The organism is Sneathia sanguinegens (assembly GCF_001517935.1).
Taxonomy (GTDB): domain Bacteria; phylum Fusobacteriota; class Fusobacteriia; order Fusobacteriales; family Leptotrichiaceae; genus Sneathia; species Sneathia sanguinegens.
The window spans coordinates 1-57,671 of the sequence record NZ_LOQF01000005.1 but is presented as its reverse complement, the minus strand read 5'-3'; the positions used below and the strand labels follow the sequence as shown (position 1 = coordinate 57,671).

The following is a 57,671-nucleotide window of genomic DNA, read 5'->3' as shown; positions in this document are numbered from 1 at the left end:
AGATAAAATAAAAGAACCATTGGATTTTTAATGTATATTTTTTTTATTTTATTATATAGCTTATATAATATCTTTACTTGTAAATTATATTTTCTATCTTCTAAACTTAATCTAAGTAATTTCATTATATTACTTGTTACCATAATCAAATCGTTTATTTTATATTTATCTACATGAAATGCGAATTCTACAAATGAAAATATTAAAATATTTTCTGCTAAGCTATTAAAATCATTATAAATATTTTCTTTAACATCATCTAAAAATTCCATAAACTTAGCTATGGATTCTTCAACATTCCATATTTTCAATATGTTTTCTATTATCCATTTGCTTTCTTCAAGATCATATTTACTTATCTTTTTATCACCACTTGTATTATATTCATATATACTTGCAACCATATGTTTGCAATTTTTACCACCAAGTGCATAAGGACAATTACAGCTACTTTTTCTATTATATTTGTCTATTATAACAGTATATTCTTTTGTACCTCTAACTTTAAATTCTATTATTTCATCTTTTTCTTTAAGTAATTCAACCTTTTTCAAAAAATAGTATCTATAACCTCTATCCAAAATCTTTTTTTCAAATCTATCTTTCCACATTTTTTTACCTTTTCTACATTAATTTTACAGTTGTTTTGTAACCAGCATCTGCGAAAATATGTCCTCTTCTAGCATAATATATATTTCTTAATAGATAATCCTCAATTGAAGTCCCTAAAAATATTTTTATTATAATCACCATTCCATACATTAAATAATTATTTTGAATAAAAGAATACATATTTCTATACCAAGTCTAATTAATGGAATAATTAACCCCCAATATGCTGTTGTATAACTGAATCCTACAGCAGAATTTTTTAAGCCCATTTGTATTCATTATATACCTTTTTTTTTACAATTAAAAGTAAAAGGCTATAAGCTCTATAAAATAGAGTCTTGTAGCCTTAATTATTAAAAATACTATTTTTTATTAGTATAAGTCATTATTTTTCAAATTTGGTTTCGCATTCCTTTAAAAATCTTTTTAATTTTTTTATTTTTTTAAATTTGATTTTTTCAAAACATAAACTTGTTTTTCACCAAGATTTGTCCAAATATAAATCAATTTTTTATTGCTAAAATAAAACGCTTATCCAAAATTACTATATAACTTACAATTATTTTTTTTCAATTTTTGCAAATATATAGTATTATCCTTAGCAAAAATACTTTCACCTATTTTCCCATAATCAAGTAACTAATAATTTCCTTTTTTATCTTTTCTTATTTCCAAATTTGGATATGGTAAATCAGAATACACATCATAATATCCTACAAATTTATTATAATTAAAATTAACACTATTTTTTTTATCCATTTTAATTCTAACTATCATAGCTTTAGATTTTTTATAATCTGAAATTTTTTTAAAATTATACAATGCTTCATCTAAAAATTTTTCCTGACAATCTTCATAATTATCATAATACTTTTGTTTAATACTAAAATATTCATCATATTTCTTATATAATTCATAATAAATAATAGCTGTTTTATAAATATATTTAGCATACATTATTTGGGAATAGCATTCACATGCTTTCAACAACAAATTTCTTTCATATTTCTATTTTATAGCCTAATTTTTTTGCATCTTCCAAAAACATTTGAACTGTTTCTAATGAAATCTTATCTAAATCTTTTCCAAATTTTACATATTTTTCAATCAAAGGTTTAGTTACTGTTATTATATCGACTCCTATTTCATCAGCTTGCACTATATTATATGCTTCCCTAGGACTAGCCCATAAAAGTTTTACATTTTCCTTAGAATGGCATAATTCAACTGCTTTTTTCATATATACTGTTGCATCTCTACCAGAATCAGATATTCTTCCTGCAAATACTGATATTATATTAGAACTTCCTTTTTTTAACCATGAAAGAGCATCTTCAACTTGTTTTACGGTTAATATAGCTGTAATATTCAATTTTATATCTTTATTACTCAAATATCTCACTACTTCTTCTGTATATACACCTTTAGAATTAGTAATAGGTATTTTTACATAAACATTTTCGCCCCAAGAAGATATAATTTCTGCTTCTTTTTTCATTTCTTCAAAATCATCAGAAAATACTTCAAATGATATTGGTAAATCTTTAATAGTTCCCAATACCTTTTTTGCAAATTCATTATAATTAGTAATCCCTGCTTTTTTCATCAAACTAGGATTAGTCGTAAAACCTTTAATAAAGGGAAAGTTTTTATATAATTCTAGCATATCTTCTAAAACTGCTCCATCAGCATAAATATTAATACTCATTCTACTTACCTTCTTCTTCGTTATTAATTACATTTGTTTTTGTTTGTATAAAATTAGGAATAATTAATACTAATAACACTATCAAACAAATTATATATATACCTATTTCTCCATATGTTCCTATTTTACCAAGTATAATACCTAAAATACCAAAATCTGCATCACCAAAAGTAGTATTTGCAAATCCTAATTTCCCTAATACAGGTAGTAATAAGGCTGGTAAAAAAGTAATTAATAAACCATTAAAGAATGAACCTATAATAGCTCCCTTTTTACCACCTGTTGCATTCCCATATATTCCTGCAGTTGCACCACAGAAGAAATGAGGAACTAAACCTGGTATTATTAATATTGCACCTGAAAATCCTAATATTAGCATACCTACTATTCCACCAATGAAACTAAATATGAATCCTATAATTACTGAAGTTTGTGCATAAGTGAAAAATACTGCACAATCTACTGCTGGTATAGCATTAGGTATTACTTTTCTAGCAATTCCTTGGAAAGCTGGTATTAAATCTGATAATATCATTCTAACACCTGAATATACAACTGTTACTCCAACAGCAAATTTAAATGATGTCATTACTAAAAATACTAAGGCTGATTGCCCATCTGATAAAGTTTGAACAAAATCGAAACCTGCTACCAAACCACATAATAGATAAAAGAATAACATTGTTATAGCTGTAGAAATTGTTGTATTTCTCAAAAAACCAAATTGTTCAGGTATCTTTATTTTTTCAGCACTATCTTCTGGATTTCCAACTTTACTTCCTATCCATGCAGACAAATAGTAACCTATACTTCCAAAATGTCCCATAGCTATATCATCATAATCTGTCACCTTCAAAGTATACTTTTGTCCTATAGCTGGAGAAATAGCTGACCATGCTCCTAAAAAGAATCCTCCTAAAACAATAAGTGCATAATTTTTAAAACCTAAAGCACCTAATACAGCTGATAATAAACAAGCCATAAAGAAACTATGATGTCCTGTTAAGAAAACATATTTATATTTTGTAAATCTTGCTATAAGGACATTTATGATCAAACCTACTACTAATATAGACATTGTTTCTATACCTAATAATTTTTGTGCTGTAGCAACTACTGCTTCATTATTTGGTATAACTCCCGTAATTTTAAATCCATGTTCTATTAATTGTCCTAAAGGTTCCAAACTTGAAACAATAGCACTTGCACCTATCCCTAACATTATATACCCTAATATAGGTCCCAATGTTCCAACTAATACTTTATGCCATTTTGCTTTTAATGATATTAAACCAATGCAAGATACAATACCTAGTAATAATGCAGGTTCTTTTAAAACATCTCTTAAAAAACTTAACACATGATCCATTTTCTACTCCTCCTATTTATTAATTAAACTTCTTATTTTTTCTAATACATCTTCTTTTATTTTTTTCTTATTAACATAACTTCTGATAACTACTTTTTCAACATCATTAGGTAGTTGACTTATTAATTCTTCTACTGAAACATATAGATCAGCTCCTTTAGATAAGGCTGAATTAAAATCAGCTGATTCAACTGTACACCCTGAAATATTTTCTTCTTCTAATATTTCTTCTATTTTCATTCTGCACATTAATGAACTACCTATACCGTTTCCACATATTGTTACAATTTTCATTTAACATCAACTCCTTTTAATATTTCTAATAATTCTTCTTTTGTCTTTGCTTCAATTAATTTTTTCTTTAATTCTTCATTTTGAAAAATGAACATTAAGCCTTTCAATATATCTATATGTGTATTTGCATCTTTAGCTGCCACTAAGAATATTAAGTAAACTTTTTCAGTTCCAAAATTAACTGCTTCATTAAGCTTCAAAAATGCTATACTTGTATTTTTCACACCATCTTCAGGTCTTGCATGTGGCATTGCAATATAATCATCTAAGACCATATAAAAACCCATTTTTTTCGTATTTTCTATTATTTTTTCAACATAAATATCAGCTATATCTCCATTATTTATTAAAGGTTGTGCAGCTTCTTTTATAGCAGCTTCCCAATTGAAAACTCTTTGTATACACCTAACATTTTTTTCATTAAACATATTAGCTTAACTCCTTTCTTAAATAATCCATTATTTCTTCTTCACTATCCTTATTTTTTAATTCAGTTATAAAGCTATCTTTCATTAAAAGATTATAGAATTCTTTTAAAAATTTTAGATGTTGCTTGTTATTCTCACTACTATAGCTCAATAAAACATTAACTTTTTTTCCATTACACTCTAAAGTTTTCTTCAAAATTAAAATTGCTACATCTGTTTTAATAGCTTCAGTTTCTAAATTGGTATGTGGTATAGCTACTCCATCTTCTATTACTATATATGTTCCAAATTTTCTATAATTTTCAACCATAGATTCTACATATTTTGCTGTACATGCCTTATTTTTTATTAAAATTCTTCCTACTTCTCTTATAGCTTCTTCTAAATCTTTAACCTCATCTATTATTTTTATCTTATGACTTTCTAATAGGTTCATTAAATCACTACTTTTATCATTTGTATAAAAATAATTAGAATATTTATTCAATAAATGATCTTTTAAGTCCTTTTTCCCTACATCAAATTTATCCACCATGTCTTGCAAAAATTCTTCTAAACCTAATTTGTTATTTTTTCTTTTTATTCCTAAATTTATTAATTTTTCACAATCTTCTTCTTTTAATAAAGGATTTATTTTTATTGAATTTATATGTAAATCTGTTGTAGTCAGGATATAGTCTACATTTTTATTTTTCAAAATATTTTCATTTATCATATACATTGGAAGAACATCAATTATATCTATTTCAAAATTTTCTTTTAGATTATATTCTAATATCTTTGAACTACCATAACCCAGACCGCAAACTAAAATAACTCTTTTTCTAACTTTTTTTTGCATTCTATTTATACTACCTTCAAAATGAAAAGCTAATAGTGATAATTCTATCTCTGTAAATTTTATATTATATATTTTTTCTATTTCTTTTATTTCATCTTTTAAAATTTGAAATATCAAACTATTTTTATCGATAAAATCAGCATAATTTATTTCATTTAATTTCATATTTTTTTTCAATCTATAAATAGCTATTTTCAAATGTGGATATAGGAAATCATATAATATCTCATCTCTTGTTAAATCTATACCAATTTTATTACTAACAGAATATATTAATTTACCTAATAAAAACTCTTGATTTATCCAAACATCAATGTCCTGTATTAGAGATAAACCTATTAATACATCAGTTATTGCATTTATTCCAAATTGTTTATTGAAGTATTTCTTATATATTCTTTCTATAATTTCATATTCTTCATATGAAACAAAAGAAGTTGTAGCATCCTTTTTTTCAAATTTTTTATAACAATAAATATATGAAATAAGATTAAAATATACAACATCAGTCAAATTCAATTTAATCTCTTTTGAAATTTCAGTAATGAATTGTTTTATTTTATATATCAAAGATATATCTATAATTTTCAAAACATATTTTTTTATATTCTTATTTAATAAAATATCTTTTAACATATTTGTTCTATCTATTAAAACTAAATTCTGAAATTTCCCATTAATAAATTCAAAATCATTTTCTTTTATTATTGATTTTATTGTATTTCTTGAAATAAGTAATTCTTCTGCTAATTTTGTAATATTTAAACCTTGTACTGAAAAAATAGCATAGAGCTTCACAATATCTTTTAAATCTTTTTTAGAAAATTCATCATCACTAACATACTTTTCTAAAATTAATTTTATATCTTCTTTTTTATATATTATTTTATCATCTTTAAGATGTATCTTTTCCATTCCTTCTTTCATCAATAGATAATTGATGCTTTTTAAATAATATTGAAAAGTTCTCTTACTTATGCTTGTTTTTTTTAAGATATATTTTAAATCTTTTTCATTAAACATCAGCAAATTTAATATATCTTTTTCTTTGGTTCTTAACATGTTCATCACCTATAGTAAGTATACCTAATAATAATTTAAAGTAAATTTTCAATATATTGCACTTATTAATGTAATAAAAAGGTACTTTGCATTATTTACAAAGTACCTCTATCTTTTACCATAATATCTTAAATTTACTTTTTTAAATCCTTGTATAATTTTATTAAATCATCTGCACCACTAACATTATTTTTTTTTTGCCTCTTTTAAATATTGTATTGCTTCATCAATATTTCCCCTATAATATGTAATCAATGCTAATGTTACATATGCATTTTTTTCATTATTTAAAAGAGCTAATTTAGAATATTTTTCTGATTCATCTAAAACTTGATTAACATTCAATATTTTTTTAGCAGCATTTACATCTGATTTGAAGTCTATTTTCTTTTTATTTAATCTTTTTATAATTTTATCTGTTACTATTTTATCTTTATTCAATATTGAAAAAGTAAGAATAATTTTCATAGTTTCTTCATCAGTTGCATTTAAACAATTTTCTTTTAAAAATTGATAAAGATCTTTTTCAAATTCATATATTTGTGCATATTTATTTGAAATCATTAAATAATTATCTTTATCTTTACTAGCTTCTTTTAAACATAACAACATATTTTCAAGATCACTATTATATTCACAATATTCATAATACAATATATACGCTTTAGATCTGATATAATTAAACTTTGACAATATCAAATCATTTAAAATTTCTACTGAATCTTCTTTTCTATCCAAATCTAACATCAAATATTTTGCTACTAATAAATTGAAATTATCTTTTAATTCTTCATTATTCAATTTATTAATTTTATTCATGATTCCATTAACTTTATCATCTTTATTTTCAATCTTATATAAAGCTACTAAAGCACTTTCTGAAAAAAAAGTATTATTTCCTGCTTTATCCAAATACTTTAAGTTTTCAATTTTTTCTTTATTTGTTTTTTTGGATGCAAGTACCTTCATTACTTGATTATATGCTTGATTATTTGTATCATATATATCTATATTTGAAAAAGTTATTAAACTTGTTAATAACAATATTATCATAAAAATTTTTTTCATTTTACTTCACCCTACTTTTTATTTATTTTTTTTACTCTATTTCCATTCTTATTTTCTATAGTTTCTCAAAAAGCCATATAATTAACTTCTTTTAATGAAGGATATCTTAATTATAATTTTTGCCATACTTTACATCACTTTATTTATAAGACTCTTAACTAAGTCTTTATCTTCTATCTTCGTAATTCCAAAGCTTTTTTTACCAGCATCTTTTATAGAAGCTCCAATATGATAAACTTCAGATTTATCTAATATTAGAAATCTATCGTGAAAATCTGTAGTAGTTTTAACCGATAGCTTTGGATATTGAGCATTAAATTTTGCTATATCTTTTGCTGATACGCTTCCTTTTCCTGATGTAGCAATAACAACATTAATTCCTTTATTTTTCTTACACAGAATATTTAAGGTATTGATATCCACATAGTTGTCAATTAGGATTATTTCTTTTTTAGCCTTTTTAACAAGTCCCACAATAAAGCTAAATGCATCATATATTTGCCCATCGAAAAATATATTTTGCTTAACCTCAGTATTGGCAGCTATATAGTTGAAGACTTCCTCCAGTTTCTTATCTGTTTCCAATTGTTTTAACTCCACTCTGTCAAGACGAGCGAACATCTCTTTGTTTGAAAGGATAAATCTTCTCATTTCCACAAAACTATTCATAATTTTAATGCTAACTTCCACTGCCACGTCACTTTTAAGCACAGCAGAAAGCATAGCAATACCTTGTTCTGTAAATACATATGGCATATATCTTCTACCGCCATAATTATTATTTGAACTTGAGGTTCCATTTTGGAATCTCAAGTTTTCATATTCAAGTTTAGTTAATTGAAAACAAAAATGTTCTGGAAACCTTGATGAATTTCTTTTCATCGCTTTATTTAAATTACCGGTAGAAACTTTATATAACTCTGCAAGGTCACTATCTACCATTACTTGCTTACCTCTAAATGTATAAATCATATTCTGTATTTCTCTATTATCGACAATGACAAGATTTTTATCTTCTGACATAAATACCTCCATCTTTTAAAACTTGAGATTCCATATTTGGTTCTGATATGATATAAAACATCTATGCTTACAAACTTGCCCATTTTAGATATAGTTGCAGGAGATAATTCACAAGCATTCACCAAATCTTTTTTATTCATATTTTTATCTATTTTGTAACATTCCCAGTTCTGTAAATACATATGGCATATATCTTCTACCACCATGTGTATTTTCGCTTGAGGTCACAAATTGTGGCCTCAAGTTTTCATATTCTTCTTCTGTTAATTGAAAATGAAAATGTTCTGGAAATCTATTTAAATTTCTTTTTACTGCTTGATTCAACACTTTAGTTTCAACATTATAAAGATAAGCTAAATCCCTATCTATCATCACTTGCCTACCTTTAAACATATAAATCATATTCTGTATTTCTCTATTATCAACAATGACAAGATTCTTATCTTCTATCATAAATACCTTCATCTTTTAATTTGATTCCGATACGATATAAAATATCCATGCTTACAAACTTGCCCATTTTAGATATAGTTGCAGAAGATAATTTACAAACATTCACCAAATCTTTTTTATTTATATTTTATAATTATAAGTTTACGAAGTTATTTTATATATTATAACATTACCACTGTGATTTTTAAAGATTTAAATAATGTTTGTCTGAAAAGTAAAATACCCACTTTTTTCAACAGCTACAATCCTTGATTTTAAACTATTTATGAGAAAACACGCTCTATTCCCATTCTTCTTTTCCAAACGTACAATATATCCCAAACCATTCAAAATGCTAGGTTTTATTCTTTCTAACACCATTAAATTCACCTAATTATAGGACATTTTCAAATTTTTAGTTCCGTCCCAGTCCCAGTACCGGAATTAAATGTGATTTCAGAGACGTATTTATTGAAAAACTAGATTTACATAATCCTCTTGATAAATTTACCCTATCCTTTATAATTTATTCAAATGGATATAAAAATAGAGCTTGTATGATTCATTTTTTACAAGCTCTATTTATAAAAGTTTAAATTATATTAGAATGACTCTATAAATTCTAATTTATTTAAAGGAGTCATGACTACATCTATGGTATCTCCATCTTTATCAAAAAACTCAACTTAACAATTTTTTTGTAATCCTTTTTCAATTCTACAATATCTAATTCTTTCATTATAAATTTTTAACCCTTTCAGTTTCTCTATCATCAATTTCAAAAGAGCCATCATTTATTTCATATAGTCTTTTTTTTAATTTCTCTAATAATGCAAGCATTTTATATTTGTCTTTTTTCTCTTGTTCTTCATCGAAAAAGCAAGCCTGATCATTATAATCAAAGTGGTAGTAAGATGTAAATAATTCTTGAATTGTTTCATTTATATCCCATAATTCTTTATCATTGTCTACTTTTTCAATTCCTGTTAATAATCTTCCTTTCTCTTTATCAAAATATTCAGTCCATATTGGACCTCCTCCAAAATCTAGCATGAGTTTTAATTTTTTCATATAACCTCCTATCTTGGATAAACTGAAACAATAAATCCGTTTGTTCCAAGTGCACATAGTACATAATGTTTACCACCGAAATCATATATTCTGGTATTTTTTTACCTTTTTTAACATTAGAAACTATTTCCTCCTTGTTCTATAACATTCTTTATAAATGAAGGTATGGAGTTTTCATTCACTCCAAATGCAGATTTTAAATTTTCAGAATGACCTTCTTCAATGTGTATTAATCCTGCTACTTTATTTCCTCTTTCAAGCCATAAAAGCTCGCCTTTTTTTTGTTTGGCAATCATTACAATGTCTTCTTCAGTAAATTTAACTCCACTATTTCTTAATTCTTCCATAAGATGTTCAGGCTTTAATGATCCTTTAGTATTTTTAAATCCCCCAAAATTTCCACTACCCATTAATTAACCTCCATTTTGTGGATTTTAGAAATTTTGCTTTCATAGGACAATATTTCTATTCTTTGTAATTTGTATTTTCCAAATACATCATATGGAGTAGTTCCATATATTATTAATGTTTTAGGAGTTAATTTTCTAATTACATAATCTAATCCTTTTTTAAAGATTTCTTTTTCTTTTTTTATCTTCATTAATCCATATGTACTAAGTGAAATTGTTGAATTTTTCTTTACCCCTGCACAAGCTATATCATAAGTTCTTTCATCTGAAAATCTAACATTTGGTACAACTTTTATTCCGTTAGATTGTAGATAAGAACCTAAGGCTCTACTCCTAAATATATTCCATATTTGCATAGATAGTGGCATATCACGATATAAGCTATAATCTGGTGTTATGACACCTCCATATTTTGATAAAATATTTAAATATTTCCTATTTCTAAACGTGTCGAATTGCACACGGTTAAAATTCGGATTATTTAAAACTTACCGTAAGCCTATAAATTCGAGAGTATTTCTATTTCTCATCCAGTTTTGAATAACAAATCTTTGCTATAGTTTCTAAGTAAATTCTTTTAACCTTGTTATTACAATAAGAATTAAGTTGTGTCCTTTGAAGGTTTGCTTTTTTTTCTAATTTGTTTTTGCTTATATTTTTTACTTCTAAAACCTGGTCTATTTTAAAAATAAGCATTTCAATTAATTATATTTTCAAAACTTCTTACAGGTTTAAAATGTTTTAAGGAAGCTATTCTGTTCTGTTTAATAAAAGGGCGTGAATCTGCCATATTTCTCTTGATAATTTTTCTATCTGTTTATTCATTGATTCAATTTTATTTTTATAAATAACCCCAGTTGTATTAGTTGCTTTTGCAATCTAGTTAAGGTCTACTATATAAATTTCTTCCCCTAATACACATTTTTCTTCACAGGACTATTCCCATTCTTCTTTTCCAAACGTCCGATACATCCCAAACCATTCAAAATACTAGGTTCTATTTTTTTAGAGTATCACCAAATCCATCTAATTATAGGACATTTTCAAAATTTTAGTCCCGTCCCAGTCCCAGTTCCAGATAAATTTATAAATTATCATCGTTTGTCAAATCATCTTTTAAGCAAAACTCTTCATTAATTTTGATAACCATTAAAGCAAAAATCTTTAACAATTGATAATAATCACTTTCATGTACTTCTATGCGTTGAGTGTTATTACCATGTGAATACTTATTTCTAATAGCAGGTCCATTATCAAATTGCCTGTCATTAAGAATATAGTTTAAATAATCCTGCTCTGGTTTGGAAAAAAGTGTAGATTCAAATATAACTTTTTTATTAGTGATTAACTCGTCTAATAAATCCCTATTTTTGTAATAGGATAAGCATATCACATCATTATTATAAAAATCCTCTAAAATTCTTACTATTTCCATTCTAAAACGTATATATCCATGTTTATCTTCATGAATAATATTTTTATCTTTTAGCCAGTTTAGGCTTAAAACCTGATACTCAAAGAAATCTGAAAATAACATATCCTCATTCTTTATTAAATCTGCAAAATTATTATAATCTTTCTTGCTTTCAACATAAGCTAGTTCGGATTGATCCGAAAACAATAAGTACGAAATATTTAATAATTCTGTATCGACTATGTATCCATATTTTTTTTCAAAAAAACTCGGAATATCTTCTATTAATGGTGAGTTTCTTGATATTTCTAATAATTCCATATCTATCTCCCCATTATTAACAAAAAGCATAAATTGTCTTAAAATTGAATCCAACTCGGAACACATTGTTCTCATTTTTTCTAAAAAAGATGATTCCGAACTTGGTATTAATAGAGAAAAACCTTCTGCTTTGAACTCTTTATTAAGGTATTCTTCAAAAAACCACTTGAAAATATTTTCCAATCTTTTGTCTAATTTATGAAGTTCATAATAATATGCTCTAATTTGCATACTAGATATCATTTCTTTAAGCATAAAGGATACTCCAATCGCGTACTCTCTATTTCCTTTTACGCCAACTAATCTTTCAAGACTTCCAATGTGATTTTTATTTGATGGAAAAGTTGATCTGAAAAAACGATCTACATATCCAAAAAGATATATGAAATTATTTAGTAGTGTTGGATTATCTAAATTTTCTTCTAACCATAAACGACTATATATAATTTTGGGATTCAATTCATCTTCATAAGAAACATCAATCTCTTCTTTGTTATTAGAAAAGCCCACAATAGCTCCAAATGAAAATCCTGTGCCAGATTCAAAGCTTTTTTCAACAATTCTTTCATGTTGTCTTTTTGACTTTAATCGAATTTTATCACTAATAGGAAACTCTTTTGTCCCTCGAGATTTAGAAAGTAGAAATAAATAATTCTGGTTAGCATCCTCTCTATCAATATACTTTTCTATTATTTCGATTCTCCGATTTGTTTGTAATGCACTTGGAATATAATATATCTTATGGTTTCTTTCTTTACTTGTTAGATGATGCGAAATCAAAATCTCAGCACTAGACTTAGATTGCTTCATATAATCACTAATTTCATTATTATAATATTGAACTATGTCCTTATGCTCTAAGATTATATAAAGTGGAACATTAAATATTTCTAACAAACTTATAAATTCTTCAGAAGATATATTTTTATAAATTTTATATGTCTCAAACACATCCCAAAAAGAATTCCTATAGTGAATGCTAATTTCAGGATAAAAAGTTTTAATACCTAAGTAATCAATGTCAGAAAAAAATCTTCCTATTATGGGTCTGAAACTATTTGCCACTGAGGTTAATTTCCTATAGTACTCTTCACTCCATGACTGCAACATAACCTTAGAATCAAATAATAAACAAATATTATACATTTCCAAAATATTGTTTATTGTATATCCCGTATTGGTTTCATCAAAAACATTAATTATTTTTTCAGCTTTTTCCAAGTTCCATCCAATACTCAAATCCGATTTGCTATAAAACTTCGCTCCAATATACTGTGAATCCATCGATTCAACCTCTTTTCTAACATTATTTAACCTCAACTACACTCATCTTTGATCTTAATTTTCTCTTATCATATCCTATTGTTTTGCTTATCTCAAAACAAGTCGTATCATATCATTAAAATTACCAGAACAATTATACTTCTTTTTTGAAAATTTTTATTATATAAATTCGCCATACTCTACCTCACTTTATTTACCAAACTATTAACTAAATCTTCATCTTCTATCTTTGTAATTCCAAAGCTCTTTTTACCAGCATCTTTGATAGAAGCTCCAATATGATAAACTTCTACTTTATCTATGATTAAAAATCTATCGTGAAAATCTGTTGTAGTTTTAACTGATAGCTTTGTATATTGAGCATTAAATTTCGTTATATCTTTTGTTGATAGATTTCCTTTTCCTGCTGTCATAATTACAACATCTACACTCTTATTCTTCTTGCAAAAAATATTTAAGGTGTTGACATCTACATAGTTGTCAATCAAAATTATTTCTTAATTAGCCTTTTTAACAAGTCCTACAATAAAGCTAAACGCATCATAAATTTGCCCATCGAAAAAGATATTTTACTTAACCTCAGTATTGGTAGCTAAATAATTAAATACTTCTTCCAGCTTCTTATCTGTTTCCAATTGCTTTAACTCAATCCTATCCAATCTTGAAAACAGCTCTTGATTGGAAATCAAAAATCTTCTCATCTCCACAAAGCTATTCATAATTTTAATACTGACTTCGACTGCTACATCACTTTTAAGAACAGCAAAAAGCATGGCGATACCTTGTTCTGTAAATACATATGGCATATATCTTCTGCCACCATAATTATTATTGAAATTTGAGCTTCCATTTTGGAATCTCAAGTTTTCATATTCAAGTTCCTTTAATTGAAAACAAAAGTGTTCTGGAAATCTTGATAAATTTTTTTTCATCGCTTTATTTAAATTGCCAGTAGTAACTTTATATAATTCTGCGAGATCACTATCAACCATTACCTTTTTGCCTCTAATGGTATAAATAATATTCTGTATTTCTTTATTGTCAACAATGACGAGATTTTTATCTTCTGAGATAAATACCTCCATCTTTTAGAACTTGAGATTCCATTTTGTCACCTCAAGTTTTGTTTATTTCTTTTGCTCTATAATTGAAACCATATCTCCAAAATCAACACCTAATTTGGTTCCGATACGATATAAAACATCCATGCTAACAAACTCTCCTCTGCCCATTTTGGATATAGTTGCAGGAGATAATTCACAAGCATTTGCTAAAGCTTTTTTATTCATATTTTTGTCTATTAAAACTTTTCACAATTCATTATAACTGACTTTCATATTTTCACTCCTTAATTATACGTTTATGAAGTTATTTTATATATTATAGCATTTTTACTATATTTTTTAAGAGCTAAATTTTGAAAGAACTTTATTTTTGTATCCAACAAATTACTTCTTCCGCTTCAGCAATAATGAATGTAAAGCCCCTTGCTCTTTTGAGAACAGTATACCTGTGATTATTTATTGGAGCATATTAGTACTTATTACCATATTTTTTCTGTTCAAAAATATGGATAAATTAGAAAACTATCGAAATGAAATGATTAGAATGAGAGATAATGAAATATGTGAAATATTAATTGAAAATAATGTTGACTCTCAAAAGATTACTAACGTTATTGAGTATTTTAAGTTGAAATTGGAGCCTATAAATGAATTACATAAAGAATATCCAATATTAAACTCGATATCATCATTTGGAGCAAATTTGTTTTTTTTGATATTAGGAATTATTGCTTGTAGTTTAATAGATAAAAAATTAATTCAAAATGGAGTTAAAATATATGCAATAGCAACAGCAGTTTTAATACTTGTTTTCATTGTAATCGTAATAATAAAAATATATATTTACTTTAATAGAAAAGATAAATATGCAGCTCAAACTCGAAAATTAATTATAGAGTTGAAGCGAATAAAATTATTAAATAGAATCATATAAGTACAAAAGTAGATATAAAGATGTTTCTAATGAATGAAAACTTAAAATAAAGTATTATTAATAATTCAATTTAACGGATAAGCAATAAATTCAATTGTTTTATGCTCAAAATTTGAAATAATAGTTGGGAATGAATGAAAAACATTGCTAAAAAACTATAAATGAACAATCACAATAGCAGTCTAAGTAATTGGTATAACACTATTGCTTGATAAGGCACTTGAATATATTATTCTGATAATAATGACCGTGTTTTGTACATCTAACATAGTTTTAAAAAAAGGGATTATGATAATAGAAAATGTAGTATTGGTGTTAGGTACGATTATTCATTTTAATTTACAGACAATTTCAAGTTTATGGGTTATAGAACAAAAAGACCGTAACAACTAAGCTACGGTCTTTTGTATTTTCTTGTAAAGCCACTGGGAGCTATTACTCAATTTATTACTTTTGAAATCTTTACCCAATTTTGTCCCAGTCGCTCGTTTCAATAAGCTCAAAAGCCTTGTTTTAAGCCATTTCTATGATTTTTTGCGATTACTCCCACTCAATTGTTGCTGCAGGCTTAGATGAAATATCATAAACTACTCTATTTACGCCTCTAACTTCATTAACTATTCTATTTGAAACTATTTCTAAAAATTCATAAGGTAATTTTGAGAATGTTGCTGTCATAAAATCAATAGTATTTACTGCCCTTATTGCAACTACATATTCATATGTTCTAACATCTCCCATAACACCTACTGTTTTAACAGGTAATAGCACTACAAAAGCTTGACTTACCTTATCATATAGTCCATTTTTTATTAATTCTTCTATAAATATATCATCTGCTTCTTGTAATAGTTTAACTTTTTCTTCAGTAACCTCTTCTATTACTCTAATACCTAAACCAGGTCCTGGGAAAGGATGTCTTTTTATCAAATCATCACATAAACCTAAATTTTTACCTAACTTTCTTACTTCATCTTTAAATAAGTTTCTTAGTGGTTCTATCAATTCAAATTTACAATCTTTTGGTAGCCCTCCAACATTATGGTGTGACTTAATAGTATGTGATAAGCCATCTTCACTAGCAGATTCTATTACATCTGGATATATAGTTCCTTGTGCTAAAAATTTAATTTCTTTTTCTTCTTGTAATTTTTTAGCTTGTTCATTGAATACTTCTATAAATTCTTTACCTATTATCTTTCTTTTTTCTTCAGGGTCTACTACACCTTTTAATTTTTCTAAGAATCTCTTTTTAGCATCTACAAAAACTATATTAAAGCTATCTATGCTCTCATATTGCTTTTTAACTTTTATTGCTTCATCTTTTCTTAATAAGCCTGTATCCACAAAGACACAAACTAATTTATCTCCTATTGCCTTATTAATCAATAATGCTGCAACAGATGAATCAACTCCTCCAGATAAACCTAATAAAACTTTTTCTCCCTTAGTTTTTTTCTTAATATCTTCTATTTTTTCCTTTATTACATCTCCCATTTTCCAATTCTTTTCTATTTTACATATGTCAAATATGAAATTTTCTATCATATTCTTACCATATTGTGAATGAAGAACTTCAGGATGAAATTGTAGAGCGTATACCTTATTATCATTACAAACTGCAGCATTAGATGAACTTGTTTTAGCAATAGTTCTAAATCCTTTTGCCATTTTTGTAATATGATCTCCATGACTCATCCAAACTAAAGATTCTTTAGGTACACCTTTAAATAAAGGATTTCCTTCTTCTATAATTTCTAATGTTGCTTTACCAAATTCTCTTTTATTTGATTTTTCAACCATTCCACCATTTAAATATGTTATTAATTGCATACCATAACATATACCTAATATTGGTATATTTAAATCAAATATTTTTTTATCTACACTAGGTGAATTTTCTTCATATACTGAAGCTGGTCCTCCTGAAAAAATTATTCCCTTTACATCGTTTCCTATCTTATTAACATCAACTCTTGATGTGATTTCACAGTACACTTCCATTTCTCTAATTCTTCTTGCAATTAATTGGCTATATTGTGAACCATAATCAATAATTAATATTTTTTCTCTCATCTATTACAACTCCTTTTTAATCTTAATGTATTTAACAAAACTGATATTGAACTTAACATCATACATATAGAGGCTATCATTGGTGTCAATTGAATACCCAATATACCTGTTGCTATCATTATCCCAAATATATTATATATCACTGTAAAAAAAAGATTTTCTTTAATATATCTAAGACAAAGTTTGCTATATTTTTGTAATATAGTAATATCCATTAAGTCATTTATTACAACATCGCTAGTTTCCAAAGTTGGTATAGCTCCCTTATTAATAGCTATCCCTATATTTGCATTATTGATTGCTACGATATCATTTATTCCATCGCCCACCATAGCTACAACTTTATCTTTTTCAAGAATATCTTCGATATATTTACTCTTTTCATAAGGTAAAACCTCAAAATTATATTTTTCTATACCTAATTTATCTGCAATATATTTTGTAGTATACCTATTATCTCCACTTAGTATACTCATATCTATATTGTTTTTTTTACAATAATTAATAAATAAAGGGGCATTATCATTAATATCATCTATTAATGTAATTAAACCTCTAATTTCTTTGTATTTAGATATTAGTATAACAGTTTTACCCTCTTTTGACAAGTCCTTATATTTATTATTTATTTTACTTACATCTATGCCCTTCCTTAGCATAAGATTTATGCTACCTACAAGATAATCTGAATATCCCACACCAAGGCCTTGATAATTTCTAACATTAATATCCTTATCTTCTACTACATAATTTTTCTTTAAATATTCCTTAATTGATTTTGCTATAGGATGTGATAAATTTTTCTCCATATTATATACATACTCTATATCTTCAGCATTTATTGAAATATCTTTTACAATAGGTTTCCCTTTTGTTAAAGTCCCTGTTTTATCAAATACTATTTTATCTATTTTAATTGAATTTAATATTGCACTTCCATCTTTAATTAATATATTTTTTTTAGCTAAACTACCAACTATTACTATCAAACAAATAGGTATAGATAGGCCTATTGCACAAGGGCAAGAAATTAAAAGAACACATATTGCATTATTAATATTTCTACCTATTACATAGGTAAAAAAAGATATTAATATTACTATTGGAACAAATACTTTTGTTAATTTATCTGTAAAATTAGTAAGTGGTGACTGTATTTTACAAGCTAATTCTAGCATATTTTTTATTCTATAAATCACCATATCTTCTTTTTTTAAATCTATAATATATTTTATATTCCCATCTATTAATTTACAACCTGCATAAACTCTATCATTTTTTCTTTTTATCTTTTGTTTACTTTCACCTGTTATTAATTTTTCATCAAATATACCAAAACCTTCTAATATTTTCCCATCAAAGCTCGCAATAGAATCCTTATTCAAGGTTAATATATCTCCTATTTTAACCTCTCCTTTATCAGGAATGATACTAGTTAAATTTTCTATAGCCTTATTTGTATTTTTCTTTAATTTCTTTTCTATCTTTTTTCCTAATAGCACCACGAATAAAATCATACAGGTACTATCAAAATATATTAGATTAGTTTTTAAAATAATTAAATTGTATACACTATATACAAAAGAAATTAGTACTCCCAAACTAATTAATGAATACATAGTAAAGGTCAACTTAATTATACTCTTTATACCAAGAAATAATATGTCTTTTGATAAAAATATTACAATTAAACTTAGAAGTAATTGAAAATATCCACTATTTTTTATTGAAGACATTGCTAAACTCATTGATATAATAGAAAGTACTCCAACAAGACCTAAATTTACTTCTTTTTCCTCCACTTTTTCAGTATCTTCAACTAATTTATAGCCTAAATTTTCTACAACTTTTACTACATCTATACCATTTTTATTTTCTATAACAAGCTTTTCTGCAATAAAATTTAGCTTGAATTTTACACCATTTTTTTCCAAATTTTCTTCTATTTTTACTGCACAAGCCTTACAACTCATGCCAATTACCTTATATATTTTCATTATCTCTCCAAATTGTAAGTAAGGTTAAATCATCTTCTAAAATATATTCATTTAAACTTTCCTTTATTTTATATATATCCTGTTTTTCTTTTAAAAATACTTTTTCTAAATGTTCATCTCCATAATAGCCATTTTCATTATGTGCTTCTGTTATACCATCTGTATAGAGTAAAATAACATCATCCTTCTTAAATTCCATACTTTTTTCTTCAAAATTAACTAGATCTGGAAAATTTTTCTTTGAAAATATTCCTAAAACTTGTCCTTCAGTTTCCAATTTTTCCACTTTATTATTTCTTAATAATAAGGCGGGTTCTTGTGAACCTTTACAATAAGTAAAAGTATTTTTTGCACTATCTATAATCAAATAAAATAGGCTAACAAATTTTCCATCAGGAAAAATATTTATAATTCTTTCATTTAATTTTTCTAATAATTCATTAGTTTTCATATATTTCTTTATTTCAGTAACTACTAGACTTTTAAGCATAGTTGATAATAAGGCTGCTGGGATTCCATGTCCTGAAATATCTGCAAAAATTATTGCAAGTCTATTTTCATCTAGCTTTAAAACATCACAAAAATCTCCACCAATTTTTTGAGATGGTTGAAATAAATACTCTACCCTATAGCCATTAAATTCTATATTTTTTTCAGGTAATAAATTCTTTTGTATATCACTTGCCAAGGCTAATTCTTTTTCTATTTTTCTATTCAATTCTTCATTTTCTTTTTGTAACCTACTTTGCATAGCTAAATTTTTCACAGTAGCTAAAATTTCATCTATATTTACAGGTTTTTCTATTATACTATCCACACCTAATTTTACAGTTCTCAATGCCCTATATGCCATTTGTTTATCTATTAATAGGACTATTTTGCAATTTTGATTCTTTGCCTTTATTTTTTTTATTTCATTTAATTTTTCACTTTGATATTTTTCAAAATTTATAATATATATATCCCTATCCTTAGAATCATGTTCCTTATTTAAAAATTTTAATTCTTCTCTTTCCTTAGTTAAGAAGCCATTGGATACAAAGGTATCTCTTAATAAATCTCTTAAATAGGTATTGGATAAGTAGATCTTAATTGTAAAATTTGTAAATATCTTCATTTTTCTATATTCATCTAGACTTTGAAAAAATCTAAAATATTTATTCATTTCATTATTAAGACCTTTTTTTGAAATAAAGACAACTTTCTGCTTATTACTTTTTAATAATCTAAAAATTTTTAGTATATAATTTAAGAATGGGGGATCTATATCTAAATCCCCTAAGTCTAAAATAATATTCTCATATGAAGTTGATTTTTTTATTTCAATTAAAGTTTTCTCTTTGTTTGAAAATACAATTACCTTTTCCATATTATCTCATTTCTTTAACTAAATCAGCTAATACACCATTTATAAATTGTCTAGTTTTTACATCTCCATATATTTTTGCAAGCTCAACTGCTTCATTTATTACAATTTCATATTCCTCTTTTTTCAAAACAATTTCATAGTATGACATTTTTAAAAGAACTTTTTCAACTACTCCTAATCTTTCAAAAGACCATGTTTTAAGATACTTTTTCAAGCCAGTTACTAGCTCTTGTTCATTTTCACTATATTCTTTCATGAAACGATTTATAAATTCTTCTTTTGAATTACTAAGTTTATTTTCTTCTAAAAATTGTTTTGTTCTTTCAAAAATATTAGAAGATACTAATTCATGCTCAAATAATATTTTAAAAATTTCTTCTCTTATTTTTCTTTGTTCCATAACTATTCCTAATCTATTTCTACTACATCATCATTAATTTCTTCAACTTTTTCTGTTTCAATATTTTCTTCTATAACTTGACTCGTATTTATTTTATTTATATTTAAATTAACCTTTTTTACAGTTACACCCAACATATTTTTTATATATTTTGTAAGTTCTGTAGCTATATTTGCTAACTTTGTATTCATTTCATCTGTCTTAAAATTTTCAATATTTGCATTAATAATAGGTCCTTTATGAGTATATTTAACAGAAACTTTTGCAACATTAACAATATCTTTTGATTCTAAAAAATTCTTTGATATTTCTTCTATAGTTTTAAGTGTTACTTCTATTTCTCCATTTTCACTACTTACCTTTATTTTTTTTGGTTTTTTAAATAAATTTTCCAATAATGAAAAAATAATAAATACAAAATATATTATTATAACTATTTGTGAAACAAATTTAACTAAATTATTTGTAGATAATAGCATTGAAAATTCATCTAAAATATTAGCAATAAAATTTGGATCTACTACTAGAAAATATAAACAAAGGGCTAACAAAATTAAAAAGATATAATTTATTATCCTTACTAGTATTTTAAACATTGTATACCCCCTTATTCATCTTCCTTTTTGACTACTTTTGCAATAACTATATTAATTTCTTTAACATTAACACCTGTTAATTCTTCTACTTTATTTTTTATATCATTTTGTACTTTTTTTGCAACTTCTTTTATTTTACAACCATACACAACTGAAATTGATAGATCAATAACACATTCTGTTTCTCCCATTTCAACTTCAAGACTCTTTTTATCATCATTCTTAAATAGACTTGTAAATTTTGTTTTAACTTCATCTTCACTAACACCAACAACATTTTCTACATCTTTTAAGACTTCAACTATAATATCCTTTATTACTGTTGAAGATATGGTTATTTTTCCTAATTCATCCATAAATACTCCTCCTTCAGATAATTATAGCATAAGCATACCTTTTAGACAAATTTAAATATTATTTCTTTGTACTCTTTTTATATACTTTGCCTCTTCTTCCTTACCTAAAGCCCAAATTATTTTATGCTCCTTTTCAGTTTGTCTTAAATTTATAACCCTCTGATTTGCAGAGCCTCTAAATTGTAATTTTAAATCTAATAAATCTAAAATAAATTTACCATCAACTAGAACATCTACAGAATCTAATATTTTCTTTGCATAGGGTAATTTTTTATACATATAACCCACAATAAATTCATATGTGTAGCCTGTATAACACCAGATACTCTTATTAGGAAGTTGTTCTCTAACTTGTTTTACCAATTCATATACACATTCTTGATTGTCTGGATCCAAAGGTTCTCCACCTAATAAAGTTAAACCCTTTATATATTCTCTTTTCAATAAATTAATAATATGATCTATTGTTTCTTGAGTAAATTCTTTTCCTATATTAAAATCCCAAATACTCTCATTAAAACAGCCCTTACACTTATGTTTACAACCACTAACGAATAAAGAAGTTCTTATACCCGGACCATTTGCAACATCCATTTCTTTAATAAGTGAATATTTCATAGATGCAAGACTCTTTTACTTATTTCTTTTGTTTTTCCTTCATTCCAGAAATTTTCTCCCAAATATCCACAGGTTCTTCTAGTTACATTCATTTTATTGTGATCCTTATTATGGCATTGAGGGCATTCCCAATCTCCATCTGAATTTATTATTATTTCTCCATCATATGCACAAACATGGCAATAATCAGATTTAGTATTAAATTCAGCATATTGTATATGATCATACATAAATTTAACAACTTCTTCTATTGCTTCTAAATTCTTGGTTAAATTAGGTATTTCAACATAAGAAATTGCTCCTCCATTTGATATAGATTGAAATTGTGATTCAAATATAAATTTACTCATAGCATCAATTTTTTCTCTAACATCTACATGATATGAATTAGTATAGTAACCCTTATCTGTAATATCTTTTATACTTCCAAATCTATTTTTATCTATTTTTGCAAATCTGTAACATAATGATTCAGCTGGTGTTCCATATAAACCAAAGCCTATTCCTGTTTCTTTTTTCCACTTATCACAAGCTTCTCTTAATCTATGCATAACTTTTAGGGCAAATTTTGAACCTTTTTCTGTTGTATGGCTTTCTCCAACTACTAATTTTGTTGCTTCGTATAGTCCTATATAACCTAATGATATTGTTGAATATCCATTCATTAGATATTTATCAATCTTTTCTCCCTTTTTTAATCTAGCTATAGCTCCGTATTGCCAATGTATAGGCGAAATGTCTGATGGAGTTCCCATTAATCTATTATGTCTTAACATAAGTCCTTCATATGCTAATTGTAATCTTTCATCTAATAATTCCATATATTTTTTTTCATCATTTGCTGCCAAGATTCCTATTTGAGCTAAATTCAAACTAACAACTCCTTGATTAAATCTTCCTTCAAATATATATTTCCCTTCAGCATTTTTATATGGTGATAAAAATGATCTACACCCCATAGGACTAAATACATTTCCTTCATAATTTTCTCTCATTTTTTTTGCACTTATATAATCTGGATACATTCTTTTACTACTACATTTAACTGCCAGTTTTGTCAAGTAGTCATATTTTCCACCTTTTAGTGCATTACATTCATCTAGTACATAGACTAATTTAGGAAAGGCTGGTGTAATATATACACCTTTTTCATTTTTTATACCTTCATATCTTTGTTTTAATATTTCTTCTATTATCATAGCAACTTCATTTATATATGGATCTTTTTCATCTATTTCAAGAAATAAGGTAACAAAGGGTGATTGACCATTTGTAGTCATTAATGTATTAATTTGATATTGTATTGTTTGAACTCCTGATCTTAATTCATCTTTTAATCTATCATCAACTATTTTATTTAATAAATCTTCATTCAATTGGTTTCCAAATTTTTCTTTAGTTATATTATAATATTTTTCCCTACTTCGTCTTAGATATTTCCCAAGATGTTTAATATTAACCGATTGCCCTCCATATTGACTACTAGCAACTGCAGCAATAATTTGTGTAACAATAGTACAAGCTACTTGAAAACTTTTAGGACTTTCAATCAATTTACCATTCATCACTGTACCATTTTCTAGCATATCCTTAATATTTACAAGGCAACAATTAAAGATGGGTTGTAAAAAATAGTCCATATCATGGAAATGTAGCACACCATCATCATGTGCTTTTCTCAACTTTTCAGGTATTAAAATTCTTCTGCTTATATCTTTAGACACTTCTCCCGCTATTAAATCTCTTTGTGTTGAAGCTACACTTGCATTTTTATTAGAATTTTCTTCCCCAACTTCCTTATTTTTATTACTAATTAAACTTAAAATTGAATCATCTGTTGTGTTAGCCTTTCTAACTAAGGCCCTTGTATATCTATATATTATATATTTCTTTGCTAATTCATATTTATCATATTCCATAAGCTTAGTTTCTATAAAATCTTGTATAGATTCAACAGTAATTTTTTTATTAATTTTTTTCTCTAATGATGTTATAATTTCATCAATTTGTTCTACACTAACTTTGTCTTTTAGTACTACTTCAGCATTAGCCTTATTTATTGCATTAATTATTTTACTTTTATCATATTCGACTTCTCTTCCGTCTCTTTTTATAACTATCATTATTCACTCCTTTACCATATATCTTGTGCTACAAAAGCACTTAAACCACAATATATCTTTATTATATACCACAATCACTTTTTTTCCTAATTCTTTTTCCCTTTTAAAATTCACTTTTTTTCTTTATAGTCTATCTTCGTTGTTTTTACTTGCGATAGTTTTTTAACCAAAATGGAATATAAAAAACTGCCAAAATAGGCAGCTTAATATGGTTTAATATATGAGGAAACAATCTCAATAATTCCCTTATCTAATTTATTTTTTTCTATAAAATAATTATCTTTTGTTAAGTATTTTTTATCATCTACCAATATTACGGCTTTCTTGTTTTTAATTTCTCCAGACAAGTAAGATATATAGTCATTTTTTTCTAATAATTTAAGTAAATTAAATTTTTTCCCTTTTATATCTTCAACAATAATTTCTTTAAGTTTTTTTCTTAATTTTTTATCTATATTTTTCTTTTCATTTTTATAGAAATTTTCTTCTGTAAGAAATTCATCAGCACTCTTTTTAAAAATACCCTTCTCATATTTATATATTGTTGGAACATATTCTATCTTCAATAATTTATCGATTTTATGATCTTGGTCATAATATACTTCAAAAGTATAATTATTATCTTTTATAAATTTATAATTAACTTCATTTTCATCACTGGGATATAGAACTACTGCTATGTTTGCCATTTCCTTGTATTTATTATAAATTTTTTGTATTTCTTTAAATTCTTCCCTACAAGCTGAACAATTTATAGAACTATACACCACATATTTATTTGCTAAATTATCTAATTCTACTACTTTTAATTTATTTGCAAAAGTAAAAGATGTAAAAAATAGCATAGCAACTAATATTTTTTTCATAAAGCCCTCCTATTTATACATTTTTAAGACTTCTGTATAACACGCTACCTTCTTTTTATCCTTGGTTAAGCTTAAAAGATAACTTGCACCCATATTTTTATTCTTTATCCACATATTTAAAGCTATTCTTTTTTTGACTACCTTGCTGATTTTTTCTTCATATTTCATATTTAAAATCAAATCTTCATATTCACCCTTATAATTTTTTGTTAATTTCAAAAATTCTTTTTCCTTATGTAATTTTTTAGAAATATTCGCTAATCTATATACTGTATAATCACTATTAGGCTCACATTGATATGCTTTTACAAAATATGAATATGACTTATTCAAATCTTTATAATAATAATTAAATTCTGCAAGAGCAGAATAATACCCTTCTTTATCCGGTATTTTTTTTAAAATTTGCTCTATTTTCCCAATATCTCCACTTTCTACCATGTTATTTAATAATAGAGCATAAGTTTGCTTTGAATATTTATCTATTTTATCAAGCAATTCATCACTTGGGTCACTTATTTTATTTTTTCCAACATATTCATAAATTGCTGGTCCATAATTATTTTTAAATAAATACTCTAATATCTTCAGAGCTATTGCATCATCCTCATCAAGTGTTAAATATTTTATAAACAAAGCTGTATTATCTTTTTTTTCTACCTCACTTTTCAAAACATCATATACTAAATTAACATCAACAGGATAATTAACCACAAATTTTTTAAATAATTCTTTTTCATCTTCACTTGCCTTATTATTTTTCAATTTGTTATATATATCCTCAATTTTGAAAAATAAATCCTTATTATTCTTTAAATCAGTATATATGTCAGTAGAATCAGAAATATCCGTTGTTTCCATAATATTAAAAGCCTTCTTATATTGAAAACTATAATAATAGCTTATATATAAGGCACGAGAAGCATCTAAATTACCTTCACTATGAGCTTTAGCAAGTTCTCCATTAAAATAATAATCATAACCCTTACATTTATTTTTATTTTTTTCATAGAATTTACTAAGATCTTTATACTCTAATTCAGAATTAATTATTTGATATAATAAATCATCCTTCGGTTTTTGCTTATATGCTTTTTCGAAATATTTCATATAATCATTATCGCCATTATATAAAGATACTATACCTTCTTCAATATAGTCCAAATATTTTTCCTCACTTGTTTTAAATAAGGCACAAGCTTGTGTGAAAAATATAATACTAAGTAAAAAAAATATTTTTTTTATCATCTAACTTTTGCTCCATTTTTTACTTCATTAGATATAGTTATTAATTTAACTTTTTTCTTTTCTTCGGTTGTTAATAACATACCTTGAGATATTTCTCCAACCAACTTAATTGGTTCCAAATTAAGCACTGCTAGAACTTTTTTACCTACTAAATCTTCATAATTTTTATAATATTCTGCTATTCCAGATAAAATTTGTCTTTTTTCGCTTCCAGTATCAACAATAAATTTTAATAATTTATTAGATTTTTCTACAGGTTCTACCTTTAATAATTCTACAACCCCTATTTTTATCTTTGAAAAATCTTCTATATTTATAGCATTATTTATTTTTAAATCAGTGCAAAATTCTTTTTTTTCTTTTTCTATTCTAGGAAATACAGGTTCTGCCTTATTTATTTTTGTTTTTAATGGATAGTCTCCAATTTCATATATATTATTCTTTATTTCTTCTATACCTAATTGATTTAAAATTTTCTTACTTGAATCTACCAAAATTGGTGATACTAAATATGCAATCTTATAAATCATATCTAATAAGGTATACATCACTGTAGACAATCTTTCTTCATCATTTTCTTTAGATAATTTCCAAGGCATAGTTTCATCTATATACTTATTCATTCTTGAAACTAATTTCCAAATACTTTCTAATGCCTTAGAAAAATTAGCTTCTTCAACTTTTTCTCTAACTTCTTTTAATAAATTAGAATATTGTTCATAGATTTCTTCTTCTAGTGAAGTTTTAAGTCCAGCTTTTTCAACAATATCTCCAAAATATTTCTTTTGCATTCCCAAAGTTCTATTCAATAAATTACCTAAATCATTTGCTAAATCTGAATTTATTCTTAGAATCATTTGATTTTCTGAATAATCCGCATCTTGACCTAGAGTAGATTCTCTTAATAGGAAATATTTAAATGAATCTAAACCATATTTTTCAACTTCTTCTAAAGGATCAACGACATTTCCTAAAGATTTACTCATTTTTTCACCATTAACTGTCCACCAACCATGAGCTACAATATGATCAGGCAAAGCAATACCTGCTGACATAAGCATAGCTGGCCATATTATTGCGTGAAATCTTAAAATATCCTTACCTACAAAATGATATACTGTTCCTTTATTCCAAATATGATCAAATTCTTTTTCATCTTTTCCATATTTTGCAGCTGTAATATAATTTGTTAAGGCATCAAACCACACATAAACTATATGACCTTTATTTTCATCTAATGATATAGGTATTCCCCATTCAAAAGTTGTTCTTGAAATTGATAAATCTTGTAAACCTTGATTTATAAATGAAATCAATTCATTTTTTCTTTGTTTTGGTATTATAAAATCCGGATGTTCTTCATAATATTTTAAAATTTTATCTGCATATTTTGATAATCTAAAGAAATATGAAGGTTCTGAAACCTCAATTACTTCTTTACCCATATATTTTCCATCCACTAACTGACTTTCTGTAACAAAAGTTTCTTCAGATACACAATATTTTCCCTTATATTCTCCTAAGTATATGTCTCCATTATCATAAACTTTTTGCAATATTTTTTGTACTGTATCAATGTGTCTTTGTTCTGTTGTTCTAATAAAATCATCATTTGAAATTTTTAAATCTTTCCATAATTTTTTAAAATCAACAGTCATTCTATCTACCCATTCTTGAGGACTAACCCCATTTTTTTCTGCTGATTCTTGTATTTTTTGACCATGTTCATCTAAACCTGTCAAAAATTTAACTTCTTCACCAAATAATCTTTCATATCTTGCTAAAGCATCACACAAAATTGTAGTATATGCAGTTCCTATATGTGCCTTTGCATTAGGATAATATATAGGTGTAGTTATATATTTCATAATTTCTCCCTTCAATCATTAAAATTAAAATCTATTTGTCTATATGTTTCATATAATACTATAGCTACTGAATTAGATAAATTAAGTGATCTACCCAGTGGCAACATAGGTACAGTTATACACTTATCTATATTTTCCTTTAATATAGTTTCAGGTATACCTCTTGATTCTGGTCCAAACATTATATAATCATCTTTTTCAAATTTTACATCTGTATATCTATTTTTTGTTTTAGTTGTAGCATAAAATATTCTTGCTCCCTTATGTGCTTCCATGAATTGTTCATAGCTATCCCAAACAAATAATTTAACATTCTTCCAATAATCAAGTCCTGCTCTTTTAACTGCTTTTTCTGATATATCAAAACCCAAAGGTTTTATCAAATGTAATTCTGTATTGGTCAAAACACAAGTTCTACCAATGTTTCCTGTATTATATGGTATTTCAGGTTCATATAAAACGACTTTCATTTTTCACCCCTACTACTTATTTATTAATTTTTTATACTCTTCTATACTTATTTTTGTTCCCATTTTTATTGTATTTTTTCTTATTTTTCCAACATTATTTGTTGGTATATTTCTATTATTTATATGATTAATAGCTATAGCAATAGCATCAGCTGCATCATCTGGCTTAGGTATTTCGTCCAAATTTAATATTAATTTAACCATTTCTTGTATTTGTTTTTTTGTAGCCCTTCCATAAGAAGCTACTCCCATTTTAACTTGTAATGGTGTATAATCAAATATTTCTAAGCCATTCAATTGGCAAACCAAAACTATTACTCCCCTTGCTTGACCAACCTTAATAACTGTTTTTTGATTTTTAAAAAAATACAATTCTTCTATAGCAACTTCCGTTGGCTTATATAGTTTTATTATTGTATCTAATCTTTGAAATATTATTTCTAATCTTCTAGGCATAGCTAAGTCTTGCTCTGTAAAAATACAACCATAGTCTATTAAATGATATTTGCCTTTTTCTATATCTACGATAGAATAACCTACAATAGCAGTTCCTGGATCTATTCCCATAACCCGCATAAAATCACCTCGTATCACACTAAGTATAAAGCAAATACAAAGAAAAATCAAGCTATATAGTTTGACATTAAATTTTTCTCGTGATAAAATTTATAATAAAATTTGAAAGGAAGAATACTATGTTTTTAATAGTCTTTTTATTGCTAATCCTACTTATACTTTTGTACATACTTTATATAAAAAATAGATATGTTACTTTAGATAATTTCAATCAAGAAGCTTGGAGCAATGTTAAAATATATCTACAAAAAAGATTAGATTTAATACCTAATTTAGTAAATACTGTAAAAGGATATGCAAGTCATGAAAAAAATACACTTGATTCTGTAATAAAAGCTCGTTCTAATTTAATTAATATAGATATGTCTAATATACAAAATATTAATGAAATAATTAAAAATGAAAATTTATTAACTCAATCTTTGAGAAGCCTAATGATGCTACATGAAGCTTATCCTGAATTAAAAGCAAATGAAGCTTTCTTAAATTTACAAAAAGAGTTAGCTGATATAGAGAATGAAATTTTAGCAACTAGAAAATATTATAATGCTACTTGTAGAACTCTTAATATCTTTGTTCAAAAATTTCCAAATTCTTTATTTTTCAATCTACTTAAATTTAGAAAAGCAGATTTATTTGAAACAACAGAAGAAGTAAATAAGGTTCCTAAGGTAGAATTTTAGGTAAATAAAAAAAACGCTACAATGTAGCATTTTTTTTTATTAATTTCCATTTGTTAAATTTAATTTTTCAAGTACATAGAAGATTAAGCTTATCACAACTGCTACTACACTTGCTAAGACCATACCTCTTAATTGAATACCAAAGAAATTAAGCTCTAAACCACTTAAACCTGATATAAATACTACCGATGTTAAAATTAAATTTCTTGTCTTTGAATAATCAACTTTTTGATCAACTAATAATCTAATTCCTGATGTCCCTATCATACCATATAATAAAAATGTTACTCCCCCTATAACATTTCCAGGTATAGTTTGTATTAGCATATTAATAGGCCCTATAAATGCCATACATATTGATATTATTGCAGCTCCTGCTATTACATAAACTGAATAAACTTTAGTTATTGCCATTACACCTATATTTTCTCCATAAGTAGTTGTAGGTACACCCCCAACTAAACCTGATAACATAGTTGAAAAATTATCAGCAAAAATACTTCTATGTAATCCTGGTTCTTCTAATAAATTAGTTCCTATTATATTACTTGTAACAACTTGATGACTTATATGTTCTGATGTGATAACTAATAAAACTGGTAGCATTATTAATGATGCCTTTAATGAAAAAATTGGACTTGTGAATTGAGGAATTGTGAAAATTTTAGAAGTTATTACTGGAGTGAAATCTATCATTCCAAAGAATAATGCTGATATATACCCGACTACTATTGCAATTAATATAGGAATAGTTGCAAAGAATTTTCTAAATAATACAGAACCTATAATTGCTGTTGATAAAGTTATTAAAAATACTATTACATCAGCTTTAGTAGCTGTTTCTGTTAAAATATTTGCACCTATTTTTCCACCTCTTATTGTTACACCAGCTAATTCAAAACCTATTAATGAAACAACTGCTCCCATAGCTGCAGGTGGTAGAACAACATCTATCCATTTCGTTTTAAATTTAAAAATTAGAAATGCTAAAATACAACCTAAAAATCCAGTAGTTGCAAATGCTCCTATTGCATATTTAAAGCCCATAGTTGAAATAATTAATTGCCCAACTCCTATAAATGCAAAACTTGAACCTAAATATGCTGGTGCTTTAGCCTTAGTGATTAATATAAAAAGTAAGGTTCCTATTCCATTCATCAATAATACAATACTTGGATTTACATTGAATAATATTGGTACTAACACCGATGCTCCAAACATAGCAAAGGTATGTTGTAAACTTAAAGGTAATAAAAGTGCTGCTGGAACTTTTTCGCTAACTCCAATAATTTTTTTTGACATACTTCCTCCTTAAAAATCTAAAAAAAAAGAAATAACAAAATTGTTATTTCTTAACTACAAAAGAGGTAAAATAATATTTGTGACGTTTTTTTATAATATTCATATTACCACCTCTCTTTTTTTTACTTTTTTTATTATAATATATTTTTTTTTAAAAGTAAAGAATTTTTTTATACTAATCTATTTAAAACTATAGTATACTCAAACATATTATTTCTAACATGTGAAATAGTATATTCTATGACTCTGTCATATTCATAAGTGGTTCTAATAATTTCCATAGCTATAGAATCTTTAGGTATTTCAAGATATTTAAGTTCTTCTTTTTCCTCTATTTTTATAGGTTTAAATGTTTCTATTGCCTTTTCTAAAAATGTCCCATAATCCTTTTCAAAAATTTCATACATTGGAGTTTTATTTAATTTTTTAAAGTCTAAATCTTTAAATCTATATTCTGGCAAAAAAGTATTTTCAAACATTGCTGGAAGATCATTTACTAATCTCAATCTTTTTATTGAATATATATTAGAATTTTCAGGTATTTTGAATAATTCAGAAAAAAATTTTGTACATTTTATAACTTTATAGTCTATCAATTTTGAGGAAGGCTTTTTACCTAAAGATATCATTTTATCATTAAAACTATAAAAATTATTAAGTTCTTGTTTTATAATATTTTCTGACACAAAATTTCCTCTACCTCTTATTTTATGTATATAATTATTATTTTCCAACTTTAATAAAGCTTGTCTTATAGTTGTTCTACTAACAGAATAAATCTTCTCAAGCTCTCTTTCTGATGGTAATTTTTGACCTATTTTAAATTTACCACCTTCTATTTTATCTTTAATTTCAAGATAAATACTATAATATACAGCTGCATTTTTTACCATTTAATTATTCTTCCTTTTTCTTATTTCAATATATATTTTAGCAGAAATTTTTTTTTTGTAAATAACAAATTAAAGTGGGTAAATTTCATATTCAAAAGTATCATTTTGTTTTTCATGTCTTAACCACATAGTAAAATACTTTCTTTTTATTTTCTTATCACTTTGACTACATCTTTTTTCCAACATAACATATATTTTTTGAGGTTTTTTAAATACATATTTTATTGTTTCATTTTTCTTATCTGATTTCAATAAAACTTCTTTGACATCAGCATAACTTCTTTGTTCATTTTCATTTAAATTAATTTCTTTATTATTTATATAAATAATATAATTTGTATCATCATTTAATTTTCTATTTTCTATTATACTTTCTATAATACTATTTTTTTTAAATTTAATATTTTTAGCTTCTATTCTTATTTTATCATTCAAAATTGTCCATTTTTTATCAAGGCTCAAAGTCCCTAGATAATTACTAATGTGCATTTTAAATATACCTTTTTTATTATTTATAACCTTGCCACTTACACTAGAATTTTTTGCCTCAACAGAACCACTAGCATCTTCTCTTTTTGCTTTATCTACTGTAATTCCAGGCAATCTATAAGGATCTACTGTTGACCAAAATTCATCATTAAATTGTCTTATATCACCATTATATAAGTATAACATTCCATCTCCAGTATACCAACCCCTTTCGTTTTCTCCATTCATTGCTTCATAATATTTTATTTTATTTGACGACATACTAAGACCTATAGCAAAATTATTCTTTTTATTTTTATATACTACCCTATCCATATTTTTATAAAATTTCAAAATATTTTCGCTCAAATCTAAGGCCTTAATTTTTTTGTCTTGCATTATTTTCTTTGCCAAATATATATCTCTATAGCTATTCAAATTTTCAATATAGTCATATAAAGTATTTGATTGAATATAGCTTTTAGCTAACTGTTTATAATATACATTATTTTCTACATAGGCTAAACGAATTATTGCTCTTACTATTTCTGATGAACTTAAATATACTTTTTTTCTAGTTATAGATCTTCCCTTTACCATGCTCATAGTTAAACCTTGATACATTATAGGTGAAAAAGCTTCCTTTATCCAAAAGTCTATTCTTTCAACATTAGCTTTACCAAAATTATATTTTGTATTTTCAAGCAAAGTCATTAATTGTGATAAGCCATCTATTAAAACATTACCATATGCTCCAGTATAAGCAACACTATCATGTTGTATAAATGAACCATCTTTATAAAATCCATCTCCTTTTTCTACAAAAGGAAATACCTTATTAAGACAATTTTTAGCATAAATCAATCCCTTTTCATCCTTCAATAAGGCACTTTGAAGTATCTTCACCTTACTAATATCTATTTGATTTGCCCCAGTTGCTTCAACTACTAAATTTGGATTTACACTTCCTCTATTTTTATTAGCATCTGGTACAAAATGAGTTATAACCTTAAGATAATCTTTTATATACTCTTTTTCTAATACTGGATAAAGCATAACAAAAATATCATTAATTGCTCTAGGTGTACCTATTTCATAATCCCACCAATTACCATCAGCTTTTAAATTTTCATTATATCTATTTTCTTTCATCCAATTCAATGCAGCTATTACATCATTTAGTAAAGCTTGATTTAGATAATATTTAGATTTTGGATTCATTACTGAGATAGCTAAAACTTCAATATTTCTATAACTTTTTGTGATACTTGCTGAATCATAATTTTTAAATTCCCACAAATATTTTCTATTTTCTTCTTTATTTAAAGAATTCCAAATTTTTAAGGTTTTTTCATCTTGTTTTTTTTGTAAATCCTTCATTTGCGTAGAGTTATCAAAATATTTATAACCTATTAAAATATCCTTCCATTGGTCTATTATCTTCTCAAAATTATCTTTTTTTACAAAATTTTCTACATTTTGCTTAGCTTCTAAATTCAAAATAACCTTATTATTTGCTGACATACTAAAAGTAGCAAGCATCATACTAAGCAATACTAATTTTTTCATAATTTCACCTATCTTTAACAATTTTTATTTCTTCATAAAAAGGTCTTCCCTTAACATGAAACACCTTTTGTCCCTTATATACTTCTTTATTTTTTATAAATATAGTATATGTAATATCTTGAATTTTAATTTCATATGCAAGTGCAATATCATCTTCTACCTTTTTTTCTTTTTGATAAACTGCTACTTGTTTAATTTGTACATCTTTATTCAATATTGCATTAATTTCAAAATAATTATCTAAAAAGTCTGCTTCTTTAACTATTTCTTTATTTATTACAAGACAATTATAGTAAGGACTATAAGTACTATTTTGTATATTGTACGAATTTATCAAAAATTTTACAACATTATTCAATAAAATTCCTGATTTTGTTTCTTTAATATCTGTATTAGGATAAAGATGATAAAAGAATTTTATTTTATGTTTTCCCTTACAAAAAACCTGATTTATTACTAAAATATTTTCTTTTAATATAATATAGGTTCTTTTTATAACTGCCTGATTTTTCGTATCAAATATAGCTGTTTTTACTATTCTAGCTATCTTTGTTGAATATACTGTTATAGGAAATATTATAGGATAACCTTCATACTCCCAAGAACCTTTTATTTCAGATACTTCATTATCATCTATTAATATACTATTATGGGCTTTTATACTTTTTAAATATTTTCTTTGTTTACTTTCTCTATAGGTATATCTTCCACTATCTACAAATATTTTTTGTTTATTATAGTAATTAAAATGCAAATAATCTATATGTGTATGCGAAGAAGACATAGGCGTACAATAAGTTGAGAAGGAAAAATCTTCATTTTTTATATGATAATATCCACTTTGTTGAAATAGACTTTCTTCTAACCCTTTTTTTACTTCCATTTTTTTTACTTTAGCTTCTTTTATAAATAAGCTTGAAATATCTGTAAGCTTATATTCACTTTCTTTAGATAAAATATAATCACTTAAAGCTAATATACTTTCTATTTCATTATCATCACTATCCCCAAAATTTATTTGTGTTTTATCAGGATAATGTAATTTTTTAGCAGCTTTTGTCATTTTATTAAGATAACTTTTGAAAAAATTCAAATTACTTTTTATATTTTTTCTTTTTTGAACATATATTATAAAAATCAAATATATTATCATTTGATAATGATAAGTAAGAGATTTTTCCCAATGTAAGCCATCTTCTAAAATCTGTGTCTTTAATTGCATTTTTAAATATTTAAGAGCTTTTTTAGCCTTTTCATTTTCTTCAAAATATATAGAAAAAGTATATACTCCAGCCATTTGTATAAAGCCCCAATTGCTTTGATCATATTTTGATATATAATTAGAAAATAGATAAGTACAAGTTTCTGACAAATGTTTCAAAATATTTTTATCATACTCTAGGTCCTTATCTTCTAAATATATTAAAATTCTCAAAATATTAACTATTCTTATACCTGAATCTAAGGTTCTTGTACTTTTTTCACTTTTTAATTTTTTATGTTGATTAATAAAGTCTAAAATTATTTCTTTTATTTTATCGATATATTTAATATCTTTTGTTTCTTCATAAAGCAAAATAAGTCCATCAAAATAACCCATTCTACTTCTCATATACACCCATTCATCATCCCCATTAGGACTAATATTCCAATCTTTTGGTATATCATATATTTCATCGCATCTTTCCATATCCCAAGGATGTATAAAATTCAGCTTATTTTCCATGATTAATTTTGCTTGAAATTTAAATTTGTCCATTATTCTCCTTTAAAAAATGAGCTGTATTAACTACAGCTCACATTTATACAAATATCTTAAAGAATGTTGCAACTACTGATAATACTATTGTAAATATTACTAAATAATATGTATTCCATTTTTTCTTTTTAAGTAAATAATAGATTAAAGCTGTATAACAAATTGGTAATAAAGCAGGTGCTATACCATCTATCATTTTTTGTACTTGTACAATTTGTTCTTTTCCCTCTATCATTTGAGTATAAGTAAATGGCAATGACAATTTTACCATTTTGGTAGCTAAGGCACTAATAACTGTTACACCAACTATACTTGCAGCATAAGTAAATTTATTCATTTTTTCACTAACAGTTTCTATTATATTAGTTCCTAATTTATATCCATAATTTCCACTTACTAATTTTATTACTAATAAAATTATATTTAAGCCTAGTAAGAAAATTATAGGCCCTGAAATATGTCCTTGTAAGGCCATAGTAGCACATATAGTTGAAAATAAAGGTGCTAATAAGAATTGTGACAATGAATCTCCTATACCTGCTAAAGGTCCCATAAGAGCCATTTTCATACTTCTTCCTTCTTCTATAGGTCTTCCATTTTCAAGCATTACCAATTGTAAATTTGATACAAATGGTACAAAATGAGGATTTGTGTTATAAAATTCAATATTGTCTATTAAAGCTTTTTTTAGTTGTTCATCATCTTTGTACATTTTTCTTAATGCTGGGTACAAAATATTTGCATAACCAACACCTTGATAATTTGAATAATTAAAAGCATTTTGTAATAAATATGCTCTTAAAGTTGTATTCAAATAATCTTTTTTTGTTAATTTATTATTAGATTCCATCTTCGAATTCCCCCGCATCTTCTTTTTTTACATTAGTATCTTTTTTGAAAAAGTAAAACATTGCTGCTACCAACCCTATAAAAGCAACTGCCATTATAGGTAATTCTAGATAAGCAATTGCTACATACCCTATTATCATATATGGCATTAATTCTTTTTTAGTCATAACTGACAATATTGTTGCAAAACCTATGGCTGGCAATAAGTTTCCTGCTAATTTCAATGAATGTACTATTAATGGAGGTAGTGCATCAACTAATACTTTAACAGTTGAACTTGCTCCAGCACACAACATACCTAAAATTGTTCCACAAACGAAAAATAATATGAATGTTGAATTTGAATATAATCTAAATTTAGCAAATTTTCCTTCTTGAATAGCTCTTTTTGCTGCTTCAGCAATTCCAGACATAACAACATATAAAGCTGTTTGTAAAAATTGAAAGGCTATTGCAAAAGGTATAGATAATGTAAAGGCAACTACTGGTGAAGTTTTAGTTGTTATTGCAATTAAAGCTCCAACTATTCCAGGTCCTAATGGTGAAGGTGGAACTGTTCCTCCAGCACCTACTCCAAATCCCATAAATGCTAATTCTGATATGGCACCAACTGCAAGTCCTGTTTGGATATCACCCAAAATTACTCCCACACCTGTTGCTAAAATTATAGATCTAAATGTATATGTTCCAAGTAGCATACCTGTCCAACATATACCTGTCCAAAGACCTATTAAAACAATTTGTAACATTGTTAAATGCATATATTTATCCTCCTATATATATTTTTTTATATCTACTTGTAAAGTCCCATCATCCCCACTAGGTGTTGTTTTAGTATTAAAACTAATATTGTATTTTTCTATCATTTCTTTTAAGGCTTTTTTATCTTCAGCTCCTAAAAATATTGATCTTGTAACTTTTTCTTTTCCTTCTGCATTATGTATATTTCCTATATTAATTTCTTTTATAGGAACACCACCTTCTATTAATTTCAATGCGTCCTTACAATCTTTTACTATAATAAATATTTTTTGTTTAGGTGAAGCCTTAGAAATTATATCTATTGTTTTTTGAACTGTAAAAAATCTTACAGCTATTTCTTTTGAAATTATCATTTTCATAAGGCTTTGTTGAATATTATCTTTAGCTACTTCATCATTAACAACAAGAATTGTATTAGCTCCTATATATCTTAGCCATAATTGTCCTTGTCCATGTAATAATCTTTCATCTATTCTAGTCATAACGATATTAACATTTTCCATTCTTCCTCCCTATTTACCAATAAATTTTTAAATCTTTATAATATCTCATTAAAGCTTCAAAATAGAAATAATCTCCCCATATATTACCTTCATCGCAACCTTTTCCTGAATGCCATGAATAAACACCATGTTTTAATAAACAAGATCCTTTTTTAAAATCTTTATTCATATAATTTTCTATCAAGCTTAGCATCATTCTATTTGCAGCATTTTGATGTAATTTCTTATCCTTATAAGTTTCTGGTAAGTATTTTTGCATTTCTAATATACCGCAAATAGCTATTGCAGCTGCTGAACTATCTTTATATTGCTTATCACCATCTTTAAAAATTAAATCCCAATAACATACATCGTCTTTTGGTAATCTATTTATGAAGTAATTTGTTAAAGCATTATAATATTCTATACATTCTGCTTTTTTTGTATGTCTATAATTCAAGGCTACACCATAAATCCCCCAAACTTGTCCTCTTGCCCATGATGAACTGTCACTATATCCTTGTCTTGTTGCACCTTTAACAGCTTCACCTGTTTTTGGATTCATATAGAATGTATGATAAGTACTTGCATCTTCTCTTATTACATTTTCCAAACTTGTATTAAAGTGATTATCTGCTATTAATTTATAAATATTTTTACCTGTTTGCTCAGTTGCCCAGTATAATAAAGGAATATTTAACATGCAATCTATTATAAATCTATAATATGCTTCTTCATTTAAAGGTCCCCAAGCTTGTATAAATTTCCCTACAGCTTGATATCTAGTAATTAATTTATCAGCTGCTAATAAGGCTGCTTCTTTTCCAATTTCACTTCCTACTTCTTTATAAGCTGCAACGCAGGAAGGAGTGTATAAAAAGCCTAAATCATGATGTTCTACTTCTATTTGTTTTTGTATACGATTATAGAAATTATTAACTTGAAGTTCTGCTATCTTTTTATACTTATCATTTTTTGTATAATCATATGCTAACCATAACATTCCTGTATAAAAGCCATTAGTCCATTCTGTATTATCCATAACCATATATATGTTATCTTTAGTTGCAGGTGTTGGAAAATCTTGTTTAAAATAAGCTAAATTAATATCAATCTGAGTTATAACTTGATTTATGGCTTCTTCAATTTGTTCTTTAGTTACATTTTTATTTTTTAATATATTATCATTTTTTATAGTTTCTACATTAATTTTTCGCATTATTCCTCCCTAAATTCCATCAGAAAATAAAGCTTGTTCACTAGACTTTTCTTCTTGCCCAAAGTAGCCTATAACTTCTTTAGATTCTTCTAATATGTCCTTAAGGGCAACTTCCATATTTCCTTCAGCATTAGCTGCTGCATATAGCATACTGAAATTAACTCCACCTAATACTTTTATATTTTTTTCATTTTGACTTAGAAGGACAGCTTGATTAGATGGAGTTCCTCCCATAATATCTGTTAATATGAAAATTCCTTCATAATCCTCTAATTCCTGTATTGCTTTTTTTATCTTTTCTTTAATATCTTCACTCGTATATGTTTCTAAAAAATTACAATATTTAACATTTTTCATTTCACCATTTACAAGTTTTAATGCACTTTCTAAACCTGTTGCTAGGCTTCCATGTGCTGTAACTATAACTCCGTACATTTTCCCTCCATTTTATTCTGGTTGTTTTCCTATATATGCTAATATTCCTCCATCTACATAAAGAATATGACCATTTACAAAATCTGAAGCTGATGAAGCTAGAAATATAGCTGGTCCTATTAAGTCCTTGGTTAATCCCCATCTTTGTGCTGGTGTTTTTGAAATAATAAACTTATCGAATGGATGTCTTGATCCATCTGCTTGTCTTTCTCTTAAAGGAGCTGTTTGTGGAGTTGCTATATATCCAGGTCCTATTCCATTACATTGAATATTATACTTTCCATATTCTGAACAAATATTTCTTGTTAACATTTTAAGGCCACCTTTTGCTGCTGCATAGGCTGATACAGTTTCTCTGCCTAGTTCAGACATCATAGAGCAGATATTAATAATTTTACCTCCTCCTTTTTTTATCATATCTGGTATAACTGCTTTAGAAACTATAAAAGGTCCTATTAAGTCTATATCAACTACTTTTCTAAAATCTTCTGCTGACATTTGTGTCATTTCTATTCTTTTTATTATCCCAGCATTATTAACTAATATATCAACTGAACCTACTTCTTTTTTTATTTTTTCAAGCATTTCTTGTACTTGTTTTTCATCTGTAACATCACATACATAACCCTTAACAGATATGTTATCTTCTTTATATTTTTCCAAACCTCTTTTTACTAGACTTTCATTAATATCATTAAAGACTATTTTTGCTCCTGCCTTTGCAAAAGCGCTTGCAATTTCATAGCCTATACCATATGAAGCCCCTGTAACTAAGGCTACCTTATCTTTTAATGAGAACATCTTCTCTTAATCCTCCTATTCTACATTTTAAGTAAATTTCTTAAATATGAACTTATTTCTTCATCTTTACTATTTTTGAAGAATAAATCTTTGAATTCTTTGTAATCTACAGTTTCTCTTAGAAAATCTTGATCTATTTCTTTTAATACTTGAATTAGTGGTTTATAGGTAATATTTTTAACACCATCTAATATTTTTTTATTTCTTTGTTCAGGAACTGCTCTTTCTTTTGGATAACCTCCACCAAATTCATCAGAGAACAATTTTTCAAATATATATCTAAGATTAATTTCAGCACCCCAACCAAAATTTTGTGCAAAAGGTATAGCAATTGCATTTCCATTATTAACTTGTGTATAAATATATGCATCTGTAGGATCTGTTATATGTCCACATATTACATTTGGAAATGAATTACAAGCTAACATAGCTCCTTGCCCTGTTCCACAACCTGTAACAACAAAGTCTGCAGCCTTAGTTGTCAATAATATAGATGCTAACAATCCATTTTGTACATAAGTCAATTGATGCTTGTCTTCTTGTGAAAACATTCCATAATTATCTACAACATGCCCTGCTTTTGTTGCTTCAGCTAATAATTCCTTGTAAATTAATGCATTTTTACTTGCTTGTGAATTTTCATTTATTAACGCTATTCTCATTTTATTCTTCCTTTCTACATCTTAACATCTGGATTTATCAAATGTATTGCAAATCCTGAAATTTCTAAATCTAAATATGCTAAATTAATTCTATTAGTTTTCTTATTTCTTGTTACAGTTTCTTCAAGAACTTTTATTCCTTTTTTCTTCAATTGATATATTGCTTTTTCTGGAAAAGCAGTATAAATACCTATATGTCCATTTTTACCATAACCTTTTTTATGCATTATTTCAAAGCCTCTACCTCCGAAGTAACTTCTTGGTTTGTTATATAATTTGAAATCAAATAAATCGCAGAATATATTTGCTACTCTAAGAGCATCTTCCTTACTTGTTTCATTTATACCAACATGTATAAGTTGATAGTCTAACATTACTCTTATAGCTTCTTTTACTGATTTTTCTATACCTTCCCAATCATTTTCCTTAATCTTTTCTTCATCTACCATAAATGTTCCACCACAGGCTTCAACATTTTCTAAATTTAGATAAGATTTTATATTTTCTTCATTTATACCTCCTGTAGGTATGAATTTTATATCTTTATATACTGCTGATAAAGCTTTTAACTTTTCTACACCTCCACTAGCTTCTGCTGGGAAAAATTTCAATATATTAAGTCCATATTCTCTTGCTTTTTCAACTTCACTTGCTGTTGAAACCCCGGGTATAATCAAAATATTCTTTTCTTTACACCAAGTTATAAGCTTTTCATTCAAACCTGGAGTAAATATAGCCTTAGCTCCTGCATTAATAGCTTCATTTGCTTCTTGTAAATTAGATACAGTTCCTGCACAGACCAAAATATCTTCATCCATTTCATTGATCTTCTTTATTGCTTCAGTTGCATTTTTTGTTCTATATGTAACTTCTATACAATCAAGTCCTCCTTTATATAAGCAAGCTGAAAGTTTAGTTGCCTTTTCTATGTCGTCTATTTTAACTATAGGTATAAGCCCTAGATTAAAAATTCGTTCAATAATACTTTTGTTCATTGTTCCTTCTTTCTAAGCCACTAAATCGGTTTAGTATATTATAACTTGATAAACCGGTTTGTCAATAGAAAGAAAAAAAATTTTAAAGAATAAAATAGACTGAATTATCTCCAGCCTATAATTCTACTGATTTTTCCCAATTAACATTACACATTAATGTTACTTTTTTTTCTAATACTTCTTCTTTTTTTTCTATCATATTTACCAAATATTCTGCCACCAAATATCCTTCTTCATATGCAGGTTGTACTATAGTCGTGATCTTAGGGCATACAAATTTACACCATTCTATATTATCAAAACCAACTAAGCCTATACTTTTTGGCATTTTATCCCTATAAATATCCAAAACTTGGTTAACTATTGGTAGTAGCCAACAATTAGGAACAAATATTAAAGTCTTTTTATTATCAAGCAATTTAGTTAATAATTTTCTTTTAACTTCTTCTATTGTAGGTTCATTGGTAACAATAATATTATGAAAAGGTATATTCTTCATTTCAAGGCTATCAATAAAGCCTTTCGCCCTCTCCCTTCTCGTACTAAGTTCAGCTGGGCTTGCACCTATCATAATATATCTATCATATTTATTCTTATTCACAATTGTTTCCATACACTTGTATACTGAATTATAGTTATCAGATTTTATTGAAACAACCTCATCATTTTCAAGATTACTATCAATAAATGCTAATTGTTTTCCACTTCTTTTTATTTTTTCTATTAAAGGTAAAAAATTAGTCGTAGGTTGCACTATAAAGCCCTCTACACCTATTTGTATAAATTTATCTATTAATTTACTTTCTCTTTCATATTCATAATTACTATTTCCTATTATGATTTGATAATTATATTTATTAAGATATGCTTCTATTCCTTTAACTATTTGATTAGAAAATACATTTGTAATATCTCCTATTATCACACCAATAAGATTCGTCTTACTCATACTCAAGCTTCTCGCAACTAGACTTGGAGAATAATTAGTTTCGTCTATAACTTTTTTTATTCTATTCTTAGTTTCTTCCGACATAGCATCAAATTTATTATTCAAGTAAAATGACACAGTAGTTTTTGATGTTTTAGCCATTTTAGCTATATCATTTATAGTAATTTTTTTCATAATTAACCTTCATATCTTTTTTCTATTATTCTAACATTTTAATTTTTTTTATACAATAGTACAAAAATCCTTCTTAATGAAAAAGGAGGTATTAACCCCCTTTAACTCTATATCCCATCTATTTCTTCTACTTCTTTTCTAGCTACATATTTAAATAAAAATATATCTTTTAAGCTTTCATTTATAGTATCTTCTAAATTGAAATCTTCTTCCATAAGCTCTGTTAGTTGAAATAACAAAGGCATATTAGCTCCTGACACAACAGATATTTTTGGATTTTCTATTGCTAATTCACAACACAATCTAAAAGGTGTTCCACCTTTAATATCTGTCAGACAAATAAGTCTATCATTTGTTTTTAATAAGTCAGCTATTAAATTTTTTAAATTCTTTTTTAAATTTTCTGAAGATTCTCCCTCAATAAAATTTTGGTATTTAATATTTTCATTAACTCCCATTACCATTTTTAATGATGAGTATAAACCTTGAGAAAATAAGCCGTGCCCTGTTAATAAAAGTGCTGTTGTCATTAGAATACTCCTATATATTTTCCAATTATTGAAATTATTAATGTTATTGCAACAAGATATATAGGTGAGAATTTTTTCTTAATTAAATAATACATTAATGCTGTATATACTGCTGGTAAAAATGCAGGCATAATCTTATCTATAACTCCAGCTTGTAATTCTACTTTTGCCTTACCTGCTGGTATAACTACAGCCAAATTAATTTTAATATATAGAGCAACTAAAGCTCCAACTACTGTAACCCCAACTATAGTTGCTGCATTAGCAAATTTTTGAGTATTTTCTTTTAATTTTGTAATAGTTGAAACACCTTTATTGTATCCATAGTACATTAAGAAATATCTTAATGCAAATTGTATTAAATTAAAGAAGATCAAGAAGAAAATTGGTCCTATTATTTGACCTTCTATGGCAAAAGCTGCTCCTATACCTGCTGCTATAGGTAAAACTGTCAACCAAAATATTGAATCTCCTATACCACCTAAAGGTCCCATAGTCGCTACTTTAAACCCTCTTATTGCACTTATATCTTCTTTATTTTCTTCCATAGCCAATACTACACCTTGTATAAAATTAACTAAGAAAGGGTGAGTATTGAAAAATTCCATATGTAATTTCATAGATTTTTTCAAATCGTCTTTATCTTTATGTATTGCTTTTAATCCTGGAAGTAAGCTAAATAACCAACCACAAGCTTGCATTCTTTCATAATTAAATGAAGATTGTAAGAAACATGAACGAATTATCATCTTATTTAATAATGATGGTGTTATAACCTTTCTAACTTCAGTATCTTTATATTTATTTTCATTAGATTCCATCTTCATATTCCTCCTCTTTAACACTAGCTTTACCTGATTCTCTATAATATTCTAATAAGGCAATTGCAACTCCTAATCCTGATATTGCTAATATGTCTAATTTTAAATATGCTGCTAATACAAAACCAATAATCAAGAATGGTACATATTGTTTCTTTAACATAATATTAAGTAGCAATGCGAAACCTACTGCCGGCATCATTCCACCTGCTATTGAGAAACCTTGTATTAATTTTTCAGGCATTAATGTTACTAAATAACCTGTTTTTTCAGCACCAAAGAATATAACAACAAATGCTATCAAGCCCCAAAATATAAATCTAATAACTAATTGTGAATAGTTTATAAGTTCTATTCCTCTAGTATTTGCTTCTTCAGCATATTTATCAGCTGTATGCATTAATGGAGTAAATATTGTAAACATAAGCGTTACCAACATTTGTGCAATTACTGCAAATGGAAATGATAATCCTACTGCAGCAGTTGGATTTAATCCTGATAATATTGCAAGTGATACTCCTATTATACCTCCTACAACTATGTTAGGCGGTTGTGCTCCTGCTAAAGGAACCAAGCCCATCCAAACAAGTTCTAATGTTCCTCCAACTATTAGACCTGTTTTTACATCACCTAGTATTAATCCTATGACTAACCCAGATACTATTGGTCTATGAATTGATTCAAGACCATCAAATTGATCTATTCCACAAATCCCAGCCCATATAGCGATTAAAATAGCTTGTAATAACATACAAAAGCCCTCCTCATATTAATTTAGACATATCTTGCCCTGAATCACTAGGTACACCTTTAATAGTGAATCTAATGTTTTGTTTCATTAAATTTTTAAAAATATTTACTTCTTCTTCTGTTACAGAAACTGTAGAAGTTATTTGTTTCTTTCCTTCAGAAAAATGTAAATTACCAACTATCCATTCGTCTAATTTCAATCCTAATTTTGTTAATCTTTCTACATCAGCTATTGTCTTTACAACAAGCAATATCTTTTGTCTATCGCTTGCCTTATTAATTACTTGTGCTGTTTTTTCAATTGAAAAATATCTTGTTTGAACTCCACTAGGAACTACCATATCCATCAAACTTTGTTGGACAGTATCTTTTGATACTTCATCATTTGCTACTAAAATTAAATTAGCTTGTAAGCTATTAACCCAAGTCATTCCGACTTGACCATGTATTAATCTATTGTCTATTCTTGCTGCCAATATATTAGGCATAGCTCCACCTCCACAACTGGTATCTACCATTTATATTTTTAGTATATCTTGATTTTTAATTAAGTCAAGTATTAACTTTAAAAAAATAATGATATCTTTTTTAATAAGTGGTAGGTACCACTCAATAATAAACAAGATTTTATACAATTTTGTTAATTAATAAAAGATCCCCCATTTTTACTGGGAGATCTCTTACATTACTTTTTCAATATCTTCTTTAACATTTTTTTGATTTCTTGATTTTCTTTCTTCAAGTTTTCAATTTCTTTTCTATCAGATATCTTATCTTTTTCTAATTCATCTATTCTATCAAGAAGTTTAGCTACATTTAGCTTTTCTAGTTTACCTGCATATCTTTCTTCCTTTTTACCTAGCATAATTCCAATTCCTCCACCAAGTGCTAGATTTCCTTGTGTATTTACTGAACCACTTATTCTATAGTTTACTCTTCTTTTTTCATTAACTCCACTAAATCCTACAGCCAATGCATATTGATGTCCATAATATCCACATGCTACCGCTATATTACGTCTATAATCTGAATATGAATTTACTTGTAATAAGTTTGCCATAGCTACTGCATTTGCAACACCACCTAGTGCAAAATTAGCTGTACTTTTAACTGCTTTTAATTGTTTAACATTAACAGCATCATTTAATTCAACCCCATCTGATAAATTTCTTAAAATTACTGGCTCTTTATTTGGGCTATCTATTGTTGCAACACCTTCATTTATCTTTATAGGACCAAATTCATTAACATTTTTATCAGTTAATATTTTTTGTGCTTCTCCAGTAGATGGTTTTATCATTAATCCATCTTTTTCATATGAAAGTTCTAATGCATTTGCTCCATCACCTAATTGTACACTTTCAAATGTTGGATTTTTTTTCATTCCTATTTCAATTTTACCATCACTAACTTGAACTTTAACATTATCCCCACTAAAATCAGAATCTTGTCCTTTTAATGATTGTATTACAATTTCTGAACCTAAATGCTTTTTCATTTCACCATTATTATCGTCTTTTATTGTAAATACATCATTTACTCTTTCAATTGTTCTATTTATAGCATCAACTAAAGTTTCAGGGTCTTTTGAACTTTCTTTTCCATCTTTATCTAATATTTTTGTTATTAAACTTTTATTTGTACCATCTATTGGTTTACCTTCACTATTAACTCCTAAATTAGATAAAATATTATTTATTTGTCCACCATTTATAGCTTCCTTTGAATCTTTTTCTATCTTTCCATCATTTACTCCATCTAATATTACATTTTTTTGATCTTTTCCTTTTAGAGTCAATTTATTTCCATCATCATCAGCATTAAGTTCTATATTACCTTTACCAAGTTTTACACCATCTTCAAATGAAGCTTCTTTTTTCATAGTAATTGTAAGTTTTCCATCTTCAACACTAGTTTCTATATTACCTTCACCTTTAATTTCTAAACTTGATCCTAAATTTTGATGTGTTTCTCCTTTATTTCCTTTAATATTTAAACCAGCTTTTACAACTTTTTGTAAGTCATTCTTATTAATCGCCTTATAACCATCAACTAAATCATCATTATCTGTTAAATCACTCACTTTTTCCACTGCATTAGCTACATTATTTAAAGCAACAGGATCATCACCTTTTAATTTTAATTCTACATTTTTTACTGCTTCTTTACCATCTTTTACAGTCCCATCATCATTTAAATCGCTAGGCTTATATAGTTTACCATCAGAACCTCTTTTTAACTTATTTCCATCTTTATCAGTATATACCATAGGTCCTGCTTCACCATTTCTTAGTGCATTTATCTTTTCAGTTAATGTCTTTCCATTCAATCCATCATCGATACCTTCGGCTGTACCATCAGAATTATCACCTGTAACTTTGTTTCCACTTTCTTTTTGTTTATCTACATATTTCTTTATCACATCTACTGTTACTAACTTATCCTTATTAGCATCATCTATATCGCTTGCCTTATCTATATTAAAATTAATAACTCCCTTATCTTCAGATGAAATTTTTATATCAGAACTCTTAAATGTTAAACCTTGTTCAAGACTAGTAGATTTACTATCAGTTTCATCATTAACTTTGTAGCTTAATTTAAGATTTTGTTTTGCACTTTCTTCTGTTACTAAAGTTGAAGTTTTATCACCATTTTTAATTGCTAATTTACCTTCATTATCTATGGTAATTTTTCCTTCTTTTCCATCTTTTCCCTTAATAGTTAAACCATCTTTACCTAAAACAGTTTTACCGCTTGCATCATCACCAACTGTAACTTCTGTAAATATAGGCTTCATATTGAATAATAGGGCAAATTCTCCCTTATCTGTCAAATATGTTTTTAAATTTTTACCGCTATATCCATCTTTTTCTTCTTTACTATGAATAAGTGCTATAGTATCACCCAAATTCTTATCTTTTGTTTCATCGTCATCTGCTTTAATTTTAATTCCTTTATTAATTGCAGCAATTATTGCATTAGTTGCTTCTAATGCATTGCTTGGTGTTGTACTTGGATTACTCTTAATTGTATCATACAATGGGTTACCATCAACTTTAACAATTTTGCCATCATCACCAATCTTATATGTTTTTCCATCTATACCTAAAATTTTTGCTAATTGTCCACCATTAATTGCATCAGTACTTTCTTTTGTTATATCACCATCTTTAACTTTTGTTATCTTAATTGATTTAGTTGCTGCTAATCCACCATCTTCATCTATTGTACTTATAACAAAGTCATCACCATTATCTTTCGAAACTGGAGTGGCATCTTTTTTATGCTTTGTTCCTTCCATATCTGATATCTTGTAGTACTTACCATCATTAGGATCTTTTACAACTTTTTCTAATGTACCATCTTTATGTTTTAAAGCAACAACCATAGGTGAATCGGCTTGCACATTAATTACTGCCTTATTTACTGTCTTGTCTAAAACTTCTCTTAATTGTTTTAAATTAACAGCATCGTTATCATTTATACCATCAGATAGCTTAGTTATTTTGTGACTTCCAACATCTAGACCTTCATCAGAAAGTTTAACATCTCCTAAATTAATTGCTTTAAGACCTGATATATTATTAGCAAGTTTAATTTTCATTATACCATTTTCATTTATTACACCAATGTTATTCTCTGTTAAATCTGAAGTTTTTCCACCTTGAATTGATATTTTTTCACCTAATTTTTTAGTTATTGTATCTCCAGAATCACCAGAAAATTGAATTTCTTTATTTATTAGTTCATTTTTAACATTAGTTATAGCTTGATTAACTTGACCACCAGTGACTAAATTAGTATCATTGTCAGCTACAGTACCTTTTCCTATTTTTTCAATCTTATCTTTAATTGTAGATTCTAAGCTTACAGTATATACATCTTTACCATCACTAGTAGACTTTACTACCTTAATGTCCTTATCATCACCTTTAACTTCTAATAATTTTTTAATATTCCCCTTAGCCTTATCTGTTAAATTATCTAAATCTTTTCCTGCTAAATTTTGTGTTTCAACTAAATTTTTTAATTTATCTTTTTCTAGGCTTAAAGTATATGCTCCATTACTTTCTTCCACTTTTATAGGATCATTATCTTTTGCTTTCAAACTTATACTAGCTTTACTTAATTGTTTTATCTTATTTTCTCCAGCTTCATTTAACTCAAAGTGTACTTCTCCATTCTCTTTTGCTTCAATTTTAAGTATAGGTGATTTATACTTTATACCTTGAGCTAATGTAGTCTTTTTTGAAGTTCCTACATTACCAAATAAATTTAATTCAAGATTTTTTAATTTTAACTTTTCTGTCCACTTATTTACATCTATATCTTCACCTGTTTTTAATTGTGCTAAATTTACGGCATCATTATCATTTGTTCCTTTATTTAGTCCACTAATACCTTTATCATTTAATAATAGTGTATTTTTATCCTTTAACTTTATATCTACTTGCCCATCTTCACCAAGTTTTAAGCTCTTAAATTTAGGACTTTCTTTCATTGCTATCATTATTCCATCATTAGTTGCAGTTGTAGATAAATTATCCCCTGCAAATCTTATCACTTCTTGAGTTTGTGCATCTGTTTGATTCCAATTTCCAACACCTATCTTAATACTTCCGTCTAAGCTTACTTCTTTTACGTTAGGATTATTAGGTGTTTCATATACTGGAACAAAACTAATCTTTTTCTTTAAGGCATTTTTTAATTGTAATACATTAACAGCATCTGTATCTTCTGCACCTGCTAATATATCTTGCAATCTTCTTCCTCCAAAGGCTGCTACTCTTGTATAATTTTTTTCTTCATATGTTCCATCTATTAAATATCCTTGATTTCTTGATTCTTTTGTAACACTACCTGATCCAAGTGCTACTGAATTTTCTAAAGTAGCTTTAGCTCTATCTCCTATAGATACAGCTCTAGATGCAGTAGCTTGTGCATTAGAACCAAAGGCTGCAGCTTCTCCCTCTGAAGCTTTAGCTCTAACACCCACAGCAGTCGCTGCATTGGCTAAAGCTTGTGTATGAGCTCCTATAGCAGTTACTCCATTACCTTCACCTTTTGTTCTTTGGTACCGTTTACCAAACCCTGAATTATAACCAGAATCATCTGATCCCATAATTACAGCACCATTAGTATTAACAGCATCAACTTTTTTACCTAAAACAATTCCGTTTTGTGCAGATACAGTATCTAATTGTGTACCCACAATAACAGCATTTGAAGCATTTGTTATTTTTCCATTATTTACCATTAAAACTCCATTTACAGTATTAGATGCCTTTAATTGATGCCCATATGCTATAGTATAATTAACATTCCCGCCTTCAATGGTACTTTCTGTACCTATTAAACTAGAGTATAGTCCAGGATTTCTAAGCGCCCTACCATAGGTTATTGAATTTTGACCAGTAACATTTGAAAGACCTGTAGAAACTGACCACAAATCTCCTTCCAAATCTTTACCTATAAGTACATATTCAGCATTAGAGTTATTATGTCTTAAAAATTTATGACCCTTTCCTAACCAAACATGATATTCATTCACACGAACAACATATTTTCCATCTTTGACAACATCATAGTCAGCCATAGATTGAATTCCTACTAATCCTGTTAAGATATATGAAATTACTAAAGCCTTTGATATTGAGATTTTTTTCTTCAAATTCTTTTTTAAGTATCTTGTTAATTCCTTTAATTCTAAATGTTTCATACATAACCTCCGAAATCATTTAATTTTCACTAATATTATACCCACATTCGACATTTTTTGCAATTTTTTTTAAATAAAGTTGATATTAATTTATAAAATTTAATTTTATACTTTTTTTATCCATAGTTTTCCGTATAAATATATCGGCACTTCGCCTTATAACTGGTATCTACCATTCATATTTGTAATATATCTTGATTTTTATTATATCAAGTGTTGACTTTAGAAAAATAATGATATATACTTTTAGTAAGTGGTAGATACCACTCAATAATAAACGAGGTGATTTTATGAATTTTTTAGAAAATGAAAATGTAGCATGCAATACTTCTTTTGAAATTTGCTCTCAACCCGATAAATGGAAGTTACTTTATCAAGATTATTTACAAAAAGAAAAAGATTTAAGGGCTTTTTTTGAAAAAATTAATTTAGATAACTCCTTCGATATTATATTTACAGGTGCCGGAAGTTCAGAATTTATAGGTAATATTTTAATGCCTCTTTTGAATAGCACTAAGACATATAACTTTAAATCTGTTGCAACAACAGATATAGTTACTAATCCTGAAATGTATTTAAATAAAGACAAAAAAACTTTATTAATATCTTTTGCACGATCTGGAGATTCTCCTGAAAGTGTTGCAACTGTAAATATAGCAAATTCTTTGGTAAAAAATATTTATCATTTATATATAACTTGTAATCCAAATGGGCATCTTGCTCTACAAGCAAAAAATAATGAAAATGCTTTTACCTTCCTTATGCCTGCAGGTACAAATGACAAAGGATTTGCAATGACAAGTAGTCTAAGTTGTATGCTATTAACTGCAATATTAATTTTCTACAAGCCAAAAGATGTTCTTCAAAAAATTGAAGATGTAAGAAAATATTGTCTAAACTCTGTTGATAGAATAAAAGAATTAGCGAATAAAGAACATGATAGAATTGTTATTCTTGGTTCAGGTCCTTTTAAAGGTTTATCTCAAGAATTAGCACTTAAGGTTATGGAATTGACTGCTGGTAAATGTATAGCAAAATTTGATAGTACCCTTGGTTTCAGACATGGTCCAAAATCTATAATAACAAAGGATACTATAGTTTTCATTCTTAAAAACCCTATAAAACATGCTAGTCTTTATGATAATGACCTATATCACGAAATATTAGAAGATAAGATTACAGAGGATGTTTATCTATACTCTGAAGATACAGATTTAATAACAGCAATTTTCACATATTTAATGTATGGTCAAATGTTTGCTTTCTTCAAGTCTAGACATTTTAATTTAAATACAGATAATCCCTTCCCACATGGAGAAGTTAATAGAGTTGTTAAAAAATTCAAAATTTATGAATAAATGAGGTGTTTATATGAAAATATCAGAAAAAAAATATGAAAAATTAGAAAAATTATCAAATGAAAAAGGAATTATTGGAGCTCTTGCAATAGATCAAAGAGGGTCTATAAAAAAGATGATGTCTAAGTTTAAAAATACTGTAGAAAATTCAGATATAGTCGAATACAAAAAACTTATCTCAAAAAATTTAAGTCCTTTTGCTTCTGCAATTTTATTAGATCCTGAATATGGTTTAGAAGCTTCACAAATAAAAGACAAGAATTGCGGACTTTTATTTGCTTATGAAAAAACAGGTTATGATGCCACAAGAGTAGATAGATTACCTGATATATTAGATGAATGGTCTGTAGTGAAACTTAAAAATGAAGGAGCAGATGCAATTAAATTCTTACTTTACTATGATATAGATGGCTCAGAAGAAGTTAATAAAGTAAAGCACGCTTTTATAGAAAGATTAGGTAGTGAATGTGCTGGTGAAGATATACCTTTCTTTCTAGAATTATTATGTTATTCTGAAAAAGGTTTAGATAAAAAAGAATATGCAAAAGTTAGACCTCATAAAGTTATTTCAACAATGAAAGAATTCAGTAAAGGAAAATATAAAGTGGATGTCTTAAAAGTAGAAATGCCTATAGATATGAATTTCGTTAAAGAATATTCAAAAGATGGTGAATATGTTTATACTGAACAAGATGCTATAAAATTCTTAAAAGAACAATCAGATGCAACAGATCTTCCATACATTTTCTTAAGTGGAGGTGTAAGTATGGATATATTTGAAAAATCACTTTCACTTGCTAAAAAAGCTAAAGCAAAATTCAATGGTGTTCTTTGTGGTAGAGCAACTTGGCAAAGTTCAGTTGAATATTTTGCAAAAGAATCAGCACTAGCTTGTGAAGAACATATTAATAATACTTGTCAAAAAAATATTCTTTCTTTGAATAAGGTATTAAATAATACTGCAACAAATTGGAAATTTAAACTTGAAAAATAAATAAGAGAGCAAAAATTTGCTCTCTTTTTTTATTTATTTTTTTTCAATATTCCCAATATTAATGCTGCTACAATACTTCCAATTAATACACATAAGATGTATAAGAAAATATGATTTGATAAAAACATAACTAAGATTCCTCCATGTGGTGCCGGTATCTTTATATTAAAGAACATTGTTAAAGCTCCAGCAAGACCTGAACCTATTATACAAGCTGGTATTACTCTTAATGGATTACTTGCTGCAAAAGGTATAGCACCTTCTGTAATAAATGATAGACCCATAATATAGTTTGATATACCTGCTTGTCTTTCATCTTTTGTATATTTATTCTTAAATATTGTTGTTGCAAAAGCTATTGCTAAAGGTGGTACCATACCTCCTGCCATTACTGCAGCCATAGTTGAACTTCCACCAGTAGCAAGTGAAGCTACTAAAGTCCCTGTTCCAAATACATATGCTGCCTTATTAACTGGTCCTCCCATATCTACTGCCATCATAGCACCAACTATGAAACCAAATAAGATTCTTGAACCTGAATTCATATTATTTAAGAAATTTGTCATTGCATGATTAATAACACCTACTATAGGATTTAAAACAAAAATCATCAATAAACCTGTAATTAATACACTTACAACAGGTATAACTAATATTAAATATAGACCTCTAAATTTATCAGAAATTTTAGAAATATAGTTATTCATTTTAGAAACAATATAACCTGCTACTAGACCACCTGCTAATGCTCCTAGGAAACCTGAACCTCCACTTACTGCTAATGAACCTGCTACTAATCCTGCAGCAAGGGCTGATTTTTGTCCCATACTGAAAGCTATGTACCCTGCTAGTACAGCAACAAATAAACCAAATGCTGCTCCACCTATTTCTTTTAAAGTTTTTGCTAAGGCATTAACTGATCCAAAATCAGATCCTGCTCCACCATGACCTGTTAATGTATCAACTAAGAAGGCTAAGGCTATTAATATACCTCCACTTACTACCAACGGTAACATATATGAAACACCATTCATTAAATGCTTATAAATATTCTTACCTTCAGTTTTTACTTCACCTTCACTTTGTAGGCTAGCTTTGAAATTAGCAATACTTCCTTTTTCATCAAGTGTATCTTGTATTAATTTTTTAGCATTACTTATACCTTCTTTTGCCCCTACTTTTATAACTCTATATCCGTTAAATCTTGATTCGTCAACTGATTTATTTATCGCTAATATTACTCCTTTAGCTTTTTCTAAATCTTCTTTTGTTATTTCATTTTTTCTTCCATCAGTTCCATTAGTTTCAACCTTTATGTCCACTCCCATTTCATTAGCTGCTTTAATCAAGGCATCTCTTGCCATAAAAGTATGTGCTATTCCTGTAGGACAAGCTGTAACTGCTACAACAAAACCTTTTTTATCTTTTATATTTACTACTTTTTTTTCTTCCAAACTATTTAATAAGCTTTCATAATTTTGTGTTTCTAATATTTTTTCTATCTTTTTTTCATCTTCAATAAGACCTGCTAATTTTGACAATATGTCTATATGTAAATTAGCTTCATTTTCAGGAACAGCAATTAAGAAAAATAATTTAGCTTCTTTTTCTTCACCATTACTAAAGTCTATTCCTTCTTTTTTTATTGCAACTAAAACTTTTGCTTCTTTTACATATTTACTTTTAGCATGCGGTGTAGCAACACCAGTATCAAAAGCTGTATGTGCAATATTTTCTCTTTCTAATACTTCAGATAAAAAAGCTTCCTTATTACTTACAACACCATTTTTGTATAGCTTTTCCACCATTTCGCAAATAGCTTCTTCCTTTGTTGACGACACAAGTTCTTTAATAAATAGATCCTTGTCAAATAAACTTCTAATGTCCATAACTAATTTCCTCACATTCTATATTTTTTATTAATTCATATACCATTTTCTTCTTACCTATACCATAAGAATATGCTGTTGCACTACCACAGGCTACTGCTAATCTTAATATTTCTACATCAGTTAGTTTTTGAGTATATCCTGTTAAAAAACCTGCGACTGTTGAATCCCCTGCTCCTATAGTATTTATCATTATTCCCTTAGGTACTTTGGCAACTAACATCTTATTTTTCTTAACAAGAATAGCCCCATCTTTTCCTAAAGAAACTAAAACATTTTCTACTCCCTTTTCTAAAAACTTTTTACATACTTCATAAATTTGTTCATTAGTCTTAAGTTCTATATTAAAAGCTTCTTCTAATTCTTTTTTATTTGGCTTAATTAAAAGATTATTTGATATATTTTCTAATAATAGTTCTCCTCTAGTATCCAAAACTACTTTAGCCTTTGTTATATTCGCCAAGTCTTTGTATAACTTTTCTGAAAAACAAGTAGGTATAGAGCCTGCCAAAACTAAAATATCTTCTTCTCTTAATTTTGATATTTTTTCTTTTAATTTTTCTAAATTTTCTTTTGAAATCACTGGTGATACACCCGCAATTTCAGTTTCTTCTTTTTCTCCAACTTTTAATTTGATATTAATTCTATTTGTATCTTCGATTTCAATAAAATCACTCATTATATTTTGCTTATTTAAACTTTTTAAAATATATTCTCCTGTAAAGCCTCCAATAAAGCCTAAAGCTATAGTTTCAACATTTAAATTATTTAACATTATTGAAACATTTATTCCTTTACCTCCAGCTCTAAATTCAATTTTTTTTGTTTCATTTAATTTTTTTAGTTCAAATTTTTCCGAATAAATATCATAATCCAAAGCTGGATTAAGTGTTACTGTGTATATCATTATCTTCTCCTATATAAATACATTTTTCAAAATTTGCAAAACATACATTTGATATTTTGTTTAATTTTGATTTATCTGCCAAAACATATGCTTTTTTTGAACAAGCAATAACTGTTGTCTTTATTTCAGCCTCATCTGTATTTGGTGTCATATAACCTAGTTCTTCACTAATAGCATTTGCTCCCATAAAGCAACTATCAAATCTATATTTTTTTATTTGCTTAATTGCTTCAGGACTAACCACAGATCTTGTCTTTTTCTTAACTCTTCCTCCTATTATTATTGTTTCAATTCTATTATCCATCAATTTTTTTAGATGCATAGTTCCATTAGTAACAACTACTATATCTTTATCTTTAAGATAAGGAATTAATTCATTAATAGTGGTTCCTGAATCAAGAAAAATAAAGCTAGATCTTTTTAAAAATTGTGCTGCCCTTTTAGCAATTCTCTTTTTTTGTGAAATATTTTTTATTTCTCGATATTCTATGTCTATATCATCTTTCACTATATTTATTTCCACACCCTTAGAAATTCTAGTTATTAAATTCATAGTTTCAAGAACTTCACAATCTCTTCTAATTGTAGCATAGGAAGTTTTTAAAATTTTTTCTAATTCTATAAAACTCGCTCTGCCTTGTTTTTTCAATACTTCAAGTATCTTATCTTGCCTATTCTTAGATAACATAAAATCACCTACCTTTATTATTATACTACATTTTTTGAAAAAAGAAATGAAAAATTTTGAAAAAAATGCAAAAAAAAAAAAAAAAAAAAAAAAAAAAAAAAAAAAAAAAAAA

General features: G+C 26.8%; 57 protein-coding genes (1 of these 57 running past the window's edge). 4 read left to right on the top strand and 53 right to left on the bottom strand.

The annotated features are described in order from the left end of the window. The 19 genes from AWT65_RS03315 to AWT65_RS03240 all read right to left on the bottom strand — a co-directional run. On the bottom strand, positions 1-611 hold the 5' end (the start) of the coding sequence (locus tag AWT65_RS03315) for an SWIM zinc finger family protein (protein WP_066729346.1). The gene continues 790 nt to the left of window position 1, outside the view; 611 of the gene's 1,401 nt are visible here — the first part of the coding sequence; it begins with the start codon at positions 609-611; the stop codon falls past the left edge of the window. Between the two features lie 13 nt (positions 612-624). Beyond that, positions 625-792: a hypothetical protein gene (locus AWT65_RS06475; RefSeq protein ID WP_157055052.1), complete on the bottom strand. Its 168-nt coding sequence runs from the start codon at positions 790-792 to the stop codon at positions 625-627. Between the two features lie 459 nt (positions 793-1,251). Beyond that, the gene (locus AWT65_RS03310; RefSeq protein ID WP_066729344.1) at positions 1,252-1,569 is read right to left on the bottom strand and encodes a hypothetical protein; all 318 of its coding nucleotides are present in this window, start codon (positions 1,567-1,569) and stop codon (positions 1,252-1,254) included. 43 nt (positions 1,570-1,612) lie between these two features. Continuing rightward, complete coding sequence (locus AWT65_RS03305) at positions 1,613-2,320, bottom strand: transaldolase (RefSeq protein WP_066729342.1); 708 nt, start codon at positions 2,318-2,320, stop codon at positions 1,613-1,615. A 1-nt stretch (position 2,321) separates the two neighbouring features. Further along, entirely contained in the window at positions 2,322-3,689 is a 1,368-nt protein-coding gene (locus AWT65_RS03300; RefSeq protein ID WP_066729340.1) for a PTS ascorbate transporter subunit IIC, read from the bottom strand. A 12-nt stretch (positions 3,690-3,701) separates the two neighbouring features. After that, positions 3,702-3,983, bottom strand: coding sequence for a PTS sugar transporter subunit IIB (locus AWT65_RS03295; RefSeq protein WP_066729338.1), 282 nt, complete (start codon positions 3,981-3,983; stop codon positions 3,702-3,704). Then, a complete protein-coding gene (locus tag AWT65_RS03290; protein WP_066729336.1) occupies positions 3,980-4,411 on the bottom strand; it encodes a PTS sugar transporter subunit IIA in 432 nt (143 codons plus the stop codon). Before AWT65_RS03290 ends, AWT65_RS03295 begins: the two co-directional genes overlap by 4 nt. 1 nt (position 4,412) lies before the next feature. Next, on the bottom strand, positions 4,413-6,314 hold the full coding sequence (locus tag AWT65_RS03285) for a BglG family transcription antiterminator (protein WP_066729334.1): 1,902 nt from the start codon (positions 6,312-6,314) through the stop codon (positions 4,413-4,415). Positions 6,315-6,500: 186 nt separating this feature from the next. Next, a complete protein-coding gene (locus AWT65_RS03280; protein WP_066729333.1) occupies positions 6,501-7,382 on the bottom strand; it encodes a hypothetical protein in 882 nt (293 codons plus the stop codon). Between the two features lie 129 nt (positions 7,383-7,511). Further along, positions 7,512-8,405, bottom strand: a complete 894-nt coding sequence (locus AWT65_RS03275; protein ID WP_066729327.1) for an ORF6N domain-containing protein — start codon at positions 8,403-8,405, stop codon at positions 7,512-7,514. A gap of 144 nt (positions 8,406-8,549) precedes the next feature. After that, positions 8,550-8,858, bottom strand: a complete 309-nt coding sequence (locus AWT65_RS03270; protein WP_066729326.1) for an ORF6N domain-containing protein — start codon at positions 8,856-8,858, stop codon at positions 8,550-8,552. Positions 8,859-9,575: 717 nt separating this feature from the next. After that, entirely contained in the window at positions 9,576-9,908 is a 333-nt protein-coding gene (locus AWT65_RS03265; protein WP_066729325.1) for an RNA helicase, read from the bottom strand. A gap of 116 nt (positions 9,909-10,024) precedes the next feature. Continuing rightward, complete coding sequence (locus tag AWT65_RS03260; protein WP_198142944.1) at positions 10,025-10,318, bottom strand: hypothetical protein; 294 nt, start codon at positions 10,316-10,318, stop codon at positions 10,025-10,027. Beyond that, a complete protein-coding gene (locus AWT65_RS03255; RefSeq protein WP_198142943.1) occupies positions 10,318-10,779 on the bottom strand; it encodes a DUF4417 domain-containing protein in 462 nt (153 codons plus the stop codon). Before AWT65_RS03255 ends, AWT65_RS03260 begins: the two co-directional genes overlap by 1 nt. Before the next feature lie 58 nt (positions 10,780-10,837). Further along, the gene (locus tag AWT65_RS06875; RefSeq protein WP_083497806.1) at positions 10,838-11,014 is read right to left on the bottom strand and encodes a helix-turn-helix domain-containing protein; all 177 of its coding nucleotides are present in this window, start codon (positions 11,012-11,014) and stop codon (positions 10,838-10,840) included. Positions 11,015-11,402: 388 nt separating this feature from the next. Then, positions 11,403-13,337 carry a hypothetical protein gene (locus tag AWT65_RS03250; RefSeq protein WP_066729323.1) on the bottom strand — a complete coding sequence of 645 codons (1,935 nt, stop codon included), beginning with the start codon at positions 13,335-13,337 and terminating at the stop codon, positions 11,403-11,405. A gap of 179 nt (positions 13,338-13,516) precedes the next feature. Continuing rightward, complete coding sequence (locus tag AWT65_RS06590; RefSeq protein WP_198142945.1) at positions 13,517-13,825, bottom strand: hypothetical protein; 309 nt, start codon at positions 13,823-13,825, stop codon at positions 13,517-13,519. An 81-nt stretch (positions 13,826-13,906) separates the two neighbouring features. After that, positions 13,907-14,422 (bottom strand): ORF6N domain-containing protein, encoded by a 516-nt coding sequence (locus AWT65_RS06585; protein WP_198142942.1) that lies wholly within the window; start codon positions 14,420-14,422, stop codon positions 13,907-13,909. A gap of 42 nt (positions 14,423-14,464) precedes the next feature. Continuing rightward, a complete protein-coding gene (locus AWT65_RS03240) occupies positions 14,465-14,638 on the bottom strand; it encodes a helix-turn-helix domain-containing protein (RefSeq protein ID WP_269744837.1) in 174 nt (57 codons plus the stop codon). A 307-nt stretch (positions 14,639-14,945) separates the two neighbouring features. Between AWT65_RS03240 and AWT65_RS03235 the strand changes: the two genes are divergently transcribed. Next, entirely contained in the window at positions 14,946-15,335 is a 390-nt protein-coding gene (locus tag AWT65_RS03235; protein WP_066729320.1) for a hypothetical protein, read from the top strand. Between the two features lie 540 nt (positions 15,336-15,875). On the opposite strand, the gene guaA is transcribed toward AWT65_RS03235, so the two are convergent. The 13 genes from guaA to ruvC form a co-directional block, all read right to left on the bottom strand. After that, positions 15,876-17,411, bottom strand: coding sequence for a glutamine-hydrolyzing GMP synthase (gene guaA / locus AWT65_RS03230; RefSeq protein ID WP_066729318.1), 1,536 nt, complete (start codon positions 17,409-17,411; stop codon positions 15,876-15,878). Further along, positions 17,408-19,408 carry a heavy metal translocating P-type ATPase gene (locus AWT65_RS03225; RefSeq protein ID WP_066729316.1) on the bottom strand — a complete coding sequence of 667 codons (2,001 nt, stop codon included), beginning with the start codon at positions 19,406-19,408 and terminating at the stop codon, positions 17,408-17,410. The genes guaA and AWT65_RS03225 overlap by 4 nt, the downstream gene beginning before the upstream one ends. Continuing rightward, the gene (locus tag AWT65_RS03220; protein ID WP_066729314.1) at positions 19,395-20,777 is read right to left on the bottom strand and encodes a PP2C family protein-serine/threonine phosphatase; all 1,383 of its coding nucleotides are present in this window, start codon (positions 20,775-20,777) and stop codon (positions 19,395-19,397) included. The genes AWT65_RS03225 and AWT65_RS03220 overlap by 14 nt, the downstream gene beginning before the upstream one ends. Position 20,778: 1 nt before the next feature. Then, positions 20,779-21,177 (bottom strand): transcription antitermination factor NusB, encoded by a 399-nt coding sequence (nusB, locus tag AWT65_RS03215; protein WP_066729312.1) that lies wholly within the window; start codon positions 21,175-21,177, stop codon positions 20,779-20,781. An 8-nt stretch (positions 21,178-21,185) separates the two neighbouring features. Next, positions 21,186-21,773, bottom strand: coding sequence for an alkaline shock response membrane anchor protein AmaP (gene amaP / locus AWT65_RS03210; protein WP_066729310.1), 588 nt, complete (start codon positions 21,771-21,773; stop codon positions 21,186-21,188). An 11-nt stretch (positions 21,774-21,784) separates the two neighbouring features. After that, positions 21,785-22,129, bottom strand: a complete 345-nt coding sequence (locus AWT65_RS03205; RefSeq protein WP_066729308.1) for an Asp23/Gls24 family envelope stress response protein — start codon at positions 22,127-22,129, stop codon at positions 21,785-21,787. A 51-nt stretch (positions 22,130-22,180) separates the two neighbouring features. Continuing rightward, positions 22,181-22,747, bottom strand: a complete 567-nt coding sequence (gene nrdG / locus AWT65_RS03200) for an anaerobic ribonucleoside-triphosphate reductase activating protein (RefSeq protein ID WP_066729306.1) — start codon at positions 22,745-22,747, stop codon at positions 22,181-22,183. Then, positions 22,744-24,870: an anaerobic ribonucleoside-triphosphate reductase gene (gene nrdD, locus AWT65_RS03195; protein WP_066729299.1), complete on the bottom strand. Its 2,127-nt coding sequence runs from the start codon at positions 24,868-24,870 to the stop codon at positions 22,744-22,746. The genes nrdG and nrdD overlap by 4 nt, the downstream gene beginning before the upstream one ends. A 203-nt stretch (positions 24,871-25,073) precedes the next feature. Beyond that, complete coding sequence (locus AWT65_RS03190; RefSeq protein WP_066729297.1) at positions 25,074-25,736, bottom strand: TlpA disulfide reductase family protein; 663 nt, start codon at positions 25,734-25,736, stop codon at positions 25,074-25,076. Positions 25,737-25,745: 9 nt separating this feature from the next. Further along, positions 25,746-26,984 carry a hypothetical protein gene (locus AWT65_RS03185; RefSeq protein WP_066729292.1) on the bottom strand — a complete coding sequence of 413 codons (1,239 nt, stop codon included), beginning with the start codon at positions 26,982-26,984 and terminating at the stop codon, positions 25,746-25,748. After that, complete coding sequence (metG, locus tag AWT65_RS03180) at positions 26,981-28,852, bottom strand: methionine--tRNA ligase (protein ID WP_157055048.1); 1,872 nt, start codon at positions 28,850-28,852, stop codon at positions 26,981-26,983. The genes AWT65_RS03185 and metG overlap by 4 nt, the downstream gene beginning before the upstream one ends. An 11-nt stretch (positions 28,853-28,863) precedes the next feature. After that, positions 28,864-29,322: a tRNA (cytidine(34)-2'-O)-methyltransferase gene (locus tag AWT65_RS03175; protein WP_066729291.1), complete on the bottom strand. Its 459-nt coding sequence runs from the start codon at positions 29,320-29,322 to the stop codon at positions 28,864-28,866. 12 nt (positions 29,323-29,334) lie between these two features. After that, entirely contained in the window at positions 29,335-29,898 is a 564-nt protein-coding gene (gene ruvC / locus AWT65_RS03170) for a crossover junction endodeoxyribonuclease RuvC (protein ID WP_066729290.1), read from the bottom strand. Positions 29,899-30,017: 119 nt separating this feature from the next. On the opposite strand from ruvC, the gene AWT65_RS03165 reads away from it, so the two are divergent. Next, positions 30,018-30,581, top strand: a complete 564-nt coding sequence (locus AWT65_RS03165; RefSeq protein WP_066729289.1) for a LemA family protein — start codon at positions 30,018-30,020, stop codon at positions 30,579-30,581. Between the two features lie 39 nt (positions 30,582-30,620). On the opposite strand, the gene uraA is transcribed toward AWT65_RS03165, so the two are convergent. From uraA to AWT65_RS03075, 18 genes are all read right to left on the bottom strand, one after another. Next, the gene (gene uraA, locus AWT65_RS03160) at positions 30,621-31,883 is read right to left on the bottom strand and encodes a uracil permease (protein WP_066729287.1); all 1,263 of its coding nucleotides are present in this window, start codon (positions 31,881-31,883) and stop codon (positions 30,621-30,623) included. 170 nt (positions 31,884-32,053) lie between these two features. Continuing rightward, positions 32,054-32,776, bottom strand: coding sequence for a GntR family transcriptional regulator (locus AWT65_RS03155; protein ID WP_066729285.1), 723 nt, complete (start codon positions 32,774-32,776; stop codon positions 32,054-32,056). Between the two features lie 69 nt (positions 32,777-32,845). Then, entirely contained in the window at positions 32,846-34,813 is a 1,968-nt protein-coding gene (locus AWT65_RS03150; protein WP_066729283.1) for a polysaccharide lyase 8 family protein, read from the bottom strand. A 4-nt stretch (positions 34,814-34,817) separates the two neighbouring features. After that, positions 34,818-36,572 carry a heparinase II/III family protein gene (locus AWT65_RS03145; RefSeq protein ID WP_066729279.1) on the bottom strand — a complete coding sequence of 585 codons (1,755 nt, stop codon included), beginning with the start codon at positions 36,570-36,572 and terminating at the stop codon, positions 34,818-34,820. A gap of 43 nt (positions 36,573-36,615) precedes the next feature. Next, complete coding sequence (locus AWT65_RS03140; RefSeq protein WP_066729278.1) at positions 36,616-37,422, bottom strand: PTS system mannose/fructose/sorbose family transporter subunit IID; 807 nt, start codon at positions 37,420-37,422, stop codon at positions 36,616-36,618. Then, entirely contained in the window at positions 37,412-38,182 is a 771-nt protein-coding gene (locus AWT65_RS03135; RefSeq protein WP_066729275.1) for a PTS mannose/fructose/sorbose/N-acetylgalactosamine transporter subunit IIC, read from the bottom strand. Before AWT65_RS03135 ends, AWT65_RS03140 begins: the two co-directional genes overlap by 11 nt. A gap of 12 nt (positions 38,183-38,194) precedes the next feature. Next, entirely contained in the window at positions 38,195-38,686 is a 492-nt protein-coding gene (locus AWT65_RS03130; protein WP_066729273.1) for a PTS sugar transporter subunit IIB, read from the bottom strand. Positions 38,687-38,699: 13 nt separating this feature from the next. Beyond that, entirely contained in the window at positions 38,700-39,884 is a 1,185-nt protein-coding gene (locus tag AWT65_RS03125) for a glycoside hydrolase family 88 protein (RefSeq protein WP_157055046.1), read from the bottom strand. A 9-nt stretch (positions 39,885-39,893) separates the two neighbouring features. After that, entirely contained in the window at positions 39,894-40,319 is a 426-nt protein-coding gene (locus AWT65_RS03120) for a PTS sugar transporter subunit IIA (RefSeq protein WP_066729269.1), read from the bottom strand. A 12-nt stretch (positions 40,320-40,331) separates the two neighbouring features. Next, the gene (locus AWT65_RS03115; protein WP_066729267.1) at positions 40,332-41,120 is read right to left on the bottom strand and encodes a gluconate 5-dehydrogenase; all 789 of its coding nucleotides are present in this window, start codon (positions 41,118-41,120) and stop codon (positions 40,332-40,334) included. A 20-nt stretch (positions 41,121-41,140) separates the two neighbouring features. Continuing rightward, a complete protein-coding gene (locus AWT65_RS03110; protein ID WP_066729266.1) occupies positions 41,141-41,782 on the bottom strand; it encodes an RpiB/LacA/LacB family sugar-phosphate isomerase in 642 nt (213 codons plus the stop codon). Between the two features lie 14 nt (positions 41,783-41,796). Then, on the bottom strand, positions 41,797-42,777 hold the full coding sequence (eda, locus tag AWT65_RS03105) for a bifunctional 4-hydroxy-2-oxoglutarate aldolase/2-dehydro-3-deoxy-phosphogluconate aldolase (RefSeq protein ID WP_066729265.1): 981 nt from the start codon (positions 42,775-42,777) through the stop codon (positions 41,797-41,799). A gap of 115 nt (positions 42,778-42,892) precedes the next feature. Continuing rightward, a complete protein-coding gene (locus AWT65_RS03100; protein ID WP_066729263.1) occupies positions 42,893-43,900 on the bottom strand; it encodes a LacI family DNA-binding transcriptional regulator in 1,008 nt (335 codons plus the stop codon). A gap of 107 nt (positions 43,901-44,007) precedes the next feature. Beyond that, positions 44,008-44,430, bottom strand: a complete 423-nt coding sequence (locus AWT65_RS03095; RefSeq protein ID WP_066729261.1) for a PTS sugar transporter subunit IIA — start codon at positions 44,428-44,430, stop codon at positions 44,008-44,010. After that, on the bottom strand, positions 44,430-45,251 hold the full coding sequence (locus AWT65_RS03090; protein WP_066729259.1) for a PTS system mannose/fructose/sorbose family transporter subunit IID: 822 nt from the start codon (positions 45,249-45,251) through the stop codon (positions 44,430-44,432). Before AWT65_RS03090 ends, AWT65_RS03095 begins: the two co-directional genes overlap by 1 nt. Next, positions 45,241-46,002: a PTS N-acetylgalactosamine transporter subunit IIC gene (gene agaW / locus AWT65_RS03085; RefSeq protein ID WP_066729257.1), complete on the bottom strand. Its 762-nt coding sequence runs from the start codon at positions 46,000-46,002 to the stop codon at positions 45,241-45,243. The genes AWT65_RS03090 and agaW overlap by 11 nt, the downstream gene beginning before the upstream one ends. A 13-nt stretch (positions 46,003-46,015) precedes the next feature. Next, a complete protein-coding gene (gene agaV, locus AWT65_RS03080) occupies positions 46,016-46,489 on the bottom strand; it encodes a PTS N-acetylgalactosamine transporter subunit IIB (RefSeq protein ID WP_066729255.1) in 474 nt (157 codons plus the stop codon). Between the two features lie 197 nt (positions 46,490-46,686). Further along, entirely contained in the window at positions 46,687-51,723 is a 5,037-nt protein-coding gene (locus tag AWT65_RS03075; RefSeq protein ID WP_066729253.1) for a YadA-like family protein, read from the bottom strand. 290 nt (positions 51,724-52,013) lie between these two features. Between AWT65_RS03075 and AWT65_RS03070 the strand changes: the two genes are divergently transcribed. Continuing rightward, positions 52,014-53,081: an SIS domain-containing protein gene (locus AWT65_RS03070; protein ID WP_066729251.1), complete on the top strand. Its 1,068-nt coding sequence runs from the start codon at positions 52,014-52,016 to the stop codon at positions 53,079-53,081. A gap of 13 nt (positions 53,082-53,094) precedes the next feature. Next, complete coding sequence (locus AWT65_RS03065; RefSeq protein WP_066729249.1) at positions 53,095-54,075, top strand: tagatose 1,6-diphosphate aldolase; 981 nt, start codon at positions 53,095-53,097, stop codon at positions 54,073-54,075. Positions 54,076-54,104: 29 nt separating this feature from the next. Here the strand turns inward: AWT65_RS03065 and AWT65_RS03060 are convergent, their stop codons facing one another. From AWT65_RS03060 to AWT65_RS03050, 3 genes are read right to left on the bottom strand one after another with little or no spacing between them, the layout of a single operon-like run. After that, on the bottom strand, positions 54,105-55,964 hold the full coding sequence (locus tag AWT65_RS03060; protein WP_066729247.1) for a PTS fructose transporter subunit IIABC: 1,860 nt from the start codon (positions 55,962-55,964) through the stop codon (positions 54,105-54,107). After that, positions 55,954-56,871 carry a 1-phosphofructokinase gene (pfkB, locus tag AWT65_RS03055; protein WP_066729245.1) on the bottom strand — a complete coding sequence of 306 codons (918 nt, stop codon included), beginning with the start codon at positions 56,869-56,871 and terminating at the stop codon, positions 55,954-55,956. Before pfkB ends, AWT65_RS03060 begins: the two co-directional genes overlap by 11 nt. Further along, a complete protein-coding gene (locus tag AWT65_RS03050; RefSeq protein WP_066729242.1) occupies positions 56,849-57,559 on the bottom strand; it encodes a DeoR/GlpR family DNA-binding transcription regulator in 711 nt (236 codons plus the stop codon). Before AWT65_RS03050 ends, pfkB begins: the two co-directional genes overlap by 23 nt. Positions 57,560-57,671 lie beyond the last annotated feature (112 nt).

What these genes read in the sequence shown, in the direction of transcription:
- AWT65_RS06475 (WP_157055052.1), bottom strand. Translation starts at nt 792, where the DNA reads ATGTATTCTTTTATTCAAAATAATTATTTAATGTATGGAATGGTGATT.
- AWT65_RS03310 (WP_066729344.1), bottom strand. Translation starts at nt 1,569, where the DNA reads ATGTATGCTAAATATATTTATAAAACAGCTATTATTTATTATGAATTA.
- AWT65_RS03305 (WP_066729342.1), bottom strand. Translation starts at nt 2,320, where the DNA reads ATGAGTATTAATATTTATGCTGATGGAGCAGTTTTAGAAGATATGCTA.
- AWT65_RS03300 (WP_066729340.1), bottom strand. Translation starts at nt 3,689, where the DNA reads ATGGATCATGTGTTAAGTTTTTTAAGAGATGTTTTAAAAGAACCTGCA.
- AWT65_RS03295 (WP_066729338.1), bottom strand. Translation starts at nt 3,983, where the DNA reads ATGAAAATTGTAACAATATGTGGAAACGGTATAGGTAGTTCATTAATG.
- AWT65_RS03290 (WP_066729336.1), bottom strand. Translation starts at nt 4,411, where the DNA reads ATGTTTAATGAAAAAAATGTTAGGTGTATACAAAGAGTTTTCAATTGG.
- AWT65_RS03285 (WP_066729334.1), bottom strand. Translation starts at nt 6,314, where the DNA reads ATGTTAAGAACCAAAGAAAAAGATATATTAAATTTGCTGATGTTTAAT.
- AWT65_RS03280 (WP_066729333.1), bottom strand. Translation starts at nt 7,382, where the DNA reads ATGAAAAAAATTTTTATGATAATATTGTTATTAACAAGTTTAATAACT.
- AWT65_RS03275 (WP_066729327.1), bottom strand. Translation starts at nt 8,405, where the DNA reads ATGTCAGAAGATAAAAATCTTGTCATTGTCGATAATAGAGAAATACAG.
- AWT65_RS03270 (WP_066729326.1), bottom strand. Translation starts at nt 8,858, where the DNA reads ATGATAGAAGATAAGAATCTTGTCATTGTTGATAATAGAGAAATACAG.
- AWT65_RS03265 (WP_066729325.1), bottom strand. Translation starts at nt 9,908, where the DNA reads ATGAAAAAATTAAAACTCATGCTAGATTTTGGAGGAGGTCCAATATGG.
- AWT65_RS03260 (WP_198142944.1), bottom strand. Translation starts at nt 10,318, where the DNA reads ATGGGTAGTGGAAATTTTGGGGGATTTAAAAATACTAAAGGATCATTA.
- AWT65_RS06875 (WP_083497806.1), bottom strand. Translation starts at nt 11,014, where the DNA reads ATGCTTATTTTTAAAATAGACCAGGTTTTAGAAGTAAAAAATATAAGC.
- AWT65_RS03250 (WP_066729323.1), bottom strand. Translation starts at nt 13,337, where the DNA reads ATGGATTCACAGTATATTGGAGCGAAGTTTTATAGCAAATCGGATTTG.
- AWT65_RS06585 (WP_198142942.1), bottom strand. Translation starts at nt 14,422, where the DNA reads ATGGAGGTATTTATCTCAGAAGATAAAAATCTCGTCATTGTTGACAAT.
- AWT65_RS03235 (WP_066729320.1), top strand. Translation starts at nt 14,946, where the DNA reads ATGAGAGATAATGAAATATGTGAAATATTAATTGAAAATAATGTTGAC.
- guaA (WP_066729318.1), bottom strand. Translation starts at nt 17,411, where the DNA reads ATGAGAGAAAAAATATTAATTATTGATTATGGTTCACAATATAGCCAA.
- AWT65_RS03225 (WP_066729316.1), bottom strand. Translation starts at nt 19,408, where the DNA reads ATGAAAATATATAAGGTAATTGGCATGAGTTGTAAGGCTTGTGCAGTA.
- AWT65_RS03220 (WP_066729314.1), bottom strand. Translation starts at nt 20,777, where the DNA reads ATGGAAAAGGTAATTGTATTTTCAAACAAAGAGAAAACTTTAATTGAA.
- nusB (WP_066729312.1), bottom strand. Translation starts at nt 21,177, where the DNA reads ATGGAACAAAGAAAAATAAGAGAAGAAATTTTTAAAATATTATTTGAG.
- amaP (WP_066729310.1), bottom strand. Translation starts at nt 21,773, where the DNA reads ATGTTTAAAATACTAGTAAGGATAATAAATTATATCTTTTTAATTTTG.
- AWT65_RS03205 (WP_066729308.1), bottom strand. Translation starts at nt 22,129, where the DNA reads ATGGATGAATTAGGAAAAATAACCATATCTTCAACAGTAATAAAGGAT.
- nrdG (WP_066729306.1), bottom strand. Translation starts at nt 22,747, where the DNA reads ATGAAATATTCACTTATTAAAGAAATGGATGTTGCAAATGGTCCGGGT.
- nrdD (WP_066729299.1), bottom strand. Translation starts at nt 24,870, where the DNA reads ATGATAGTTATAAAAAGAGACGGAAGAGAAGTCGAATATGATAAAAGT.
- AWT65_RS03190 (WP_066729297.1), bottom strand. Translation starts at nt 25,736, where the DNA reads ATGAAAAAAATATTAGTTGCTATGCTATTTTTTACATCTTTTACTTTT.
- AWT65_RS03185 (WP_066729292.1), bottom strand. Translation starts at nt 26,984, where the DNA reads ATGATAAAAAAAATATTTTTTTTACTTAGTATTATATTTTTCACACAA.
- metG (WP_157055048.1), bottom strand. Translation starts at nt 28,852, where the DNA reads ATGAAATATATAACTACACCTATATATTATCCTAATGCAAAGGCACAT.
- AWT65_RS03175 (WP_066729291.1), bottom strand. Translation starts at nt 29,322, where the DNA reads ATGAAAGTCGTTTTATATGAACCTGAAATACCATATAATACAGGAAAC.
- ruvC (WP_066729290.1), bottom strand. Translation starts at nt 29,898, where the DNA reads ATGCGGGTTATGGGAATAGATCCAGGAACTGCTATTGTAGGTTATTCT.
- AWT65_RS03165 (WP_066729289.1), top strand. Translation starts at nt 30,018, where the DNA reads ATGTTTTTAATAGTCTTTTTATTGCTAATCCTACTTATACTTTTGTAC.
- uraA (WP_066729287.1), bottom strand. Translation starts at nt 31,883, where the DNA reads ATGTCAAAAAAAATTATTGGAGTTAGCGAAAAAGTTCCAGCAGCACTT.
- AWT65_RS03155 (WP_066729285.1), bottom strand. Translation starts at nt 32,776, where the DNA reads ATGGTAAAAAATGCAGCTGTATATTATAGTATTTATCTTGAAATTAAA.
- AWT65_RS03150 (WP_066729283.1), bottom strand. Translation starts at nt 34,813, where the DNA reads ATGAAAAAATTAGTATTGCTTAGTATGATGCTTGCTACTTTTAGTATG.
- AWT65_RS03145 (WP_066729279.1), bottom strand. Translation starts at nt 36,572, where the DNA reads ATGGACAAATTTAAATTTCAAGCAAAATTAATCATGGAAAATAAGCTG.
- AWT65_RS03140 (WP_066729278.1), bottom strand. Translation starts at nt 37,422, where the DNA reads ATGGAATCTAATAATAAATTAACAAAAAAAGATTATTTGAATACAACT.
- AWT65_RS03135 (WP_066729275.1), bottom strand. Translation starts at nt 38,182, where the DNA reads ATGCATTTAACAATGTTACAAATTGTTTTAATAGGTCTTTGGACAGGT.
- AWT65_RS03130 (WP_066729273.1), bottom strand. Translation starts at nt 38,686, where the DNA reads ATGGAAAATGTTAATATCGTTATGACTAGAATAGATGAAAGATTATTA.
- AWT65_RS03125 (WP_157055046.1), bottom strand. Translation starts at nt 39,884, where the DNA reads ATGCGAAAAATTAATGTAGAAACTATAAAAAATGATAATATATTAAAA.
- AWT65_RS03120 (WP_066729269.1), bottom strand. Translation starts at nt 40,319, where the DNA reads ATGTACGGAGTTATAGTTACAGCACATGGAAGCCTAGCAACAGGTTTA.
- AWT65_RS03115 (WP_066729267.1), bottom strand. Translation starts at nt 41,120, where the DNA reads ATGTTCTCATTAAAAGATAAGGTAGCCTTAGTTACAGGGGCTTCATAT.
- AWT65_RS03110 (WP_066729266.1), bottom strand. Translation starts at nt 41,782, where the DNA reads ATGAGAATAGCGTTAATAAATGAAAATTCACAAGCAAGTAAAAATGCA.
- eda (WP_066729265.1), bottom strand. Translation starts at nt 42,777, where the DNA reads ATGAACAAAAGTATTATTGAACGAATTTTTAATCTAGGGCTTATACCT.
- AWT65_RS03100 (WP_066729263.1), bottom strand. Translation starts at nt 43,900, where the DNA reads ATGAAAAAAATTACTATAAATGATATAGCTAAAATGGCTAAAACATCA.
- AWT65_RS03095 (WP_066729261.1), bottom strand. Translation starts at nt 44,430, where the DNA reads ATGACAACAGCACTTTTATTAACAGGGCACGGCTTATTTTCTCAAGGT.
- AWT65_RS03090 (WP_066729259.1), bottom strand. Translation starts at nt 45,251, where the DNA reads ATGGAATCTAATGAAAATAAATATAAAGATACTGAAGTTAGAAAGGTT.
- agaW (WP_066729257.1), bottom strand. Translation starts at nt 46,002, where the DNA reads ATGTTATTACAAGCTATTTTAATCGCTATATGGGCTGGGATTTGTGGA.
- agaV (WP_066729255.1), bottom strand. Translation starts at nt 46,489, where the DNA reads ATGCCTAATATATTGGCAGCAAGAATAGACAATAGATTAATACATGGT.
- AWT65_RS03075 (WP_066729253.1), bottom strand. Translation starts at nt 51,723, where the DNA reads ATGAAACATTTAGAATTAAAGGAATTAACAAGATACTTAAAAAAGAAT.
- AWT65_RS03070 (WP_066729251.1), top strand. Translation starts at nt 52,014, where the DNA reads ATGAATTTTTTAGAAAATGAAAATGTAGCATGCAATACTTCTTTTGAA.
- AWT65_RS03065 (WP_066729249.1), top strand. Translation starts at nt 53,095, where the DNA reads ATGAAAATATCAGAAAAAAAATATGAAAAATTAGAAAAATTATCAAAT.
- AWT65_RS03060 (WP_066729247.1), bottom strand. Translation starts at nt 55,964, where the DNA reads ATGGACATTAGAAGTTTATTTGACAAGGATCTATTTATTAAAGAACTT.
- pfkB (WP_066729245.1), bottom strand. Translation starts at nt 56,871, where the DNA reads ATGATATACACAGTAACACTTAATCCAGCTTTGGATTATGATATTTAT.
- AWT65_RS03050 (WP_066729242.1), bottom strand. Translation starts at nt 57,559, where the DNA reads ATGTTATCTAAGAATAGGCAAGATAAGATACTTGAAGTATTGAAAAAA.